The 55,207-nt window shown below is 72.9% G+C and carries 54 protein-coding genes, 1 pseudogene and 1 riboswitch (2 of these 56 cut by a window edge); of the genes and pseudogenes, 27 read left to right on the forward strand and 28 right to left on the reverse strand.

Annotated features, from left to right (window positions below; all coding sequences use genetic code 11):
• Nucleotides 1-515, reverse strand: partial view of an ACR3 family arsenite efflux transporter gene (arsB, locus tag ACI6PP_RS00565; protein ID WP_421108140.1) — the 5' end (the start) only. The gene continues 574 nt to the left of window position 1, outside the view; only the first 515 of its 1,089 coding nucleotides appear in the window; its start codon is at nt 513-515; its stop codon lies off the left edge, out of view.
• Between the two features lie 96 nt (nt 516-611).
• Here arsB and ACI6PP_RS00570 point away from each other — a divergent pair, with 96 nt between their 5' ends.
• The gene (locus ACI6PP_RS00570) at nt 612-974 is read left to right on the forward strand and encodes an ArsR/SmtB family transcription factor (protein WP_421108142.1); all 363 of its coding nucleotides are present in this window, start codon (nt 612-614) and stop codon (nt 972-974) included.
• 10 nt (nt 975-984) lie between these two features.
• Here the strand turns inward: ACI6PP_RS00570 and ACI6PP_RS00575 are convergent, their stop codons facing one another.
• Genes ACI6PP_RS00575 through ACI6PP_RS00585 form a run of 3 tightly spaced genes read right to left on the reverse strand, consistent with a single transcriptional unit; the run spans nt 985 to nt 5,892 of the window.
• Nucleotides 985-2,298 (reverse strand): HNH endonuclease signature motif containing protein, encoded by a 1,314-nt coding sequence (locus ACI6PP_RS00575; RefSeq protein ID WP_421108144.1) that lies wholly within the window; start codon nt 2,296-2,298, stop codon nt 985-987.
• A 56-nt stretch (nt 2,299-2,354) separates the two neighbouring features.
• The gene (locus ACI6PP_RS00580) at nt 2,355-4,850 is read right to left on the reverse strand and encodes an excinuclease ABC subunit UvrA (protein ID WP_421108146.1); all 2,496 of its coding nucleotides are present in this window, start codon (nt 4,848-4,850) and stop codon (nt 2,355-2,357) included.
• A gap of 43 nt (nt 4,851-4,893) precedes the next feature.
• Nucleotides 4,894-5,892, reverse strand: a complete 999-nt coding sequence (locus ACI6PP_RS00585; protein WP_421108148.1) for a GlxA family transcriptional regulator — start codon at nt 5,890-5,892, stop codon at nt 4,894-4,896.
• Nucleotides 5,893-5,944: 52 nt separating this feature from the next.
• On the opposite strand from ACI6PP_RS00585, the gene ACI6PP_RS00590 reads away from it, so the two are divergent.
• Both ACI6PP_RS00590 and ACI6PP_RS00595 read left to right on the forward strand, forming a co-directional pair.
• A complete protein-coding gene (locus ACI6PP_RS00590) occupies nt 5,945-6,388 on the forward strand; it encodes a hypothetical protein (RefSeq protein ID WP_421108150.1) in 444 nt (147 codons plus the stop codon).
• On the forward strand, nt 6,381-7,016 hold the full coding sequence (locus ACI6PP_RS00595) for a LysE family translocator (protein WP_421108151.1): 636 nt from the start codon (nt 6,381-6,383) through the stop codon (nt 7,014-7,016). The genes ACI6PP_RS00590 and ACI6PP_RS00595 overlap by 8 nt, the downstream gene beginning before the upstream one ends.
• Before the next feature lie 17 nt (nt 7,017-7,033).
• On the opposite strand, the gene ACI6PP_RS00600 is transcribed toward ACI6PP_RS00595, so the two are convergent.
• Complete coding sequence (locus ACI6PP_RS00600; RefSeq protein ID WP_421108153.1) at nt 7,034-7,669, reverse strand: dihydrofolate reductase family protein; 636 nt, start codon at nt 7,667-7,669, stop codon at nt 7,034-7,036.
• A gap of 119 nt (nt 7,670-7,788) precedes the next feature.
• On the opposite strand from ACI6PP_RS00600, the gene paaK reads away from it, so the two are divergent.
• The 7 genes from paaK to paaI all read left to right on the forward strand — a co-directional run bounded on the left by paaK (nt 7,789) and on the right by paaI (nt 13,365).
• Nucleotides 7,789-9,096: a phenylacetate--CoA ligase PaaK gene (gene paaK / locus ACI6PP_RS00605; protein ID WP_421108155.1), complete on the forward strand. Its 1,308-nt coding sequence runs from the start codon at nt 7,789-7,791 to the stop codon at nt 9,094-9,096.
• An 86-nt stretch (nt 9,097-9,182) separates the two neighbouring features.
• Entirely contained in the window at nt 9,183-10,139 is a 957-nt protein-coding gene (paaA, locus tag ACI6PP_RS00610; RefSeq protein WP_421108156.1) for a 1,2-phenylacetyl-CoA epoxidase subunit PaaA, read from the forward strand.
• A complete protein-coding gene (gene paaB, locus ACI6PP_RS00615) occupies nt 10,136-10,438 on the forward strand; it encodes a 1,2-phenylacetyl-CoA epoxidase subunit PaaB (RefSeq protein ID WP_421108158.1) in 303 nt (100 codons plus the stop codon). Before paaA ends, paaB begins: the two co-directional genes overlap by 4 nt.
• 7 nt (nt 10,439-10,445) lie before the next feature.
• Nucleotides 10,446-11,360 carry a 1,2-phenylacetyl-CoA epoxidase subunit PaaC gene (paaC, locus tag ACI6PP_RS00620; protein ID WP_421108159.1) on the forward strand — a complete coding sequence of 305 codons (915 nt, stop codon included), beginning with the start codon at nt 10,446-10,448 and terminating at the stop codon, nt 11,358-11,360.
• On the forward strand, nt 11,357-11,863 hold the full coding sequence (gene paaD / locus ACI6PP_RS00625) for a 1,2-phenylacetyl-CoA epoxidase subunit PaaD (RefSeq protein ID WP_421108161.1): 507 nt from the start codon (nt 11,357-11,359) through the stop codon (nt 11,861-11,863). The genes paaC and paaD overlap by 4 nt, the downstream gene beginning before the upstream one ends.
• A 1-nt stretch (nt 11,864) precedes the next feature.
• A complete protein-coding gene (paaE, locus tag ACI6PP_RS00630) occupies nt 11,865-12,914 on the forward strand; it encodes a 1,2-phenylacetyl-CoA epoxidase subunit PaaE (protein WP_421108163.1) in 1,050 nt (349 codons plus the stop codon).
• A gap of 13 nt (nt 12,915-12,927) precedes the next feature.
• A complete protein-coding gene (gene paaI, locus ACI6PP_RS00635) occupies nt 12,928-13,365 on the forward strand; it encodes a hydroxyphenylacetyl-CoA thioesterase PaaI (protein WP_421108165.1) in 438 nt (145 codons plus the stop codon).
• Between the two features lie 9 nt (nt 13,366-13,374).
• On the opposite strand, the gene ACI6PP_RS00640 is transcribed toward paaI, so the two are convergent.
• Nucleotides 13,375-14,001 (reverse strand): TetR/AcrR family transcriptional regulator, encoded by a 627-nt coding sequence (locus tag ACI6PP_RS00640; protein WP_421108166.1) that lies wholly within the window; start codon nt 13,999-14,001, stop codon nt 13,375-13,377.
• A 26-nt stretch (nt 14,002-14,027) separates the two neighbouring features.
• Nucleotides 14,028-14,924, reverse strand: a complete 897-nt coding sequence (locus tag ACI6PP_RS00645; RefSeq protein ID WP_421108168.1) for an alpha/beta fold hydrolase — start codon at nt 14,922-14,924, stop codon at nt 14,028-14,030.
• Between the two features lie 81 nt (nt 14,925-15,005).
• On the opposite strand from ACI6PP_RS00645, the gene ACI6PP_RS00650 reads away from it, so the two are divergent.
• Complete coding sequence (locus tag ACI6PP_RS00650) at nt 15,006-15,464, forward strand: PGPGW domain-containing protein (RefSeq protein WP_421108170.1); 459 nt, start codon at nt 15,006-15,008, stop codon at nt 15,462-15,464.
• Nucleotides 15,465-15,479: 15 nt separating this feature from the next.
• On the opposite strand, the gene ACI6PP_RS00655 is transcribed toward ACI6PP_RS00650, so the two are convergent.
• Genes ACI6PP_RS00655 through ACI6PP_RS00670 form a run of 4 tightly spaced genes read right to left on the reverse strand, consistent with a single transcriptional unit; the run spans nt 15,480 to nt 18,764 of the window.
• Nucleotides 15,480-15,830: a (2Fe-2S) ferredoxin domain-containing protein gene (locus ACI6PP_RS00655; RefSeq protein WP_421108172.1), complete on the reverse strand. Its 351-nt coding sequence runs from the start codon at nt 15,828-15,830 to the stop codon at nt 15,480-15,482.
• Complete coding sequence (locus ACI6PP_RS00660) at nt 15,827-16,879, reverse strand: ABC transporter substrate-binding protein (RefSeq protein ID WP_421108173.1); 1,053 nt, start codon at nt 16,877-16,879, stop codon at nt 15,827-15,829. The genes ACI6PP_RS00655 and ACI6PP_RS00660 overlap by 4 nt, the downstream gene beginning before the upstream one ends.
• Nucleotides 16,876-17,694: an ABC transporter ATP-binding protein gene (locus tag ACI6PP_RS00665; RefSeq protein WP_421108175.1), complete on the reverse strand. Its 819-nt coding sequence runs from the start codon at nt 17,692-17,694 to the stop codon at nt 16,876-16,878. Before ACI6PP_RS00665 ends, ACI6PP_RS00660 begins: the two co-directional genes overlap by 4 nt.
• Complete coding sequence (locus ACI6PP_RS00670; RefSeq protein ID WP_421108177.1) at nt 17,691-18,764, reverse strand: FecCD family ABC transporter permease; 1,074 nt, start codon at nt 18,762-18,764, stop codon at nt 17,691-17,693. Before ACI6PP_RS00670 ends, ACI6PP_RS00665 begins: the two co-directional genes overlap by 4 nt.
• A 43-nt stretch (nt 18,765-18,807) precedes the next feature.
• A riboswitch (cobalamin riboswitch) is annotated at nt 18,808-18,987 on the reverse strand.
• 30 nt (nt 18,988-19,017) lie between these two features.
• Here ACI6PP_RS00670 and ACI6PP_RS00675 point away from each other — a divergent pair.
• Together ACI6PP_RS00675 and ACI6PP_RS00680 are read left to right on the forward strand one after the other, a co-directional pair.
• Nucleotides 19,018-19,551, forward strand: coding sequence for a hypothetical protein (locus tag ACI6PP_RS00675; protein WP_421108179.1), 534 nt, complete (start codon nt 19,018-19,020; stop codon nt 19,549-19,551).
• Nucleotides 19,552-19,612: 61 nt separating this feature from the next.
• Nucleotides 19,613-21,034 (forward strand): PepSY-associated TM helix domain-containing protein, encoded by a 1,422-nt coding sequence (locus tag ACI6PP_RS00680; protein WP_421108181.1) that lies wholly within the window; start codon nt 19,613-19,615, stop codon nt 21,032-21,034.
• Here the strand turns inward: ACI6PP_RS00680 and ACI6PP_RS00685 are convergent.
• From ACI6PP_RS00685 to ACI6PP_RS00720, 8 genes are all read right to left on the reverse strand, one after another.
• On the reverse strand, nt 21,031-22,632 hold the full coding sequence (locus ACI6PP_RS00685) for a peptide chain release factor 3 (RefSeq protein ID WP_421108182.1): 1,602 nt from the start codon (nt 22,630-22,632) through the stop codon (nt 21,031-21,033). The genes ACI6PP_RS00680 and ACI6PP_RS00685 overlap by 4 nt on opposite strands.
• Nucleotides 22,629-24,239 carry a ribonuclease J gene (locus ACI6PP_RS00690; protein ID WP_421108322.1) on the reverse strand — a complete coding sequence of 537 codons (1,611 nt, stop codon included), beginning with the start codon at nt 24,237-24,239 and terminating at the stop codon, nt 22,629-22,631. The genes ACI6PP_RS00685 and ACI6PP_RS00690 overlap by 4 nt, the downstream gene beginning before the upstream one ends.
• Before the next feature lie 276 nt (nt 24,240-24,515).
• The gene (locus tag ACI6PP_RS00695; protein ID WP_421108184.1) at nt 24,516-26,210 is read right to left on the reverse strand and encodes an L-lactate permease; all 1,695 of its coding nucleotides are present in this window, start codon (nt 26,208-26,210) and stop codon (nt 24,516-24,518) included.
• A 37-nt stretch (nt 26,211-26,247) separates the two neighbouring features.
• Entirely contained in the window at nt 26,248-27,636 is a 1,389-nt protein-coding gene (gene glcF, locus ACI6PP_RS00700) for a glycolate oxidase subunit GlcF (RefSeq protein ID WP_421108186.1), read from the reverse strand.
• Between the two features lie 2 nt (nt 27,637-27,638).
• On the reverse strand, nt 27,639-28,823 hold the full coding sequence (locus tag ACI6PP_RS00705) for an FAD-binding oxidoreductase (protein WP_421108188.1): 1,185 nt from the start codon (nt 28,821-28,823) through the stop codon (nt 27,639-27,641).
• Complete coding sequence (locus ACI6PP_RS00710; protein ID WP_421108190.1) at nt 28,823-30,289, reverse strand: FAD-linked oxidase C-terminal domain-containing protein; 1,467 nt, start codon at nt 30,287-30,289, stop codon at nt 28,823-28,825. The genes ACI6PP_RS00705 and ACI6PP_RS00710 overlap by 1 nt, the downstream gene beginning before the upstream one ends.
• 9 nt (nt 30,290-30,298) lie before the next feature.
• Entirely contained in the window at nt 30,299-30,730 is a 432-nt protein-coding gene (locus ACI6PP_RS00715) for a GlcG/HbpS family heme-binding protein (RefSeq protein WP_421108192.1), read from the reverse strand.
• Complete coding sequence (locus ACI6PP_RS00720; protein WP_421108194.1) at nt 30,727-32,910, reverse strand: malate synthase G; 2,184 nt, start codon at nt 32,908-32,910, stop codon at nt 30,727-30,729. Before ACI6PP_RS00720 ends, ACI6PP_RS00715 begins: the two co-directional genes overlap by 4 nt.
• A 115-nt stretch (nt 32,911-33,025) precedes the next feature.
• Between ACI6PP_RS00720 and ACI6PP_RS00725 the strand changes: the two genes are divergently transcribed.
• Both ACI6PP_RS00725 and ACI6PP_RS00730 read left to right on the forward strand, forming a co-directional pair.
• Nucleotides 33,026-33,781, forward strand: a complete 756-nt coding sequence (locus ACI6PP_RS00725; RefSeq protein WP_421108196.1) for an IclR family transcriptional regulator — start codon at nt 33,026-33,028, stop codon at nt 33,779-33,781.
• Nucleotides 33,782-33,981: 200 nt separating this feature from the next.
• Complete coding sequence (locus tag ACI6PP_RS00730; protein ID WP_421108198.1) at nt 33,982-34,965, forward strand: hypothetical protein; 984 nt, start codon at nt 33,982-33,984, stop codon at nt 34,963-34,965.
• A 107-nt stretch (nt 34,966-35,072) separates the two neighbouring features.
• Here ACI6PP_RS00730 and ACI6PP_RS00735 read toward each other — a convergent pair whose 3' ends face one another.
• The gene (locus ACI6PP_RS00735; RefSeq protein WP_421108200.1) at nt 35,073-36,101 is read right to left on the reverse strand and encodes an Atu2307/SP_0267 family LLM class monooxygenase; all 1,029 of its coding nucleotides are present in this window, start codon (nt 36,099-36,101) and stop codon (nt 35,073-35,075) included.
• 68 nt (nt 36,102-36,169) lie between these two features.
• Complete coding sequence (locus tag ACI6PP_RS00740) at nt 36,170-37,336, reverse strand: AI-2E family transporter (RefSeq protein WP_421108201.1); 1,167 nt, start codon at nt 37,334-37,336, stop codon at nt 36,170-36,172.
• Between the two features lie 80 nt (nt 37,337-37,416).
• On the opposite strand from ACI6PP_RS00740, the pseudogene ACI6PP_RS23235 reads away from it, so the two are divergent.
• Nucleotides 37,417-37,917 (forward strand): annotated as a pseudogene (locus ACI6PP_RS23235) (DUF6198 family protein); the annotation flags it as partial.
• A 130-nt stretch (nt 37,918-38,047) separates the two neighbouring features.
• A complete protein-coding gene (locus ACI6PP_RS00745) occupies nt 38,048-38,608 on the forward strand; it encodes a dihydrofolate reductase family protein (protein ID WP_421108203.1) in 561 nt (186 codons plus the stop codon).
• Nucleotides 38,609-38,634: 26 nt separating this feature from the next.
• Here the strand turns inward: ACI6PP_RS00745 and ACI6PP_RS00750 are convergent, their stop codons facing one another.
• The gene (locus tag ACI6PP_RS00750) at nt 38,635-40,137 is read right to left on the reverse strand and encodes an aldehyde dehydrogenase family protein (RefSeq protein WP_421108205.1); all 1,503 of its coding nucleotides are present in this window, start codon (nt 40,135-40,137) and stop codon (nt 38,635-38,637) included.
• 87 nt (nt 40,138-40,224) lie between these two features.
• Nucleotides 40,225-40,803, reverse strand: coding sequence for a hypothetical protein (locus tag ACI6PP_RS00755; protein WP_421108206.1), 579 nt, complete (start codon nt 40,801-40,803; stop codon nt 40,225-40,227).
• A gap of 122 nt (nt 40,804-40,925) precedes the next feature.
• On the opposite strand from ACI6PP_RS00755, the gene ACI6PP_RS00760 reads away from it, so the two are divergent.
• Both ACI6PP_RS00760 and ACI6PP_RS00765 read left to right on the forward strand, forming a co-directional pair.
• Nucleotides 40,926-41,447, forward strand: a complete 522-nt coding sequence (locus tag ACI6PP_RS00760) for a hypothetical protein (RefSeq protein ID WP_421108208.1) — start codon at nt 40,926-40,928, stop codon at nt 41,445-41,447.
• A 73-nt stretch (nt 41,448-41,520) separates the two neighbouring features.
• Nucleotides 41,521-41,718 carry a hypothetical protein gene (locus ACI6PP_RS00765; RefSeq protein ID WP_421108210.1) on the forward strand — a complete coding sequence of 66 codons (198 nt, stop codon included), beginning with the start codon at nt 41,521-41,523 and terminating at the stop codon, nt 41,716-41,718.
• A gap of 19 nt (nt 41,719-41,737) precedes the next feature.
• Here ACI6PP_RS00765 and ACI6PP_RS00770 read toward each other — a convergent pair whose 3' ends face one another.
• A complete protein-coding gene (locus ACI6PP_RS00770) occupies nt 41,738-42,508 on the reverse strand; it encodes an IclR family transcriptional regulator (protein ID WP_421108212.1) in 771 nt (256 codons plus the stop codon).
• A 114-nt stretch (nt 42,509-42,622) separates the two neighbouring features.
• Between ACI6PP_RS00770 and ACI6PP_RS00775 the strand changes: the two genes are divergently transcribed.
• The 4 genes from ACI6PP_RS00775 to ACI6PP_RS00790 are packed head-to-tail and all read left to right on the forward strand — an operon-like array spanning nt 42,623 to nt 46,659.
• Nucleotides 42,623-43,486: an isocitrate lyase/PEP mutase family protein gene (locus tag ACI6PP_RS00775; RefSeq protein WP_421108214.1), complete on the forward strand. Its 864-nt coding sequence runs from the start codon at nt 42,623-42,625 to the stop codon at nt 43,484-43,486.
• A gap of 10 nt (nt 43,487-43,496) precedes the next feature.
• Nucleotides 43,497-44,765, forward strand: coding sequence for a 3-isopropylmalate dehydratase large subunit (locus tag ACI6PP_RS00780; protein ID WP_421108215.1), 1,269 nt, complete (start codon nt 43,497-43,499; stop codon nt 44,763-44,765).
• Nucleotides 44,762-45,346 carry a 3-isopropylmalate dehydratase small subunit gene (locus ACI6PP_RS00785; RefSeq protein WP_421108216.1) on the forward strand — a complete coding sequence of 195 codons (585 nt, stop codon included), beginning with the start codon at nt 44,762-44,764 and terminating at the stop codon, nt 45,344-45,346. Before ACI6PP_RS00780 ends, ACI6PP_RS00785 begins: the two co-directional genes overlap by 4 nt.
• A complete protein-coding gene (locus ACI6PP_RS00790; RefSeq protein ID WP_421108218.1) occupies nt 45,343-46,659 on the forward strand; it encodes an MFS transporter in 1,317 nt (438 codons plus the stop codon). The genes ACI6PP_RS00785 and ACI6PP_RS00790 overlap by 4 nt, the downstream gene beginning before the upstream one ends.
• A gap of 7 nt (nt 46,660-46,666) precedes the next feature.
• On the opposite strand, the gene ACI6PP_RS00795 is transcribed toward ACI6PP_RS00790, so the two are convergent.
• Together ACI6PP_RS00795 and ACI6PP_RS00800 are read right to left on the reverse strand one after the other, a co-directional pair.
• Nucleotides 46,667-47,302, reverse strand: coding sequence for a CG0192-related protein (locus tag ACI6PP_RS00795; RefSeq protein WP_421108220.1), 636 nt, complete (start codon nt 47,300-47,302; stop codon nt 46,667-46,669).
• A 44-nt stretch (nt 47,303-47,346) separates the two neighbouring features.
• Nucleotides 47,347-49,524, reverse strand: a complete 2,178-nt coding sequence (locus ACI6PP_RS00800) for a glutamine synthetase III family protein (RefSeq protein ID WP_421108221.1) — start codon at nt 49,522-49,524, stop codon at nt 47,347-47,349.
• 218 nt (nt 49,525-49,742) lie between these two features.
• Here ACI6PP_RS00800 and ACI6PP_RS00805 point away from each other — a divergent pair, with 218 nt between their 5' ends.
• From ACI6PP_RS00805 to ACI6PP_RS00815, 3 genes are all read left to right on the forward strand, one after another.
• A complete protein-coding gene (locus ACI6PP_RS00805) occupies nt 49,743-50,768 on the forward strand; it encodes a Gfo/Idh/MocA family protein (protein ID WP_421108223.1) in 1,026 nt (341 codons plus the stop codon).
• Entirely contained in the window at nt 50,765-51,241 is a 477-nt protein-coding gene (locus ACI6PP_RS00810) for a heme-degrading domain-containing protein (protein WP_421108225.1), read from the forward strand. Before ACI6PP_RS00805 ends, ACI6PP_RS00810 begins: the two co-directional genes overlap by 4 nt.
• A gap of 69 nt (nt 51,242-51,310) precedes the next feature.
• Nucleotides 51,311-52,081 (forward strand): alpha/beta fold hydrolase, encoded by a 771-nt coding sequence (locus ACI6PP_RS00815; protein ID WP_421108227.1) that lies wholly within the window; start codon nt 51,311-51,313, stop codon nt 52,079-52,081.
• Nucleotides 52,082-52,218: 137 nt separating this feature from the next.
• On the opposite strand, the gene menB is transcribed toward ACI6PP_RS00815, so the two are convergent.
• Nucleotides 52,219-53,052: a 1,4-dihydroxy-2-naphthoyl-CoA synthase gene (menB, locus tag ACI6PP_RS00820; protein ID WP_421108229.1), complete on the reverse strand. Its 834-nt coding sequence runs from the start codon at nt 53,050-53,052 to the stop codon at nt 52,219-52,221.
• 41 nt (nt 53,053-53,093) lie between these two features.
• Complete coding sequence (locus ACI6PP_RS00825; protein WP_421108231.1) at nt 53,094-55,007, reverse strand: KUP/HAK/KT family potassium transporter; 1,914 nt, start codon at nt 55,005-55,007, stop codon at nt 53,094-53,096.
• A 96-nt stretch (nt 55,008-55,103) separates the two neighbouring features.
• On the opposite strand from ACI6PP_RS00825, the gene ACI6PP_RS00830 reads away from it, so the two are divergent.
• Nucleotides 55,104-55,207, forward strand: the 5' end (the start) of a protein-coding gene (locus tag ACI6PP_RS00830) for a DedA family protein (RefSeq protein ID WP_421108233.1). Its footprint extends 517 nt past the window's final position; 104 of the gene's 621 nt are visible here — the first part of the coding sequence; it begins with the start codon at nt 55,104-55,106; its stop codon lies off the right edge, out of view.

Below are 55,207 nucleotides of genomic sequence, written 5' to 3' on the forward strand. Positions count from 1 at the left end.
AACCAGCCGAGCGCGCCGAACGCGACGACCTGGAACACGCTGTTGATGGCGACGAGCACGGCGGCCGCCTCGCGGTCGCCGCAGGCGAGGTCGTTCCAGATCAGCACCATCGCGATGCATCGGGCGAGCCCGACGACGATCAGCCCCGTGCGGTACTCGGGCAGGTCGGGGAGCAGCAGCCACGCCAGCGCGAACATCAGTGCCGGCCCGACCAGCCAGTTCAGCACCAGCGAGGCCGTCAGCAGCCGGCGGTCCGAGGTCACGCGGGACGTCTCGGAGTAGCGGACCTTCGCGAGCACGGGGTACATCATCAGCAGCAGCCCGACCGCGATCGGCAGGCTCACCGACCCGATCTCGACCGCGCCCAGCACCTCGCCCAGGCCCGGCACCCACCGACCGAGCGCGAGGCCCAGCAGCATGGCGGCCAGGATCCAGACCGGCAGGAACCGGTCCAGCAGCGACAACCGCGCGACGAGCGCGGGTGCCGGGGTCGGTCTGGGGGCGGTGGTGCTCACGGGCGGCTCCGGCGTCGGGGGGATCGACGGACGTCGATGGGTTGATCCTCGTCAACGCATCGACACCTGTCAATGTGACGACCTACAGTGGTCGCCATGACCGTCGCCACCGACCCGGCACCGAGCGCCGCCGACGTCTGCTGCGCGCCGCTCGTCGCGGCGCCGCTGACCGCGGACGAGGCCGTGACCCTCGCGAGGACGGTCAAGGCGTTGTCCGACCCCACCCGGCTGCGGCTGCTGTCGCTGGTCGCGGCGCACGAGGGCGGCGAGGCGTGCGTCTGCGACCTCACCGAGCCCGTCGGCCTCAGCCAGCCCACCGTCTCCCACCACCTCAAGAAGCTCGTCGATGCCGGCCTGCTCACCCGCGAGCAGCGCGGGGTCTGGGCGTTCTACGCCGTGCGGACGTCCGCCCTCGACGCCGTCGCCGACGTGCTGCGCTCCCCCGCCCGCAGCTGCTGACGCCGCGAGGTCATCGGTCGAGGGACGTGGTCGTTCCGCCGGTGACGAGGTGGTGGTGGCCGCGGGGGTCGGTCCACAGGTAGACGCCGGGCACGGGTTGGACCACGCGCCACCGGGTGTGGGTCTTGGCGCGGTGGTGGTGCCTGCAGAGCAGGTGCCCGTTGCTGCTGCTGGTGGGGCCCCTGGGGTACTCGGTCTGGTGGTCGTAGTCGCCGGTGGCTGAGGGTCGGTCGCACCAGGGGAAGGGGCACAGGCCGGCGTTCATCTGCCGCAGCTGGGTCCTGAGCCGGGGTGGGGCGACGTAGCCGGTGTAGGTGAGGTCCTCGGCCAGGTCGATCACCGGCGTCACCCTGACGTTGCCGTGGCCGACGAGGTCGACCGCCTGGTCGTGGGTGATCGGACCGCCCAGGGGGTCCGACGCGCGGGCCCGGTCCACCGACCACGTCCGGGTCGAGGCGTCGTGGTGCACGAACAGCACCGTCGCCGGCATCGGCCCGGTCGGGATTGCGGCCTGGGCCTCGTCGGGCTGGGTCGCCTCACCCGCACGGTGGGTCTGGACCTGTCCCCACAGGGCCTCGACGCGGCCGTGGTCGGCCAGCATCCCCAGCGCGACGGCGCGGAGCTCGGCGGCGCTACGGGTGTCACCGACCTCGACCAACCAGCCGGCGACCTGTCGGAGCCGCAGGTCCAGACGGGCCCCGTCCGTGGTCGAGACGCGGGCGCGGACCTCGGCGATGCCCGGCTCGTCACCGGTGTCGATCTTCACGTCGCGGTGCGCCAACGCCCACGCGACCCGGTCCTCGGCCTCGTCGGGCTCAGCGGCGTCGCAGGCCTGCTCGACCAGGTCCTCCAGCCGCCGCCTCGACATCCGGGCGACCAGCGGGTGGTCGACGTCTGGGCCGGTGAACAGCACGTCCTCCAGGTCGGTGACCTGCGTGAGTGACAGGTGCCGGGTGGTCCTGGCGACCATCCGGGCCCTGTCGACCCCGATCAGACCGGCGTCCAGAGCGTCCAGCGTCCGCGGTAGGCGGTGCACCAACGACAACGCGTCCGCCGCCAACAGGCGGGCCGCCCAGATCGTGCGGCCGGTGGTGGCCTGGACCTCGCAGATGCCGAACTCCGGCACCCACGGCGACCCGTCACCGCCGGGCTGCTGCAGCGACTCGGCCCCACCACCACCCACGGCGGACCACTCCTCGGCCAGCGACCCCAGCCAGTGCGCCAGGTAGCGGAACGTCTCGGACCACATGCCGTCGATCTGACGGATCGTCGCAGCCGTCGCCTCGAGCAGGTCCTGCTCCAGCTCCGGGTACGTCGTGGTCATGACACCAACCTAGGACCCGCCACCGACAGTTTCCGAACGCCAGTTCGGTATCAGATTCAAGCCCGTGGGGTGCTGGGCGCCGCGTCCGCCAGCCGCCGCGCCAGGTACGGGGCGGTGACGCCCACGCCGGCGCGAGCCAGGTCACGCGGCGTGCCGGTGGCGACGACCTGGCCGCCGGTGTCGCCGCCGCCGGGGCCCAGGTCGACCACCCAGTCGACGGTGGCGATCGTGTCGAGGTCGTGCTCGACGAGGACGACGGTGTTGCCCGCGTCGACGAGGCGGTGCAGCTGCCCGATGACCACCGCGGCGTCGGCTGGGTGCAGGCCCGTGGTCGGCTCGTCGAGCAGGTAGAGCGTGTGCCCGGTGGCGGCGCGGTGCAGCTCGGAGGCCAGCTTGATCCGCTGCGCCTCTCCGCCGCTGAGCTCGGTCGCCGGCTGCCCGAGGCCCAGGTAGCCCAGGCCGACGTCGCGCAGGGCGGCGAGCACGCGCGCGGCGGCCGGCACCGCGGCGAACAGGTCCGCAGCGGCGTCCACGGGCAGCGCGAGGACGTCGGCGATGCTGCGTCCGTCGTACCTCACCTCGAGCGTCTCGTCGTCGTACCGGGCGCCCTTGCAGGTGCTGCACGGCGCGTCGGTGCCGGGCAGGAACAGCAGCTCGACCGACACGGTGCCCTCGCCCTTGCACGTCTCGCACCGGCCGCCGGGGGTGTTGAACGAGAAGTGGCCGGCGCCCCAGCCCCGCTCCCGGGCGAGGTCGGTGGACGCGAAGAGCCGTCGGACGACGTCGAACAGCCCCGTGTACGTCGCCAGGTTCGACCTCGGGGTGCGGCCGATCGGGCGCTGGTCGACCACGACCACCCGGTCGAACGACTCCAGGCCGTGGGCCGTGCGGAGGTCGGCCGCGTCGTCGGCTCGCTCGTCCGGGGCTCCGGCGAAGCCGTCGTCGCCGTCGTCCTCGTCCGGCTCGTCGGGCGGCTCGTGCACGCCGAGTCGGCGGCGGACCGCACCGGCGAGCACCTGGGTGACGAGCGTCGACTTGCCGGCGCCGGACACCCCAGTGACCGCGGTCATCGCGCCCACGGGGAGCCGCACCGACGCGCCGTCGATGTTGTGGCGGGTGATCCCCTCGAGGTGCACCCACGTGGACGCCGCCCGCGGCTCGCGGGGACGCTGCCGGAGCCGGCCGAAGAGGTAGTCGCCGGTCGGCGAGGCGGTGACCGACTCGAGGCCGTCGACGGCTCCGCTGTACAGGACCTTGCCGCCCCGGTCGCCCGCGCCGGGGCCGATGTCGACGATCCAGTCGGCCCGTCGCACGACGTCCATGTCGTGCTCGACGACGAACAGCGAGTTGCCGGCGGCCTTGAGGTCGGCGAGCACCGTCAGCAGCGGCTCGACGTCGGCCGGGTGCAGTCCCGCCGAGGGCTCGTCCAGGACGTAGACGACGCCGAACAGCCCCGACCGCAGCTGCGTCGCGAGCCGCAGCCGGTGGGCCTCGCCCGAAGACAGGGTGGTCGAGCTGCGTCCCAGCGTCAGGTAGCCCAGCCCCAGGTCGACGAGCACCCGGAGCCGCGCGACGAGGTCGTCGGACAGGCGCGCGGCGGCCTCGCCACGCTCGGCCGACCCGTCACCGTCGAGCTCGTCGGCCAGGTCGGTGACCGTCATCGCGCTCATCTCGACGATGCTCCGGCCCCGGTAGGTCACCGCGACGGCCGCGGGACGCAGCCCGCTGCCCCCGCAGGCCGGACAGGTGCTGGCGCGGACGAACGCGAGCATCTTCTTGCGCATGGCGTCGCTGCCGGTCCTGGCCAGGGTGTGCTGCACGTGGGTGCGGGCGCTGCGGAAGGTGCCGTGGTAGTCGCGGCCTCCCCCGCCGTCCTTGTCCTTCGGCCGGATCAGCACCGACGGCTGCTCCTCGGTGAACAGCACCCACTCGCGGTCGGCCGCGGGCAGGTCCGACCACGGGACGTCGACGTCGATCCCCAGGTTCTTCACGACGCGCCGCAGGTTGTGGCCCTGCCAGGCCCCGGGCCAGGCCGCGATCGCGCCGTCGCGGATGCTCAGCGACGGGTCCGGGACGAGGAGGTCCTCTGCGACGTCGCGCGTGACGCCCAGGCCGTGGCACCGCTCGCACGCGCCCGCGACGGTGTTGGGCGAGAAGGCCTCGGCGGGCAGGTGGTCGGCGCCGTCGTACTCCCCCGCCCGGGAGAACAGGATGCGCAGCAGGTTCGACATCGTGGTGAGCGTGCCCACCGTCGAGCGGGACGTGGCGGTGCCACGTCGCTGCTGCAGCGCCACGGCGGGCGGGAGCCCGGTGATCTCCTGCACCTGCGGCGCGCCGGTCTGCTGCAGCAGCCGCCGGGCGTACGGCGCCACGGACTCGAAGTAGCGGCGCTGCGCCTCGGCGTACACGGTGCCGAACGCCAGCGACGACTTGCCCGACCCCGACACCCCGGTGAACGCGACGAACGCGTCGCGCGGGAGGTCGACGTCGACGCCGCGCAGGTTGTGCTCGCGCGCGCCTCGTACCCGTACGTGACCCTGCGAGCTGTCCACGACGGCCACGATGCCTCACCGCGGGCGACCCGCGCCCGACGGGTCAGCGCGCCGCCGCGTGAGTCCGGGTGGTGAACGTGGACCGGTAGGCGTGCGGCGAGGTCTGCAGGTGGCGTCGGAACTGCTTGCGCAGGTTGGCCGCGTTGCCGAGGCCGCTGCGCTCGGCAACCGCGTCGACCAGGAGGTCGGTCGTCTCCAGCAGCTGCTGGGCCCGTCCGACCCGGCGCGTGATCAGCCACTGGTGAGGGGTGGTGCCGGTGACCGCGGCGAACCGTCGGGCGAAGTGCCGCTCGCTGGTCGCCGCCTGCCGGGCGAGGTCCTCGACGGTGAGGGGCTCGTGGAGGTGGTCGTGCATCCAGGCGAGGGTGGCCGAGAAAGGGTCCTCGTCGGGCGGCGGAGGCATCGGGGTCTCGGTGTACTGCGCCTGGCCGCCGTCACGGTGCGGGGGCACGACGAGGTCGCGGGCCAGTCGGTTGGCGACCCGTGCGCCGTGGTCGGTGCGCACGACGTGCAGGCACAGGTCGATGCTGGCGGCGCTGCCGGCGGAGGTGAGGATGTCGCCGTCGTCGACGTAGAGGACTGACGGGTCGACGGTGACCTCGGGGTGCGCGGCGGCGAAGGTGGCGCAGTCCTGCCAGTGGGTCACCGCGCGACGGCCGTCGAGCAGTCCCGTCCTGGCCAGGACGAACGCGCCGGTGCACAGCGACACGACCCGGGCTCCGCGGTCGTGCGCCCGCCGCACCGCGGCAAGCGTCCGCTCGGGCACCGTCGTGGGGTCCTGGCACGGCGGCAGCACCACGACGTCGGCCCGGGCGAGGCTGGCCAGCCGGCGCGGGACGTCGATCGTCAGACCGTGGTCGGTCACGACCTGCGGCTGCTCGCCGCACACCTCCACCCGGTACACCGGCGGAGCGAAGTCGCCCTGCTCGTCGCGCACGCCGCGGTTGCCGAACACCTCGCACGCCGCTGCGAACTCGAACAGCGACAGCCCGTCGTAGACGACGACCGCCACGGACAGGCGCGTGTCGGTTTCGGATCGCATGACGGCAATACTGCCACTATCAGACGCCGTGGGACCAGACCACGATGGACCCATGTCCACCATCGACGACACCACCACCTCGACCAGGAGCCCGGGGACGACGTGGCTCGATCGCATGCTCGCCCGGCTGCACGCCCACGGCCTCGACGCCCGACTCGCCCACGACGCAGACCCCGACGCCAGCCCTCTCCTCGCCGCGCGGGCCGCGTGGCTCGTGTCGACGCGCCATCGCGCCGGGCTCGCCGACGAGTGGCTACAGGTCCTGGGCAGCACGCGCGGCACCGGCGCGGTGCTCGACACGCGGGCCCCGGTCGCAAGGGCGGCGGTGCGGGCGGCGGCACCGCAGATCACGGCGCTCGCGGACGCCCTGCGCGGCCCGTCACCGGTCGACGTCGCCACGGTCGCCCGGGCCCGCAGGCTCCTCACCGACGGCACCAGCGCCGTCTACGCCGGAGGAGACCTGGCCGCACAGGTCGCCGTCCTGACACGTGGTTGACCTCGGTGTCCTGCCGGGCTTCGTCGCGGCGATCCTGCTGTTCCTGGTCCCACCGGGGCCCGACATGGCCTTCATGGTCGCTGTCGGTCTCGGGGATGGCCGGCGGGCCGCGGCGCACGCGATCCTCGGCATCGGCGCCGGCATGACGGTCCACGCCGCCGTGGTCGTTGTGGGCGTCGGGCAGGTCGTCCAGTCACACCCCGGGCTCCTCGACGCGGTGAAGGTGCTCGGCGCCGTCTACCTGCTGCGACTGGCGTGGGTGACGGTGCGTGGAGCGCGCGGCAGGGGCGCCGCGCCGGGCCCGGGGTCGGTCGTACGGCCGTTTCGGCAGGGCGTGGTCGTCAGCCTGACGAATCCGAAGGTGCTGCTGTTCTTCCTGGCCGTCCTCCCGCAGTTCCTCGGCGGTGCCTCCAGCACGGCGGCGCAGCTGGCCATGCTGGGCTCGGTCAACGTGCTGGCCGAGGTGCTGCTCTACGGTGCCGTCGGCGTGCTCGCCGGTGGCCTGCGGTCGCGCCTGGTCGACGCGCGGCGCGCAGGCACGTCCGTGAGCCTCCTGGCAGGTGCCGTTTACGCGACCCTGGGGGTCGTGGTGCTCGCGGAGGTGCTGGTCGCGAGCTCCACGGCTTGACCGTGCGGTCGGTGCGGTCAGGCGCGGTTCCAGAGCTGGTGGGTCAGACCACTGGCCGACGTCACGGACTCGACCGTGAAGCGGTCCTGCAGACCCTCCATCCCCTCCCACAGGGACACGCCGCGCCCCAGGACGACGGGCACCACGACCAGGTGCATGACGTCGACGAGGTCGGCCTCGAGGAACTGGCGGACCGTCGACGGTCCGCCACCGATTCGGACATCCTGCCCGTCGGCCGCGGCCAGCGCGAGCTCGAGCACCTCGGCGGGCGACCCGTCGACGAACCGGAAGCTTGTCCCGTTGTCGAAGTCGAGGTCGGGGTGCGGGTGGTGGGTCAGGACGTAGACCGGCGTGCGGAACGGCGGCTCGTCGCCCCACCAGCCCCGCCACCCGTCGTCGGGCCAGGCGCCGGACTGCGGACCGAACTTGCGGCGGCCCATGATCTCGGCGCCGATCCCGTGGCCCCACGTGCTCGTGAGCACCCGGTCGAGCGTGACGGGGGCGTCCACCGCGCCGATGCCGTCGATGAAGCGGCCGTCGAAGGACGCGAACAGCTGCCCGGCACCGCCGATGGGTTCGGCCAGCGTCACGTGCTCGCCGGCCGCGTAGCCGTCGAGCGAGACGTTCAGGTTGTGGACTCTGGTGCGGGCCATGGTCACCTCTCGGGCGGGGACGGACGTCGAGCGCGGCCCCGGTCGATCGACCCGGCCCTCGCCTGTGACTACGATCACACACCCCGCCGACAGGCCGGGACCGCGCGAGGAGGCACTCCATGCACGACCTCTCCCCCCGTCCGGGCGACCTCGACCCCATCGAGACCGCCTCGATCGACGAGCTGCGGGGGCTGCAGCTCGAGCGGCTGCGGTGGTCGGTGCGTCACGCGTACGACCACGTGCCGCACTACCGCACGACGTGGGACGCAGCGGGCGTCCACCCGGACGACGTCACCGACCTGTCGGACCTCGCGCGGCTGCCCTTCACCACCAAGGCCCACCTGCGCGACAACTACCCGTTCGGCATGTTCGCGGTGCCGCGCGAGCAGGTGGCGCGGGTGCACGCGTCGTCGGGCACCACCGGCAAGCCCACCGTCGTCGGCTACACCCACGACGACCTCGACACCTGGGCGACGGTGATGGCCCGCAGCATCCGCGCGTCCGGCGGCCGCGCGGGCCACCTCCTGCACAACGCCTACGGCTACGGCCTGTTCACCGGCGGCCTCGGCGCGCACTACGGGGCCGAGCGCCTCGGGTGCACCGTCGTGCCCGTCTCCGGCGGCATGACCGAGCGACAGGTGCAGCTCATCGGCGACTTCCGTCCGGACATCATCATGGTCACGCCGTCGTACATGCTCTCGGTCGTCGACGAGATGGAGCGCCAGGGCATCGACCCGCGCTCGACGTCGCTCCAGGTCGGGATCTTCGGCGCCGAGCCGTGGACCAACGACATGCGCCGCGAGATGGAGGAGCGTCTCGACATGCACGCCGTCGACATCTACGGGCTGTCCGAGGTGATGGGGCCCGGCGTCGCCAACGAGTGCGTCGAGACCAAGGACGGCCTGCACGTCTGGGAGGACCACTTCTACCCCGAGGTCATCGACCCGGTCACGCTGGAGGTGCTGCCCGACGGCGAGAAGGGCGAGCTCGTCCTCACCTCGCTCACCAAGCAGGCCATGCCGGTGATCCGGTACCGCACCCGCGACCTCACCCGCCTGCTGCCGGGGACCGCCCGGACCATGCGCCGGATGGAGAAGGTCACCGGCCGCACCGACGACATGATCATCCTGCGCGGCGTGAACCTGTTCCCCACGCAGGTCGAGGAGCTCATCCTCTCCACCACCGCGCTGTCACCGCACTTCCAGTGCGTGCTCGACCGCGACGGCCACCTCGACGCGATGACCGTGCTGGTCGAGCGCCGGGAGGCGGCGTCGCCGTCGGTCGCCACCGAGGCCGGCCACCGCCTGCGCGAGCAGGTGAAGAGCTCGATCGGCGTCACCGTCGACGTCGAGGTGGTCGACCCCGGAACCGTCGAGCGGTCCGTCGGCAAGATGCGTCGCATCGTCGACCGCAGGCCGTCGCGCTAGGTCGTTGCCCGCACGCGAGGAGCGTGCGAGACTCGTTACCGACCGATCGGTCTGTAAATGCTCGGACGCGAGCACCTGGAGGTTCGATGTCGCCCACCACCGAGACGCACCCGGACGAGGCGGAGCTGCTGGCGTCGTTCGACCGCACCCTCGCGCGCCACGACCGCGTCGAGCCCCGCGACTGGATGCCCGAGAAGTACCGCTCCACGCTCGTGCGGCAGATCGCGCAGCACGCCCACTCCGAGATCATCGGGATGCAGCCCGAGGGCAACTGGATCTCTCGCGCCCCCTCACTGCGGCGCAAGGCGATCCTGCTGGCCAAGGTGCAGGACGAGGCAGGCCACGGCCTGTACCTCTACTCCGCCGCCGAGACGCTCGGCGTCTCGCGCGACGACCTGACCCTCAGGCTGGTCGAGGGCCGGCAGAAGTACTCCTCGATCTTCAACTACCCGACGCTGTCCTACGCCGACGTGGGGACGATCGGCTGGCTCGTCGACGGCGCGGCGATCTGCAACCAGGTGCCGCTGTGCCGCACGTCCTACGGCCCCTACGGCCGCGCGATGATCCGGATCTGCAAGGAGGAGTCGTTCCACCAGCGCCAGGGTTACGAGCTGCTGTCGACGATGATGCGCGGCACCGACGAGCAGCGCGCGATGGTGCAGGAGTCGGTCGACCGGTTCTGGTGGCCGGCGCTGATGATGTTCGGCCCGCCCGACGACGACTCCCCCAACACCGCGCAGTCCATGGCCTGGGGCATCAAGCGCGACACCAACGACGAGCTGCGGCAGAAGTTCGTCGACATGTCGGTGCCGCAGGCCGAGGCCCTCGGCGTCACGCTCCCCGACCCACAGCTGGCCTGGAACGCCGAGCGCGGCCACCACGACTTCGGCCAGCCCGACTGGGACGAGTTCCGCGCCGTCGTCGCCGGGGGCGGCCCGTGCAACGCCCAGCGCGTCGCGCACCGCCGTCGCGCTCACGAGGAGGGCGCGTGGGTCCGCGAGGCCGCCACGGCGTTCGCGCGGCGTGAGCAGGAGGCGTCGTGAGCGACGAGGGCGCCCCGCGCGGCGAGTGGCCGCTCTACGAGATCTTCGTGCGCGGCAAGCGCGGCCTGAACCACGTGCACGTCGGCTCCCTGCACGCCGCCGACGACCAGATGGCCCTGCGGCACGCCCGCGACGTCTACACCCGCCGCAACGAGGGCGTCAGCATCTGGGCGGTGCGCGCCGACGCCGTGGTGGCGTCGAGCCCGGACGAGAAGGACCCGCTGTTCGCGCCCGCCGGCGACAAGGTCTACCGGCACCCGACGTTCTACGCCATCCCCGACGACGTCCCCCACATGTGAGCGTGAGATGACCGACCACGACAACGTCTACGACGGCCTGCTCGGCGGCGACGACTCCCAGTGGGCGTTCGGCACCGACTTCGAGGACCCGCTGGCCGGGGTCGACACCACGATCCCGGACGGCGTCGACCCCGCCGCGCTCGCCACCTACTGCCTGATGCTGGGCGACGACGCCCTGGTCTACAGCCACCGCCTCGCCCAGTGGGCCAGCAACGCGCCCGACCTGGAGGAGGACATCGCGCTTTCCAACATCGCGCTCGACCTCCTCGGGCAGGCGCGGTTGCTGCTGGCACGCGCGGCCGCGGCCGACCCCACCCAGGTGCCCGCGATGCCGGCCGGCTCGCCCGTGCCAGCCGAGGACGCGCTGGCGTTCTTCCGCGACGAGCGGCAGTTCCGCAACGTCCGGTTCGTCGAGGCCGAGAACGGCGACTTCGCCGTCACCATCGCGCGCCTGCTTGTCTTCTCGACCTACCGACTGACGCTGTTGCAGCGCTTGGCCGGCAGCCGCGACGCCGTCCTGTCGGCCGTGGCCGTCAAGGGGGTCAAGGAGCTGACCTACCACCGCGACTACGCGGCCCGCTGGTTCCTCACCCTCGCCCAGGGCACCGAGGAGTCGAGGCGCCGGCTGCTCGACGCGCTGCCGCTGGTGTGGGCGCTGCACGACGAGCTGTTCCGCTCGCACCCGGTGGAGGCCGCCGTGGCCGAGCAGGGCGTCGGCGTCGACCCGTCGACGGTCGCCGACGAGGTCGACGTCCTGCTCGAGCAGCTGCTGTCGGTCAGCGCCGTGGAGCGCCCCGCCGTGGCTCAGGTCGGGCCGGTCGACCGCGGCACCGGCCGCGACGGCCGCCACAGCGAGTCGATGGGACGCCTGCTGGCCGAGATGCAGGTCGTGGCGCGCGCCCACCCGATGGGCCAGTGGTGACCGCCGCCGCGGCCACGGGCACCGCCTGGGACGTCGCCGCCGAGGTCACCGATCCCGAGATGCCCATGCTCACGCTGGCCGACCTCGGCGTGCTGCGCGACGTCCGCGTGGACGGCGACGCCGTGACGGTCACCATCACGCCCACCTACTCGGGCTGCCCGGCGATGGCGACGATGCGCGACGACCTCGTCCACCGGCTGCGCGACCACGGGTTCGACGACGTCCGGGTGCAGGTGAGCCTGACCCCCGCGTGGTCCACCGACTGGATCACCGACCGCGGCCGGCGGGCCCTGGTCGAGCACGGGATCTCCGCACCCGGCCCGGCCGCTGCGCACGACGGCCCGGTCGCCCTGACGCTGATCCCCACCCGTCGCGCGCTCACCTGCCCGCGGTGCGGGTCCGACGACACCAGGCTCGTCTCGGAGTTCGCGTCGACGGCGTGCAAGGCCCTGTACCGCTGCGCGGCGTGCCTCGAGCCGTTCGACCACGTCAAGGAGCACTGACGTGGCGTTCCACGAGCTCACCGTCGCCCGCGTCGAGCACCTCACCGACGACTCCGCGGCGGTCACCTTCGCGGTGCCCGACCACCTGCGCGACGACTTCGACTTCGCCGCCGGCCAGTCGCTCACCGTGCGTCGCGTGGTCGACGGCCAGGACCACCGCCGCTCGTACTCGATCTGCGCCCCGGCCGGGTCGCCGCCGCGGGTCGGCGTCCGCGTCGTCCCGGACGGGATGTTCTCCACCTGGCTGGTCCGCGACGTGCGGGTCGGCGACACCGTCGAGGTTCAGACGCCCACGGGCAGCTTCCGCGCCGACCCCGCCACCGGCGGACGGCACCTGTGCGTCGCGGCCGGGTCGGGTATCACGCCGATGCTGTCGATCGCGTCGACCGTGCTCACCCACCCCGACGCGCGGGTCACGCTGCTCTACGGCAACCGCACGACCGACACGGTGATGTTCGCCGAGGAGCTGGCCGACCTCAAGAACCGTCACGGCCACCGGCTCGACCTCGTCCACGTGCTGTCGCGCGAGCCCCGCGACGTCGAGCTGTTCTCCGGGCGACTGGACGCCGACCGGCTGCGGCGGCTGTTCGCCACCCTGGTGCCGCTCGACGACGTCGACCACGTCTGGCTGTGCGGCCCGTTCGGCCTGGTCACCGACGCCCGCGAGGTGCTCGACGAGCTCGGCGTCAGCCGCGACAAGGTCCACGTCGAGCTGTTCCACGTCGACGAGCCACCCCCCGAGGTGCACCGGCCGGACGTGGTCGTCGAGGGCGACACCAGCGAGGTGACGATCAGCCTGGACGGCCGCACCACCACCGCCGCCATGCCCCGGGGACGGTCGATCCTCGACGGTGCCGCAGCCACCCGCAACGACCTGCCCTTCGCCTGCAAGGGCGGGGTGTGCGGGACGTGTCGCGCGCACGTCGTCGAGGGCGAGACCGACATGCGACGCAACTACGCGCTCGACGACGACGAGGTCGCACGCGGCTTCGTGCTGACCTGCCAGACGTTCCCCGTCGGCGACCGGGTCGTCGTCGACTTCGACGCCTGAGCAGGTGAGCCCGATGCCCGACGCCGACGCCCGCAGGATCGCCGAGGTCAGCACCGAGCAGATGTGGTCCGCCGACGCCGCCAGCCGCATGCTCGGCATGCAGGTGCGTGCGGTGTCCCCCGGCGCCGCGACGGTCACGATGGTCGTCCGCGCCGACATGGTCAACGGGTGGGACGTCTGCCACGGTGGGCTGATCGCCTCGTTGGCCGACTCCGCCTTCGCGGTGGCCTGCAACTCCCGCGGCACCGTGACGGTCGCGTCGGGGTTCGACGTCGCGTTCGTCGAGCCGGGACGGCTGGGCGACGAGCTCGTCGCGACCGCGAGCGAGGTGGTGCTGCGCGGACGGTCGGGGGTCTACGACGTGAGCGTGCGACGCGCGTCCGACGACGTCGTCGTGGCGGTGTTCCGCGGACGGAGCCGCAGCCTGGGGCGTCCCAACCCGGCGCTCTGACCGGGCCCGTCACCGACCCGGTCGCGGCACCAGCCCGTCGAAGGCCATCGTGGCCACGGTCGAGGCCAGCCGGGCGGGCTCCACCGGGCCACCGACGCGGTACCACTCGACCAGCGAGTTGACGGTGCCGAACAGCAGCCGGCTGATCAGCACCGGGTCGATGTCGTCGCGCAGGCTGCCCTCGGCGACCGCGTCCCGGACGAGCGAGGCGACCTTGTCGTCGATCACGCGGCGCCGCTCCAACGCCGCGAGCTCGACCTCGCTGTTGCCCCGCACCCGCAGCAGCAGCGTGACGGCCGGCAGCTGGTCGGCGAGGATCAGCACCGACTGCTCGACCGCGGTGCGCAGACGCTCGTGGGCGCTGGTGCCGGCCGACGCGAGCGCGACGTCGACCGCCGCGCTGAGCCCGTCGAGCGCCTCGTCGAGGGCCGCGGACAGCAGCGCCTCCTTGCTCGGCACGTGGTGGTAGATCGCGGACTTGCTCAGCCCGAGCTCGCGGGCCAGGTCGCCCATGCTCGTCGCGTCGTACCCCTGGGCGTTGAACAGCTCGACGGCCCGGCGCAGGACGGTCTGCTGGTCGTACCCCGGCCGACCGCGACGCGACGGGGCCGGCTCAGGTGGACCGTCGTCACGCATGGGGCCGATCGTCCCACGCGTGACGGCTACGGCAGCAGCGACAGCACCGCGTCGGCGAACGCCTGGGGGTCCTCCTGCGGCGGGACGTGGCCGACGTCGGGCAGCAGGAGCCGCTCGAACGGGCCGGTGAACCGGTCGTCGTCGTCGGCCGGTCCGGAGCCGTCGCCCAGCCCGTCGGCCCCGCTGTCCAGGACGACGGTGGGCACCGGGATCGTCGGCGACGTGGCGAGTCGTCGCTCCAGGGCCTCGTAGGTCTCGTCGCCGGCGACCAGGCCGTACCGGTGCCGGTAGGAGTGGATGACCGTGTCGACGAAGTCGGGGTTGTGCAGGCTGGGCGCCGACGCGGCGAACGCCTCGGCGGCGCCGGCCCATGCCGGCGACCAGTCGCGCCACAGCAGGGAGCACAGGGCGTCCCGGTCGTCGACGAGCGCGTGGCGACCGCGCTCGGAGTGGAAGTAGTACTGGTACCAGTACGTCTTGTCCGACTCCGGCGAGCCCGGCCGTGCCGAGGCCGCGATGTCCTGGACGTTGTAGCCGCCGACCGTCACCAGGCCGTCCACCCGCTCGGGGAACAGCGCCGACGCGACGCACGCCGCGCGTCCGCCCCAGTCGTAGCCCGCGACGACCGCCCGCTCGATCCCGAGCGCGTCGAGCAGCTCGACGAGGTCCTGGCCCAGCGCGGCCTGCTGGCCCGACCTCAGGGTGCCCGCCGACCGGAACCGGGTCGGCCCGAAGCCCCGGAGGTACGGCGCGACGACCCGCGCCCCGGCGTCCGCGAGCCGTGGAGCCACCTCGTCGTAGCACCGCACGTCGTACGGGAAGCCGTGCAGCAGGACCACGGGCGGTCCCCCGGGGTCGCCGACGGTCTCGTAGCCCACGTCCAGGACCGGTGTCGTCGTCCGGTGCACCGCGCTGATCGGCATGCCTCACCCTGGCACGGGCGTTTGACGGCGGGCACCCCACCGGCGCACACTGGTTGAACCTTCAATCGAAAGCCGCACCGCATGCACCGCGTCACCTCGCTCCCCCACCTGCTGCTCGGATGGGTCGTGACGCTCGCGGGCGTCGCGCTGGTGCCGCTGCCCGGACCGGGCACCGTGGTGCTGGTCCTCGGCGTGGGGCTGCTGTCGTCGCACTACGCCTGGGCCGAGCGGGCGCTCGCGCCCCTGCGCGACCGGGCCCGCGCCGCGGTCGCCTTCGGCGTGGCGACGCGGTCGAGGATCGCCGTGTCGCTCACCGGGGTGCTCGTGGTCGTCGCCCTCGGTGTCCTCTGGTGGGTCGACCCCGCCATCCCGGCCGGCCGGCTGCTCGGCGTGCCGGTCGGCGACCACCTCCCGTTCGGGGGCACGTGGACGGCCGTCGGTCTGTGGGCGTCGGCGGTCACCAGCGGAGCCCTGGTCGTCGGCAGCGCGCTGGCCGCGCGTCCGTCCACCTCGCGCGCCTGCCGCGGCTGCACCGCCTGACCTCGCGCGCCGGGCTCAGCGGGCGGGCGGACGGTGCCTGAAGACGTTGGCCCGCAGCGCCCTCGGCAGCGGCCCGCACCGCCCCTCGACCCAGCCCACGAGGGCGTCGACCTGCTCGGGGCGGACCACCTCGCCCAGCCAGGTGTCACGGTCGGATCGCCGGCGTCGCAGGTCGCGCACCAGCACGACGTTGCTGCGCTCGCAGACGCCCAGGCAGTCGACCACCCGCACGCGCACGCGGTCGTCGGCCGTCGCGAGCAGCGCGGCCCGGTGCGCCTCGTGGTCGACGCCCGGGTGCTTGCGCGTCGTCCCGCAGCAGCAGTCGTGGCACACCGTCACGCTGACGTCGGGCGCCCGCCCGCTCACGGGACGAGGTCGACGTCGGGCCGGATGTCGGTCGCGGGCACCAGGTCCTGCTCCTCCAGCGACGACCGCAGCTGCTCGGCGGCGTCGATGTTGAGCGGGCCGCTCACCCAGGCCGCGTACGGCAGGTTCAGGAAGCGCCCCTCGCGGACGGCCGGGAGGTCCCGGGTGCTCGGGTTGCTGCGCAGCACCTGCACCTTCTCCTCGAACGTCTGGCCGGGGTAGTCCACGAACGCGACGTAGTCCGGCTGCGACGAGACGACCCGCTCCCACGACACCGTCGTCCAGGTGTCCTCGAGGTCCTCGGTCGCGTTGCGGGCCCCGGCGGCGTCGATGATGGCCTGGGGACCGCCGAACGACCCGCTGGTGAACGGTGCGGTGGTGCCCGAGTCGAACAGGAACACCGTGGGTCGCTCGGTCGCCTGGGGTGCCGACTCCAGCTTCTCGAGCCGCTCGTCGATGTCGGCGACGCGCGCCGCCGCGCCGTCCTCGTGCCCGGTGATCCGGCCGAGGTTGGTGAGGTCGGTGCGCAGCGCGTCCCACGGCGGCACCGTGCCGCGCGCCTCGCCGTCGCCCTGGCGGCAGGACTCGGTGAGCGTGTAGGCGGCGATGTCGCGGTCGGCGAGCGCGTCGGGCGTGAGGTTGTCGTCCTCGTTCCAGCCGTAGTTCCAGCCCGCGAACACCACGTCGGGACGCGTGGCGATCACGTTCTCCAGGGTGGGGCTCTTCTCGGTGGCCACGGGCAGCGCGTCGACGACGTCGGCCCCGTAGGCGCGCTTCAGCACCTGCTCGTCGTCGTTCAGGCCCGCGATGCCGGCGACGTTGGCCGCCGCGCCGATGGACAGCACCATCGAGATCATGCCGCCGTCGTAGACGTAGAGCCGCTCGGCCGGCTCAGGGAACGCGGCCTGCCGGCCGCAGTTGTCGAGCGTGACGGTCGCCGACCCGGCGACGTCGTCGTCGCTCCGCCCGCCTCCCCCGCAGGCGGCGGTGGTGGCGAGCAGCCCGATCAGGGCGGCAGCGGCCAGGGTGCGGCGGGACGTCGTCGTCATCGGTGGGTCTCCTGGGTCGGTCGGGCGGGTGACGTGACGGGTCGGCCGGGGCCGACCACGAGGTGCTGGTGGCCCTGCTCGTCGAGCAGGTGGGTGGCGCGCACGCCGAAGACGTCCTGGACGGTCCGCGCCGTGAGCGCGACCTCGGGCGGTCCGGCGGTCAGGACGCCGCCGTCGTGCAGCACCACGACGTGGTCGAAGTGGGAGGCGGCCAGGCCGAGGTCGTGGATCGCGGTGAGCACGGTGCGTCCGGTGGCCCGCAGCTGGTGCAGCAGCTCGACCTGGTGCCGGACGTCGAGGTGGTTGGTGGGCTCGTCGAGGACGATCAGGTCGCAGTCCTGCACGAGCCCGCGCGCCAGGCTCACGCGGCGTCGCTCGCCGCCGGACAGGTCGGCGCACGCCCGGTCGACCGCGTCGGCCATGCCCACCCGGTCCAGCGCCTCGAGCGCGAGGCGTCGGTCGTCCGCGCCGCGGGACCACGGCGGCCGGTAGGGCAGCCGTCCCAGAGCGACGAGCTCGCCCACGCGCATGTCGGCCGGCGGCTGCTCCTCCTGGGCGACGTAGGCGATCTCGCGGGCGCGCTCCCGCGCCGACATGCCATGGACGTCGCGTCCGTCGATCTCGGCCCTGCCGGACACCGGGGCGAGCAGGCCCGAGAGCGTGCGCAGCAGCGTCGACTTGCCCGACCCGTTGACGCCCACGACCGCGACCATCTGCCCGGTGCCGACGTCGAGGTCGACGTCGTGCAGCACGGTGCGTCCACCCACCGCGCAGGCGAGGGACCGTGCCCGCATCGCGACGGCGTGGGCGCTCACGACTCGCCGCCGAACCGGTACTGACGACGGCCCAGGAGCACCAGGAAGATCGGCGCGCCGACGATGCCGGTGACGACGCTCAGCGGCACCTCCTGCGGGCTGACGGCGGTGCGCGCGACGACGTCCACCCACAGCAGGAACAGCGCGCCGGCGAGGGCGGCGAGCGGCAGCACCGCACGGTGACCGGTGCCGACGACCAGGCGCGCCAGGTGCGGCACCACCAGACCCACGAACCCGATGCCGCCCGAGACCGCGACGAGCACCCCGACCAGCACCGCGCTGAGCACGAACAACGTCACCCGCAGCGCACGCACGGGGACCCCCACGGCGCTCGCGGTGTCGTCGCCGGTCGCGAGCGCGTCCAGCCAGCCGTGCAGCCCCAGCACCACGACGGTCGCGACGAGCACCGCGACGACGGGCGGCACCAGCTGCGCCCAGGTCGACCCGGCCAGTGAGCCGAGCAGCCAGAACAGCACCGACTGGGTGGCCCGCGGCTCGTCGCTGAGGAACACCAGGAAGCTCGAGACCGACGAGAACGCCGACGACATGACCACGCCGGTCAGCACGAGCCGCAGCGGCGTCAGCCCGCCCTGCGCGATCGAGATGCCGAACACCAGGACGGACGCGGCCAGCGCGCCGAGCAGCGCACCCACCGACAGCGCCCAGACGCCGAGGCCGCCGAGCACGCCGAGCGCGATCACGAGGGTGGCGCCGACGCCCGCGCCGGCCGAGACCCCGAGGAGGTACGGGTCGGCCAGGGGGTTGCGCACCAGCGTCTGCATCGTCGCTCCGGCGATCGCCAGGCCCGCCCCCACCACCATCGACATCAGCACCCGCGGCGCGCGCAGCTCCCACACGATGGCGTCGTACACGGGGTCGTCGCCCGGCCGGCCCTGGAGCAGCCGCGACTGCAGGACGTCGACCACCCCGGACGGGCGCAGCGGCTCCGAGCCGAGCCCGAGCGAGACCACCGCGGAGAACGCCGTCAGCGCCACCATCGCGGCGTACAGCAGCACGACGCCGGCGCGCCGCGCGGCGGTCGGTGGGCGGAACGGGGCCACAGTGGCCATGACGGGGTCTCGAATCGGATCTGGGGCCCGGTTCGCGGGGCCCGACGGTCACGTCGAGCCAGCCGGTCTTCGGACTCGGGATCGACCCGGCGGGACACCTTCCCGGGCTTGTCGCCCAGTGGCACGTCGTCCCGCCAGTCACCCTCACCGCTGCGCGTCAGCTCCGGATTCCCACCGGATTCCCGCACACCCACAGGCGTGTTCTGGCTCGGCCCGGACGCTAGCACACCGTCGCAGGGCCTACCCTGTCGTCGTGCCCACGCCTGCGAACCCGACGTCCGGCGCCCTGCGCTGGGCGCGCGCGTCGTTCGTGGCCGCGGCGACGGTGGTCGTCGCGGTGCTCGCGCACCACCTCGCGGGCGGCATGGCGGCCCCGACGTGGGTGCTCGCCGGCGTGGTCGTCGGTGCGGCCGTGCTCGCGCACCGGCTGAGTGCGCACCGGTGGAGCACCCGCGAGCTGGTCGCGGTGTTCGTCGCCGCCCAGGGGGCGCTGCACCTCGCGTGCACCCTCGGCGGACCGATGCCGATGGACGGCGCGCCGTCCGCGCCGCTGATGCTCGCCACGCACGCCTGCGCGACGGCGCTGTCGGTCGCCGCGGTCCGTCACGGCGAGGCGGTGCTGTGGTCGCTCGTCGAGGTGCTCGCCATGCGGCCGGTGCTCGCGCTGTCGTCGCCGGCCGGCGTGCCCGTCGTCGGCCCGCGCACCGCCGCGGCCACCACGCGCGACCGTCGCCTGGTGTCGCAGGTCCTGCCGCACGTCGCACCGGTCCGGGGCCCGCCGGCCTGACCGGCACCGCGCGTCGCGTGGTGCCCGCACGCCCTCACGGCCGCCACCACCCAGGACGACGATGACCACGACCGACCCCGCGACCACCCTCGAGACCGACGACCTCGACCGCCCACCGACCCGGCGCGCCTCGCTGCGCCCCCTGCTCACCCGCCTGCACTTCTACGCCGGGATCTTCGTCGGCCCGTTCATCGTGGTCGCGGCGCTCTCTGGCCTGCTCTACGCCGTCTCGCCTCAGATCGAGCAGGTCGTGCACGCCGACCAGGTCGGCACCGACTCCCGCGGACCCGAGCGGACGCTCGCCGAGCAGGTCGACGCCGCCCGCGCCGTCCGGCCCGACCTGCCCCTGCTCGCGGTGCGACCCGCCGCCGAGCCCGGCCAGACCACCCGTGTCCTGTTCGACGGCGGTCGCACCGCCGACAGCGAGCGCCAGGCGATGTTCGTCGACCCCGTCACCGCCGAGACGCAGGGTGAGCTGACCGTCTACGGATCGTCCGGGTCGCTCCCGACCCGCACCTGGATCAGCAACCTGCACCGCAGCCTGCACCTCGGCGACGTCGGCCGCCTGTACTCCGAGCTGGCCGCGTCCTGGCTGTGGGTGGTCGCCGTGGTCGGCGTCGCCCTGTGGTGGACCGGTCGCCGGCGCGGGTCACGGCTGCGACCGTACAGAGACGGTGGACCCCGTCGCCGCACGCTGTCGTGGCACGGAGCCACCGGCACCTGGATCGTCCTGGGCATGCTGATGCTGTCGGCCACGGGCCTGACCTGGTCCCAGCACGCCGGCGCGAACGTCACCGAGCTGCGCACGGCGCTCAGCTGGTCGACGCCCGCGGTCACGTCCGACCTGGCGACCGGCACCGGCGACACCGGCGAGCACGAGGGCCACTCCGACCACGGCGGCGGCGCGTCCGAGACCGCACCGGTCGGCGACGAGCCCGGCGTCGGGTTCGACGCCGCCCGTCAGGCGGCCACCGTCGAGGGCCTGTCGGGGCCGCTCGAGATCACCGCACCCACGAGCGCCACCGGCACCTACGTCGTCGCCGAGCTCGACAAGCACTGGCCCACCCGGGCCGACGCCGTGTCGATCGACCCCGCCGACGGGTCCGTCGTCGACGTCGTCCGGTTCGCGGACTACCCCTTCGCCGCCAAGCTCGCCCGCTGGGGCATCGACCTGCACATGGGTCTGCTCTTCGGCGTCTGGAACCAGGTCGCCCTGGTCCTGCTCGCCGGCGCGATCACCGCGATGACGGTCTGGGGCTACCGGATGTGGTGGCTGCGCCGTCCCACCCGGGGACCCCGCCTGCGCGCCGGACGCCCCGCGCGGCGCGGCGCGTGGCGTCAGGCCCCGACGCCCGCGCTCGTCGTCGCGGCCGTCCTCGCTCTGATCGCCGGCTGGTTCATGCCCGTGCTGGGCGTCAGCCTGCTCGGGTTCCTCGTGGTCGACGCGGTCGTCGGGCTGCAGCGTCGACGGCGGACCGCCTAGGGGCCGTCGAGCAGGCCGAGCTCGGGGTGGTCGCGATCGACCTTCTGCAGGCGCCAGCGGTCGGCGAACAGCGCGATCGGCGAGCCGTCGAGCCGGTAGGCGATCTCGACGCCGATCGAGCCCTGCAGCAGCTTGACCGCGTCGTCGTCCGGCAGCGTGCGCGAGACGCCGTGCGACAGCGGCTCGGTGCGGATCGCGGCCCCGAACTCGCTGTCCATCCGCTCGATCGCGACGTCGAACTGCATCGGACCGACCGCGGCGAGCACCGGGGCCTGCTCCCCGTGGATGGGCGAGCGCAGCACCTGCACGACACCCTCGCGGTCGAGCTGCGCCAGGCCGCGGTGCAGCTGCTTGTAGCGGCTGGCGTCGACGCCGCGCGCCACCCGGAAGTGCTCGGGGTCGAAGCGCGGGATCGGCGGGTAGCGGACGGCCGGGCCGGCGTAGACGGTGTCGCCGATCGTCAGCTCGCTGGCGTTCACCAGCCCGATGACGTCGCCGGGGTAGGCGACGTCGGCGCTGCGGCGCTCGCGGCCGAACATCGTGTGCACGTACTTGGTGGTGACCTTGCGGCCGGTGCGCGCGTCGGTGACGCTCATGCCGCGCTCGAACACGCCGCTGCACACGCGGGCGTAGGCCACGTGGTCGCGGTGCGCCTTGTCCAGGCCCGCCTGCATCTTGAACACCAGCGCGCTGAACGGCGAGCCGACGTCACGGTGGTGCCCGTCGACGTCGTCGGCGCCCGCGGGCGCGGGTCCGAGCCGCTCGAGCACGCCGAGCAGGTGGCTGACGCCGAAGTTGAGCGCGGCCGAGGCGAACACCGTCGGCGAGGTGTCGCCCGACAGGAACGTCTCCTGGTCGTGCACTCCCCCGTCCTCGCGCACCAGCGCCAACGTCTCCTGGGCCGTCGCGAAGTCGACGGGGTGCTGGGCGAGCGCCTCGTCGGCGGACAGCTGCGTCTCGGGCGCGCGGGTGGCGCCGCCGGCGGTGCGCTCGTACGCCGTCATCTCACCGGTGTCGGCGTCGAGGACGCCGCGGAAGTCGCCCGCGACGCCGACCGGCCAGGTCAGGGGCGTCGGACGGATGCCGATGCGCTCCTGGATCTGGTCGATCAGCTCGAGCGGGTCCAGACCTGGCCGGTCCCACTTGTTGACCACGGTGATGATCGGCAGCCGGCGACGCCGGCACACCTGGAACAGCTTGAGCGTCTGCGGCTCGAGGCCCTTGGCGGCGTCGAGCAGCATGACGGCGCAGTCGACGGCCGACAGCACCCGGTAGGTGTCCTCGGAGAAGTCGGCGTGGCCGGGGGTGTCGAGCAGGTTGAGCACGACCTCGTCGTAGTCGAACTGCAGCGCCGTGGAGGCGATCGAGATGCCTCGCTGCTGCTCCATCTCCATCCAGTCCGACACGGTGGCGCGGCGGCCGCCCTTGCCGTGGGTGGCACCGGCCTGCGTGATCACCTGCGCGTGCAGGGCCAACGCCTCGGTCAGCGTCGACTTGCCCGCGTCGGGGTGCGAGATGACGGCGAACGTCCGCCGACGCGCGGCCTCGCGGACGCCCTCCCCGGCGGTGGACGACTCCTCTGGCACCCGGGTGCTCACTCCTCGATGACGACGGCCGAGACCAGCGGCTCGCGGTGCAGGCGGCGCTTGAGCCAGCGACGCGTCTCGCGACCGATGACCTGCTCGACGTCGTTGACGCTGCGCGGGCGGCTCATCTTGATCACCTGGTCGGCGAGCGTCCTGGTGAGCTCGCCGAAGTCGTCGGCGTCGTCGACCACGCCGTGCGTCAGGTACTCGGGGTCCTCGCCGAAGCGGCCCGAGGCGAGGTCGACGATCGCGATGACGGTGACGATGCCCTCGTCGGACAGCGTGCGACGCTGCGACAGCGTGCGCTCCGTCGTGCGGCCGACGACCTTGTTCTCGACGTAGACGTACTCGGCCTGCGTGGTGCCGGTGCGGGTGATGGCGCCGTCGACGAGGTCGACGACGTCGCCGTCCTGGCAGACCAGCACGTTGCCCTCGGGCACACCGGTCTTGATCGCGAGCTCGGCGTTGGCCTTGAGGTGGCGCCACTCGCCGTGAACCGGGAGCACGTTGGACGGCTCGAGGATGTTGTAGCAGTACGTCAGCTCGCCGGCGCTCGCGTGGCCCGACACGTGGACCTTGGCGTTGCCGGAGTGCACGACGTGCGCACCGCGCTTGCCCAGGCCGTTGATCAGGCGGTTGATCGCGTTCTCGTTGCCGGGGATCAGCGAGCTGGCCAGCAGCACGGTGTCGCCGTCGGTGACGTCGATCGTGTGGTCGCCGGCGGCCATGCGCGACAGCGCGGCCATCGGCTCGCCCTGGGAGCCGGTGCAGATCAGCGTCACCTGCGACGGGGGCAGCTTGTTGCATGCCTTGAGGTCGACGAGCAGGCCCTGGGGCACGTCGAGGTAGCCGAGGTCCTGGGCGATCTTCATGTTGCGCACCATCGAGCGGCCGATGAAGGCCACCTTGCGGCCACTGGCGTGCGAGGCGTCCAGCACCTGCTGGATGCGGTGCACGTGGCTGGCGAAGCTCGAGACGATGACGCGACGGGGCGCGCGGCGGAACACCTGCTCGATGGCCGGCAGCAGGTCGCGCTCGGACATCGTGAAGCCCGGGACCTCGGCGTTGGTCGAGTCCGAGAGGAACAGGTCGACGCCCTCGTCGCCGAGGCGGGCGAACGCGCGCAGGTCGGTGATGCGGTCGTCCAGCGGGAACTGGTCCATCTTGAAGTCGCCCGTGTGCAGCAGCAGGCCGGCCTCGGTGCGGACGGCGATCGCCAGGCCGTCGGGGATGGAGTGGTTGACCGCGACGAACTCGAGGTCGAACGGGCCGAAGGAGCGACGGTCGTCGGCCTCGACCTCGACGGCGTTGAGCTTGAGGTTGAACTCCACGAGCTTGGCCTCGAGCAGCGCCAGCGTCAGCTTGGAGCCGACGACGGGGATGTCGGGGCGCTCGCGCAGCAGGTACGGCACGCCGCCGATGTGGTCCTCGTGGCCGTGGGTCAGGACGAGCGCGTCGATCTTGTCGAGGCGGTCCTTGATCGGCGCGAAGTCGGGGATGATCACGTCGATGCCGGGCTGGTGCTCCTCGGGGAAGAGCACGCCGCAGTCGATGACGAGCAGCCGGCCGGCGTGCTCGAACAGGGTCATGTTGCGGCCGACGTCGCCGAGCCCGCCCATGGGGGTGACGCGGAGGCCGCCCGCGGGGAGCTTGGGCGGGCGGCGCTGGTCGTTTCGGGGCACGTGGGGTGGTCCTTCGTTCGCAGGTACGGGGCGGAGTCTGAGGGACACCACGACGGCGGGCGTGCGGCGTCCGCGTCGCGGTGGGGCTTCCACTCAGGACTCGGCCCGACGAGCGGTGCCGTCGCTCGGCCCGGGGTCGTCGGCGCGCGAGGTCTGGACGCGTCCGACGCGGGCGGCGTCAGCCTCGATCGTACTCGCTCCCGGGCCCGTGCCTCACGGCGCGGAGGGCACCATCCAGTCGAGCACCGGCGTGGACTGCAGACCGACCAGGATGCACATCAGCACGAGCAGTCCCAGGCTCCAGCCGATGACCTTGCGGAAGATGTCGCCCTCGCGTCCGCTGAGGCCCACCGCGGCGGCCGCGATGGCGAGGTTCTGGGGGCTGACCATCTTGCCGAGGACGCCGCCCGAGGTGTTGGCCGAGGCCATCAGCACGGGGTCGAGCCCGGCCTGGGCGGCGGTCTGCACCTGCAGCGCGCCGAACAGGGCGTTGGCGGAGGTGTCCGAGCCGGTGACGGCGACGCCGATCCAGCCCAGGATCGGTGCGATCACCGCGAACGCCGAACCCGTCTGGGCGAGCCACGCACCGAGCGAGCCCGTCATGCCCGACAGGTTCAGCACGTAGGCCAGCGCCAGCACCGCCATCACGGTGATGATCGCCGACCGCAGCTCGACGTAGGTGCGGCCGTACGCCCGCAGCGCCTCGCCGGGGCTCACCTTGAGGACCACCATGGTGATCAGGCCCGCGAGGATCATCAGGGTGCCGGCGGCCGGGAGCCAGTTCAGCGTGTAGGTGGTGGTCGAGACGGGGTCGCCCGCGGGGTTCAGCACCTCCAGGCCGGGCCAGTCGAACGCCACCGTCCACGGCTTCTCGGCCAGGAAGTCCTTGATCGCGGGCAGGTTGGCGATCGAGAAGATCGCGATGATGACCACGTACGGCGCGTAGGCGCGGGCCACGTCCGAGCGGCTGTCCGTGACCGGGCCCTCGGCCGTGGTGGTGCCGCCGGACCCCGACGACCCCGTGGTCGTGCGGGCCTCCGCGCGGGAGGGGTCGACGTCCGCGGTGACGATCTCCGACGGCGACCAGACCCGTCCGAGCAGGACCACGGCGGCGGCACCGGCCAGCGCGGCGATGATGTCGGCGAGCGGCACCGAGATGAAGTTGGCCGACACGTACTGGGCGAGCGCGAACGCCACGCCGCAGACGACGGCCGGCAGCCAGGCCTGGCGGATGCCGCGCCGGCCGTCGACCACCAGCACCAGGATCAGCGGCACGATCACGGCCAGGAGAGGCGTCTGGCGTCCCGTCATCGCCCCGAGCGTCTCGGTGGTCAGGCGCGGGTCGTCGCTGACGCCCGAGGTGACGGTGGCCAGCGTGACGATCGGGGTGGCCAGCGCGCCGAACGCGACGGGCGCGGTGTTGGCGATGAGGGCCACCACCGCCGCCTTCAACGGCTCGAAGCCGAGCGCCATGAGCATCACGACGGTGATCGCCACCGGGGTGCCGAAGCCGGCCAGCGCCTCGAGGAGCGCCCCGAAGCAGAACGCGATGATGATCGCCTGCACCCGCTGGTCGGGGCTGACGGTCTCGAACGAGCGGCGCAGCACGTCGAAGTGGCCCGACTTCACCGTGAGGTTGTAGACCCAGATCGCGTTGATGACGATCCACAGGATCGGGAAGAACCCGAACGCCGCACCCTCGGTGGTGGCGAGCAGCGCCTGGCCGACGGGCATCGAGAACAGCGCGACCGCGAGCACGATCGAGACGCCCAGCGAGATCAGCCCCGCGACCCAGGCCTTGAGGCGCAGGGCGCCGAGCAGGACGAACAGGGTGAGCAGCGGGACGGCCGCCACCAGGGCGCTGGCGGTCAGCGACCCGCCGACGGCGTCGAGGTCTTGCTGGAACATGGTGCTCTTTCCGGTGTCGGTGGAGCGGTGGGGTCGGTCAGGGCAGCAACGTGCCGACGTCCGCCCCGCGGATCGAGGCGTCCAGCACCTCGACGGTGTGCGCCATGCCCATCGGGTGGCCCGAGCGCTCGATGGCCGCGGTGACCTGCATCAGGCACCCGGGGTTGGCGGTGACCAGCAGCTCGGCGCCGGTGGCGACGATGTTGCGGGCCTTGCGGTCGCCGAGCTCCTGGGCGGGCTCGGGGTTGAGGATGTTGTAGACGCCCGCGGACCCGCAGCACAGGTCGCCCTCGGGGATCTCGCGCAGCGTCAGGCCGGGCACCCCGCGGAGCAGCTCGCGCGGCTGGGAGCGCACGCCTTGGGCGTGCGCCAGGTGGCACGCGTCGTGGTAGGCGATCGTCACCTCGAGCGGGTGCCGCGGGGCCACCGGGCCGAGCTCGTCCAGCAGCTCGCTGACGTCGCGGACCCGCTCGGCGAAGACGCGGGCACGGTCGGCGTAGGCGGGGTCGTCGGCCAGCAGCTCGGCGTACTCCTTCATCGTCGAGCCACAGCCGGCGGAGTTGACGACGACCCGCTCGACGTCGGAGTCCTCGAACGCGTCGACGAGCGCACGGGCGTACGCCTGGCCCTCGGGCTCGCGTCCGTTGTGCACCGACAGCGCGCCGCAGCAGGCCTGCGACGGCGGGACGACGACGTCGCAGCCCTCGGCCACCAGCACGCGGGCCGTGGCCGCGTTGACGCCGGGGAAGAACGCGCCCTGGACGCAGCCGACGAGCATGCCCACCGTCATCCGGCGCTCCCCCACCGCAGCCATCCGCTCGGGGAGCGGCATCGCCTTGCCGAGCCGGGGGGCCAGGCGCTCCATCGCGGCCAGCTGGGGCGAGATCCTGTCGAGCAGGCCCGAGCGGCGCATCGCCCTGTCGAGGCCGGTGCGCTGCAGCACGCGCAGCGGGCCGCGCAGCAGCCGCAGACGCTTCGGGTGCGGGAACAACGCGAAGATCAGGCCGCGCAGGGCCCGGTCGGGCGCGCTGCGCTGGTGCCGCCGCTCGACCTGCGCGCGGGTCTGCTCGATCAGGCGGTCGTACTGGACGCCGCTCGGGCACGCGGTCACGCAGGCCATGCAGCCCAGGCACGCGTCGATGTGGCCGACCATCGAGTCGGTCATCGGCTCGCCCTCGAGCCCCTCCTTCATCAGGTAGATGCGCCCGCGGGGGCTGTCCATCTCCTCGCCCCACAGTGAGTAGGTGGGGCAGGTGGGCAGGCAGAAGCCGCAGTGCACGCAGTCGCCGATCAACGCCGCGTCGGGCGGTCGGTGGTCGTCGAAGGCCCCCACCGACCCGTTCGCCAGGCCGCCGAGCACGTCGCCGTGGTCGACCACCGCACCCATCTCGCCGAGGGTCCCCTCGGTGTCCTTCTGCTCGGTCATCGTCAGATACCTCCCACGAAGCGGCCCGGCGCGAGCCGGTGGTCGGGGTCGAACTGGTCCTTGACGCGGCGCATCAGCTCCAGCGCCGCCACCGGACCCCAGGCGTCGACGGCCTGCTTCACCGCGGCCGGTGCGTCGACCACGACGGTGCTGCCGCCGTGACGCAGGCACGCCGCACGCAGTCGCTCGACCGCGCCGACGGTGTCGGCGACCGGCGTCGTCGGGCGGAGGGCCGCGTACGCCACGCCCGAGCCCGCCGACCCACGGACCGTCGCACCGACCGCGTCGGCCTCGGCGAGGACGTCGCGCAGGCCGGTGAGCGCGAAGGTGAGCTTGAGCGCCGTGCTGCGGTCGTCGCCCGTGGCGGTGACGTCCCACGGGTAGGTCGCCGCGGGCTCGTCGGACTCGCTGGCGTCGGCGCCCAGCAGCTCGCGGAGCCGGCCCGCACGGCCGGCGACGCCGTCCTCGCGTCCCTCGAGCAGGACGCTGACGGCGCCGCGGCCGTCGGTCCACTCGACCTCGACGGCGGCGGGCACGACCTGGCTGTGCACGGCGGCCTGCGCCAGCTCGAGCGCCCGTGCCGGGTCGGTGGCAGGCGCGCTCACCCACCGGCTGGTGGCGGGCAGGGGGTGCAGGCGGAAGGTGGCGTCGACGACGACGCCGAGCGTGCCGAACGAGCCGATCATCAGCTTGCCGATGTCGTAGCCCGCGACGTTCTTGACCACGCGTCCACCGGCCTTGGCCACGACGCCGTCGGCGCGCACGAACGTGATGCCGATCAGCAGGTCGCGCGCGGCCCCGACCGAGACACGTCGGGCGCCGCTGGCGTTGGTGGCCAGCACGCCGCCGACGGTGCCGCCGGGCACGGTCTCGTCGAGGGTCAGGCGCTGCTCTCCCCCGGCCACCACGCGCTGCAGCTCGCGCATCGGCGTGCCGGCCTGGGCGGAGACGATCAGGTCGCCCGCGGCGTGGTCGAGCACCCGGTCCATCGCCGACAGGTCGAGCAGCACGTCGACCGAGCGCGGCGGCGCGGCCCACGTCAGCTTGGTGCCGGCACCGCGGGGCACGACGGTGAGCCCGTCGGACGCCGCGGCACACATCACCTCGGCCACCTCCTCGACGCTGGTGGGCCGGGCGACCGTTCCGGCCTCCACGCCGTCGACGGCGTCGCGCACGTCGGTCGTCATCAGAAGACCTCCGCGAGACCGGCGTCCTGCAGCGGGTGGGCGCCCTTGTGCCGGCCGGGCACCTCGCCGCACAGGCGGGGCGTCGGGAACAGCTTGCCCGGGTTGGAGATGCCGCCGGGGTCGAAGGCGCAGCGCACCAGCTGCATCGTGTCGAGGTCGTCGTCGCTGTACATCCGGGGCATGTACTTGGCCTTGTCCATGCCCACGCCGTGCTCCCCCGTGATGGAGCCGCCGTGCTCGATGCACAGGTCGAGGATCGCGCCGCTGACCTCCTCGGCCGCGTCGCCGGCGCCCTCCACCGCGTCGTCGAACAGGACCAGCGGGTGCAGGTTGCCGTCGCCGGCGTGGAAGACGTTGGCCACGCGCACGCCGGACGTGCCCGACAGCGCCGCGATGGCGGTGAGCACCTCGGGCAGGGCGGTGCGCGGGATGACGCCGTCCTGGACGATGTAGTCCGGGCTGATGCGGCCCACGGCGGCGAACGCGGACTTGCGTCCCTTCCAGATCAGCGCGCGGTCGACGGGGTCGGTGGCCAGGCGCTGCTCGAACGAGCCGTTCTCGGCGCAGAGCCGCTCGACGTCGGCGTACTCGGCCTCGACGTCCTCGGCCGCGCCGTCGAGCTCGATCACCAGCACCGCGCCGGCGCCGTCGGGGTAGTTGCAGTGCACGGCCGCCTCGGCGGCCTCGATCGCGAGGGCGTCCATCATCTCGATGGCCGCCGGCACGATGCCCGCGGAGATGATCGCCGAGGTCGCCGCACCCGCGTGGTCGGTGGACTCGAAGCCGACCAGGATCGTGCGCACCTCCTCGGGCAGCCGGGTGAGCTTGAGGACCGCCGAGGTGACGATGCCGAGCGTGCCCTCCGAGCCCACCACGGCACCGAGCAGGTCGTACCCGGGCGAGTCGGGCGCGTCGCCGCCGAGGCGGACGATGTCGCCGCCCGGCGTCACGAAGTCGGCACCCACGACGTGGTTCGTCGTGAAGCCGTACTTCAGGCAGTGCGCGCCTCCGGAGTTCTCGGCGACGTTGCCGCCGATGGAGCAGATCTGCTGGCTCGAGGGGTCGGGTGCGTAGTAGTAGCCGTCGGGCGTGGTGGCGCGGGTGACGTCGAGGTTGATGACGCCGGGCTCGACGACGGCGCGCTGGTCGTCGCGGCGCACCTCGGTGATCGTGCGCATCCGCGACGTCACGACGAGCACGCCCTCGGCGTGGGGCAGCGCGCCGCCGGACAGGCCGGTGCCCGAGCCGCGCGCGACGTACGGGACGCCGTGCTCGGCGCAGGCACCGACGAGCGCGGCGAGCTGCCCGGCGTCCTCGGGGATCACCACGAGCGCCGGTGTCACGCGGTAGTGCGCGAGGCCGTCGCACTCGTACGTCCGCAGCCGGGCGCGGTCGGTGATCACGCCCTCGGCGGGCAGCAGCCGACGCGCGACGGCGGCCACCGCGTCCACACCCGTGCTCGTCATCGCTCCTCCTCAGTCGGCCTGCGCGGTGAGACCCGCGCTCTCGATCCCGGCCACGGCGGCGGCCTCGTCGTTGTCGGAGGTGTCGCCGGTGATGCCGACGGCCCCCAGCAGGGCGCCGTCGGCGTCGCGCACGAGCACGCCACCGGGCACCGGCACGAGCGACCCGCCGACGGCGGACGTCACGGCGGCGACGAAGTACGCCTGCTGCTCGGCGCGCGCCATGATCGAGCGCGAGCCCATGCCGAGCGCCAGGGCGCCGTGGGCCTTGCCGAAGGCGATCTCGAAGCGGCTCATCGAGGCGCCGTCCTCGCGCTCGGCGGCGACCACGTGGCCACCGGTGTCGAGGACGACGACGGTGAGGGGCTTGAGACCCGCCTGCTGGCCGTGCGCGCGGGCTGCCGCGACGACGGTGCGGGCGGTCTCGAGGTCGATGCTGGTCACGCGGAGGTCTCCTGGTGGTCGTGGGTCTTCTGCACGGCGCGGCGCCGGTGCAGGATCGGCTCGGTGTAGCCCGACGGCTGCTCAAGCCCGCCGAGCACCAGCTCGCGGGCCGCGGCGTAGGCCTCGCCGTCGAACGACGGCGCCATCGGGACGTACGTCGGGTCCTTGTCGTTCTGGCCGTCGACGACCTCGGCCATCCGACGCAGCGTGCTCTCGACCTGGTCGGCGTCGACGACGCCGTGGTGCAGCCAGTTGGCGACGTGCTGCGCGCTGATCCGGCAGGTGGCGCGGTCCTCCATCAGGGCCTCGCCGGTGATGTCGGGGACCTTGGAGCACCCGACGCCGGCGTCGACCCAACGGACGACGTAGCCGAGCAGCGACTGCAGGTTGTTCTCGATCTCGGCCTGCCGGTCGTCGTCGGACCACTCGGCCGGGTCGCCGAGCGGGACGTGCAGCAGCTGGGCGCGGTCGGCGCGGCGCCCACCGTCGCGCAGCTCCTCCTGCCGGGCCCGCACGTCCACCTGGTGGTAGTGCAGCGCGTGCACGGTGGCGGCCGTGGGCGACGGCACCCAGGCGCAGCTGGCGCCGGCCTGCGGGTGGCCGATCTTGGCCTCGTACATCGCGGCGAGGCTGTCGGGCGCCGCCCACATGCCCTTGCCGATCTGCGCGCGGCCGAGCAGGCCGCACTCCAGGCCGACGTCGACGTTGAGGTCCTCGTAGGCGGCGATCCAGTCCGAGCTCTTCATGGCGCCCTTGCGGACCATCGGGCCCGCCTGCATCGAGGTGTGGATCTCGTCGCCCGTGCGGTCGAGGAAGCCGGTGTTGATGAACGCGACGCGCTCGCGGGCCTGCTCGATGCAGGCCTTGAGGTTGAGCGTCGTGCGGCGCTCCTCGTCCATGATGCCGACCTTGATCGTCAGCGGCGGCAGGCCGAGCAGCTGCTCCACCCGGCCGAACAGCTCGACGGCGAGCGCCACCTCGTCCGGTCCGTGCATCTTGGGCTTGACGACGTACATCGAGCCGGTGACCGAGTTGGGACGCTCGGTGCGGCCCTGGAGGTCGGCGAGGCTGCCGAGCGCGGTGATCGCGGCGTCGAGCAGGCCCTCGGGGACCTCGTCGCCGTTCGCGTCGAGCACGGCGTCGGTGGTCATCAGGTGGCCGACCTGGCGGATGAACAGCAGCGAGCGGCCGCGCAGCGTGACCTCCTCGCCCGTGGGCGAGGTGTACGTCCGGTCGGGGTTCATCGACCGGGTGAAGGTGCGGCCGCCCTTGCTGACCTCCTCGGCCAGCGAGCCGTCCATCAGGTGCAGCCAGTTGCGGTAGCCCAGCACCTTGTCGGCGGCGTCGACCGCGGCGACGGAGTCCTCGAGGTCCATGATCGTGCTGACCGCCGACTCGACGAGCAGGTCCTTGACGCCGGCGCGGTCGGTGCTGCCGATGTCGTCGGCGGCGTCGACCTGGATCTCGACGTGCAGGCCGTGGTGCACCAGCACGACGCCGTCGGGCGACGCGGCGTCGCCGCTGTACCCGACGAGCTGGGCGGGGTCGGCGAGCCTGGCGGTCGCGTCGCCGAGGGTGACGGCGAGGCCGTCGGCGTCCACGGCGTAGGCGGTGGCGTCGGCGTGCGAGCCCGACGCGAGCGGGAAGTGGGCGTCCAGGAGGGCGCGTCCGCGGGCGATGACCTCGTCGCCGCGTGCCCGGTTGTAGCCCTGGCCGGGGGCGAGGTCGCCGTCGTGGGGCACGACGTCGGACCCGTAGAGCGCGTCGTACAGCGAGCCCCAGCGGGCGTTGACGGCGTTGGTGGCGAAGCGGGCGTTCAGCAGCGGCACGACCAGCTGGGGCCCGGCGAGCCGCGCCACCTCGTCGTCCACGCCGTCGGTGGTGACGGCGACGTCGGCGGGCTCGTCGAGCAGGTAGCCGATCTCGCGCAGGAACGCGGTGTACGCGTCCGCGTCGGGCACACCGGGGTGCTCGCGGTGCCAGGCGTCGATCGAGGTCTGCAGCTCGTCGCGGCGGGCCAGCAGCTCGCGGTGACGGGGCGCGAGGTCGGCGACGATCGCACCGAGCCCGTCCCAGAACTGCTGGGGCTCCAGACCGCTGCCGGGCAGCGCCTCGTCCTCGACGAAGCGGTGCAGCTCCGCGGCGACCTGCAGGCCGCCCACCTCAGCTCGCTGGTCCATGAGACTCCTTGCTGCTGTTTCCACCTTGTGGAAGGATTGATCCTGATGGTGGAAACCTCGCAAACTCCAGCGGGTGTGTCAACCGGCACACCGGAGGCCTGAGACAGGACGGCCGATGAGCGACCCGGGCGACGACGAGCGGCGCGGCGGCGTGCAGTCGGTGCACCGCGCGCTCGACCTGCTCGAGGTGCTCGCGTCACGCGGCGGAGCGCTGGGCATCGGCGAGATCGCCGACGTCACCGGGCTGGCCCTGCCCACGACGCACCGGCTGGTGCGCACGCTCGTCGACCGCGGCTACGTGCGTCAGCTCGACGACCGGCGCTACGCGCTCGGCTTCGGCCTCGTCCCGCTCGGCAGCGCGGCCGGCTCGGCCGTGGGCGCGGGCACGGGCCGACTGCTGGGCCGCCTGGTCGACGAGCTGGGCGAGACCGCCAACCTCGCCGTGCTCGACGGCGACCACGTCGCCTACGTCGCCCAGGTGCCCGGGCGGCACTCGATGCGGATGTTCACCGAGGTCGGCCGCCGCGTCGAGCCGCACTGCACCGCGGTGGGCAAGGCGATCCTGGCGACCATGTCCGAGGCCGACGCCCGCGCCGTCGTCGCCCGCACCGGCCTGCCCCGCCGTACCACCTCCACGCTCACCGACCCCGACGGCCTCGTCGCCGAGCTCGCCCTGGTGCGCGAGCGCGGGTACGCCCTGGACGAGGAGGAGCAGGAGGTCGGCGTGCGGTGCGTCGCCGTCGTCGTCCCCGGCACCCCCGTCCCCCTCGGCGTCTCGGTCTCCGGCCCCGCCCCCCGCATGACCGACGCCCTCGTCTCCCGCGCCGTCCCCCTCCTCCACCTCGCCGCCCACCACCTCGCCGCCGGCTGACGGGTGTGTCGGATTCCCAGGTATACCTAGGAATCTTCGCCTGGCACGGAGAACTTCCCGGGTATCGGGCCACTTCTCCATGCCGAGTGGCACGGGTGGTGCGGCCGGTTCCCGTCCACAGGCACCGCCCGGCGTGCCCGCTGTCCACAGATGCAGCTGACGAGCCCCAGACGTGCCGCTGCTCGTCGGACCCTCGTCCGATGGATCCTCACCTCGAGCAGTACGCCGCGACCCACGGGGGCTTCTTCACCCGGCCCCTCCTCCTCTCGCTCGGCTACCGCGACCGCGACATTCGCGAAGCGCTCCACGCCCGCGAGTGGGAGCTGGTGCGGGTCGGCGCCTATGCCCCCGGAGCGGCGTTCCGAGCACTGAACGAACGGGACCGGCACCTGATCGCGTCACGCGCGATCACCCACAAGCTCGGCGACCGAGTCGCGTTGTCCCACGCCACCGCGGTGATCGACCACGGCATCGCGACGGTCGACACCGACCTTCGCGCCGTCCACGTGATGCGTCTCGACGGCGGGTCGAGTCGTCGTGAGTCCGGCGCCTGCCACCACGAGGCCAAGTCGGGGGTCCTGCCCGAGGTCGTCCGCAACGCGCACGGCCAGCTCGTCGTCGCCGCAGGTCCCGCCCTGCGCCAGGCAGCCACGCTCGTCGACCAGAAGCGTGCGGCGGTGATGGTGGACTCGGCGCTGCACCTCGGCCTCGTCACCTCCGACGAGCTGGCCGAGATCGACGCACTGTTCGCTCACTGGCCCCACTCAGCACGTTTCAGGCTCGTCCTGGCGTTCGCCGACGCCCGGGCCGAGTCACCGGGCGAGACGCTGGTGCGCTGGATCTGCAAGGTCTTCGGGCTCCCGCGACCCGACCTCCAGCTCGAGGTCCGCGACGCGCTGGGCCTGGCCGGCCGCACCGACTTCGGCTGGCTCGACGGGCGTCACCTGGGTGAGTTCGACGGCAAGGTCAAGTACGTCCGCTACCTGCGCGAGGGTGAGACGCCGTCCGATGCGGTGGTCCGCGAGAAGGCTCGCGAAGACCGGTTGCGCGCCACGGGCGCAGGCATGAGCCGGTTCGTCTGGACCGACGTGCTCGACCAGAACGAGGCCCGCACCGCCGAACGACTCCGTCACGAGATCGAGCAGTCACGCCGCCTCTACGTACCGTCGCGCGTCCTCGCCTGACCTGACGTCCCACCCGTCACACCTGGCACGGAGATCTGTCCGAGCACCCGGGAAGTTCTCCGTGGCAGGCGAAGTTTCCCAGGTATACCTGGGAAACTTCCATACCGTCAGGCGTGGGCGACGCGGGGGGCGACCTCGGTGCCGAGGAGCTCGATGCCGCGGAGGAGGTCGGTGTGGGCGAGGCGGGGGTTGGTCATCTGCATCGACAGGCGGTCGACGCCGCCGAGCTGCTCGGAGATGCGGCCGATCTTCTCGGCGACGGTCGCGGGGTCGCCCATGAAGAACGCACCGTCGGGGCCGGCGGTGTTGTTGAACTGCAGGCGCGACGGCGCGGAGAACCCGCGCTCGCGCGAGATCTTGGTGAACATCTCGTTCCAGCCCGGGTAGATGGTGTCGGACGCGGCCTCGATGCTGTCGGCCACGAACCCGAACACGTGCAGCCCCACCTTGAGGTCCTCCGGTGCGTGGCCGGCGGCGGCGCCGGACTGCCGGTAGAGCTCGACGAGCGGCGCGAACTGGCGCGGCTGGCCCCCGATGATCGCGATCATCAGCGGCAGGCCGAGGTGCCCGGCGCGCGCGAACGAGGCCGGGGTGCCGCCCACGCCGACCCACACCGGCAGTGGGTCCTGGACCGGACGCGGGTAGACGCCCTGCCCGGACAGCGGCGGCCGGTGGCGCCCCGACCAGGTGACGTCGGTGGACGCGCGGAGCTTCAGCAGCAGGTCGAGCTTCTCGGAGAACAGCGAGTCGTAGTCGGCGAGGTCCAGGCCGAACAGCGGGAACGCCTCGGTGAACGACCCCCGTCCGACGACGAGGTCGACGCGACCCTTGGAGATCAGGTCCAGCGTCGCGAACTCCTGGAAGACGCGCACGGGGTCGGCGGCCGACAGCACGTTGACCGCGCTGCCGAGGCGGATGCGCGACGTCCTCGCCGCGGCGGCCGCGAGCAGGATCGACGGCGCGGAGTCGTAGTACTCGCTGCGGTGGTGCTCCCCGATGCCGAACGAGTAGAGCCCCACCTCGTCGGCGAGCGCGATCTCCTCCAGCAGGTGGTGGATGCGCTGCTCGGCGCCGATCTCCTCCCCCGTCTCGGGATCGGTGACCGCGGCCACGAAGCTGTCGACGCCGATGTGCACGAGTCTCTCCCGGGGTTAGCGGCCGCCGGACGGGCTGCGGCGTGCCGCCCCCAGTCAAGCACCCGCCGTCAGGCGTCGGGGTCGGGGTGGATCTCGACGGGAGGCTCCCCCACCGCCTCGGTGCGCCCGGCCCGCTCCTCGATCACCTCGTTGAGGTAGCGGACGATCACCGCCGCGACCGCCGTGAACGGCACCGACAGGAAGGCGCCGGCGACGCCGAACAGGGTCGACCCGAGCACCACGGCGAGCAGGACGACGACCGCGTGCAGGCCCAGGCTGCGCCCCTGCAGGAACGGCAGCAGGACGTTGCCCTCCAGCTGTTGCACGAGCAGGACGACGCCGGCGATGATCAGCGCGGCCACCCACCCGTTGGACACCAGGGCCACCAGCACCGCGAGCACGCCGACGGTGATGGCGCCGACGATCGGCGCGAACGCGGCGATGAAGGTGAGCACCGCCAGCGGCAGCACCAGCGGAACGCCGACGAAGAACAGCCCGGCACCGATCAGCACCGCGTCGATCAGGCCGACGAGCGCCTGGGTGCGGATGAACTCGCCGAGCGCGCGCCACGAGCGGTGCAGCACCTCGGCCAGGTGCGGCCCGGCGGACGGGCCCGCGGCGGTCGCGAGCCACGGGACGAAGCGGCGTCCGTCCTTGACGAAGAAGAACGCGAGGACGAGCGTCAGCACCACGTTGACGAGCGCCGACGTCACCGCGCCGACGCCGACGAGGACGCCGCCGGCGATCGTGCTGGCGCTCGACTGCAACCGGTCCTGGACGGCGCCGATGGCGGTGTCGATCTGGCCCTGGCTGACCTCGATCCCGGCGTTCTGCATCAGCCGGGCGACCTCGTCGAGCCCGTCGGCCGCGCTGGCGACGACCTGGGCGACCTGCTCGACGATCGTCGAGGCCAGGAAGGTGAACACCAGCCCGACCACCAGGACGGCGCCGAGGACGACGACGCCCGCCGCGAGCGCCGCCGGCGCGTTCAGCCTGCGCTGGAGCAGCCGGGCGGGCGGCTCGAGCAGCGTCGCGACGATCAGGCCGAGGACCACCGGCAGCAGGATGCTCCACACCCGCTGCACGACCAGGCACAGCACGACGACGCCGAGGGCGATGACGATCCAGCGTCCCGCCCACCGGGCCGACCAGGCGACGCCCTGCCCGACCACCTGCTCACGGGTGGGGAGGAGCCGGTCGCGGGACGCGCCGGCGTCGTCATCCTGAGGTGCCATGCCAGCATCGTCGCCTACCGGTGGACCGGCGCCGCGCGCGGCACGCGGGGTGACAGGATCGTCCGGTGCGGACGACCACGGTGCGGCTCCTGGCCTCCTGCACGGTGCTCGGCGTCGGCGTGGGGCTGCTGCTGGCCGCCGCCCTCGGGTCCGACGGCTACTCCACGATGATCAACGGGCTGTCCCTGGCCCTCGGCGTCGACTTCTGGGCGGTCAACCTCGGGGTCGGCGTGCTGCTGATCGCGTTCACCTGGGCGCGCGGCCTGCGTCCGGGGCCGGGCACCGTGCTCCAGCCGGTGGTCGTCGGGCTGGTGGTGTCCGTCGTGCTGGGCCTGCTCAGCACGCCGGACGCGTGGTGGGCGCGCGCGGCCCTGCTCGTGGCGGCGATGCCCGTGCTGTCGGCGGGCGTCGCCGGGTACCTCGCCGCCGACGCCGGCGCCGGCCCCACCGAGGCGCTCGCGATCGTGATGAACCCGCCGATCCCGTTCCGCTGGAGCTACGGGATCGTTCAGGTCGGCGGGGCGCTCGTCGGCTGGCTCGGCGGCGCGGCCGTCGGACCCGGCACCGTGCTGGTCGTCGTCCTGCTCGGCCGATGGTCAACTGGTGGTCGCGGACGGTGCCCTGGCTCCGCGCCGACACCACCGCCTGACGCCCCCTGGACGGCACGCTCCGCCTCTGGCAACGTGCGAGACCCGACGAGAGGTGCTGACCGTGTCGCGACTGGTCTACTCCACGATCGGCTCGCTCGACGGGTACCTCTCCGACCCGTCCGGCGGCTTCGACTGGGCCATGCCGGACGAGGAGGTCATGGAGTTCGTCAACGGCCAGATGCGGCGCCACTCCACGTACCTCTACGGGCGCCGGCTGTACGAGACCATGCACGTCTGGGAGACCGACGCCGACTCGATCGCCCAGTCACCGCTGGACGTCGAGTTCGCGTCGATCTGGCAGGCGGCACGCAAGGTGGTCTTCTCGACCACGCTCACCGACGTCGTCACGACGAGGACCACGATCGAGCGCACCCTCGACGCGGACGTGGTCGCGCGCCTGAAGGACGAGTCCGACGGCGACCTCGAGATCGGCGGCCCCACGCTCGCCACGGACGCGTTCGCGCTGGGCCTCGTGGACGAGGTGCACGTCATCGTGGTGCCGGTGGTCGTCGGCGGGGGCGCGCCGCTCTACCCGCAGGGCACCCGCCTGGACCTGCGGCTCGTCGACCAGCGCACCTTCGGCAACGGCATGGTGCACCTGCGCTACGACGTGAGGCGCTAGCCCGGGAGCAGGTCGCTCGTGGTGCGTCAGCCGATCTTGACGTTGATCTGCTTGATCTGGGTGAACGACTCGAGCGCGCCCTCCAGGGAGAACTCGCGGCCGATGCCCGAGGTCTTGTAACCGCCGTACGACTGCCCGACCACCTGCGCGCCGCCCTGGTTGACCTGCACCCAGCCCGACTCGATCCGGTGCGCGGTGTCGAGCGCGCGGCTGAGGTCCTGCGACCAGACGTACGCCGCCAGGCCGTAGTGCGACGCGTTGGCCATCTCGACGACCTCGTCGACGTCGGTCCAGGGGATCACGACGAGCACCGGGCCGAAGATCTCCTCCTGCGCGATGCGCCACGAGTTGTCGACGGCCGCGAAGATCGTGGGGCCCTGGTAGTAGCCGTCGAGACCGTCGGGCACCGCGTCGGCGCCGTCGAGCGGCACCTGCACGCCCGGCTGGGACTTGCCGTCCTCGATGTACGCGCGGATCTGGTCGTGCTGCTTGGCGTTGATGATCGAGCCCATGTCGGTGCCCTCGTCGAGCGGGTCGCCGACCACGAGCTGCGACACCTGCCGGACCAGCTCGGCGACGAACTCGTCGTGCACGTCGCGGTGCACGAACAGGCGCGACCCGGCCGTGCACGACTGGCCCTGACGGGTGAAGCGCATCGCGGTGAGCACGCCCGTCGCGGTCTCGACGATGCGGTCGGGGCCGGCGGCGTCGGGGAAGACGATGTTGGGGCTCTTGCCGCCCAGCTCGAGCGACACGTGCGCCAGGCGCGACCCGGCCACCTCGGCGACGTGACGCCCGACGCCGCTCGAGCCGGTGAACGACACCTTGTCGACGCCGTGGTGCTGCACGAGCGACTCGCCGACCTCGGCGCCGTAGCCGGTGAGCACGTTGAGCACGCCGTCGGGCAGGAACGGCGCCGCGATCTCGGCCATCCGCAGGATGGTGAGCGGCGCGTCCTCGGCGGCCTTGAGGACGATGGTGTTGCCCGCGGCGAGCGCGGCCGGCACCTTCATGCCCGCGATCATCAGCGGGGAGTTCCACGGCAGGATCCCCGCGACGACGCCGAGCGGCTCACGCCGGGTGTACTGCAGCTGGTCGTCCCCGGCGGGGAGCGTCGCGCCCTTGAACTCCCCGGCCACGCCGCCGAAGTAGCGGAACAGGCTGACGAGCAGCTGCGACTCCGGGCGCGCCTGCGGGCGCAGCGCGTTGCCGGTGTCGCGCGCGGTCAGGACGGCGAGCTCCTCGGCGGCGTCCTCGAGCGCGTCGGCGATCGACAGCAGCGCCTTCTGGCGGTCCTTGAAGTGCAGGGCGCGCCACAGCGGGAACGCCTCGCGCGCCGCGGCCACCGCGGTGTCGACGTCGCTCTGACGGGCGCGCGGCGTGCGTCCGAGCAGCTCGCCGCGACGCGACGGGGACGTGACGTCGATCCACTCGCCGCCGTCGGCCTCCACCCAGCGACCGCCGACGAGCATCAGCCGGTCGCCGAGGGGTGCGTGGACGTCGGCGGTGCGGTCTGCCTGCTGGGTCATCGGTGCCTCCGTGCGGTGGGCGCCCCGTCGGGGTCGGGGCGGCGCAGCACGACACTACGACCAGCGGCCGACACCGGGCCCGGAGGCTCAGTCGAGCGCGCCGAACAGCGCCTGGACGAACGCGGAGGCTTCCTCGACGCCCGTCGCGCCCGGGTCCGTGGGTACCACCGACACGGTGAGGCCGGGGGTGCTGCGCTGGCACTGCAGGACGAGGAGGGCGTCGCCCTGGCCACCGGTCTGGCACCGGACGTCGCCGACCTGCTCGACCCGGGTGATGACGTCCGCCGCCTCCTCGGGCGGGCGCTGGACGCTGAACAGCGGCAGGGCGTCGAGCCGCACCGCCGTCGCGGTGAAGGCCGGGCCGTCGGAGCCGACGTACGTCGCGACGTCGGCGCCCGCCCCGCTCGCGTCGGTGATCTGCCGGCGCGTGGCCTCCCGGTCCAGGCCGGTGGGGTCGTCGGCGGGGATCTGGTACCCGCCGGCCGAGGTCGGCAGCTCGACCGCCGTGCCGTCCCGCCGGGGCACGTCCGTGGTCGGCGCGGCCGCCTCGTCACGGGTGAGCGAGAGCACCAGGCCGACGGCGAGCACCACCGCGACGACGCCGAGCCCGACCACGGCCGACCAGGGCGCACCACGCCGGGAGGACGTGTCACCGGGCTGCGTCATGGTGCCTCCTCGCCCGTGGCCGCGGGGCGACCACTGTGGCACGACGACGAGGCTCGCGGAACCCTCCAGCGCGGACGATGGGCCCGGTGGGCCGGCGCACGGCGTCAAGCGATGATGGACCGGTGGGACGGGGTGAGCGGTGGGGCGTCAGCGACGCCGAGGTCGCCGCGAGGTACACGTGCGACGACCTGCGTCCCGACGCCCCGGGTCGTTGGCTGCGCGGGGTGGACGTCGACGCCGCGCCCGCGCACACCTTCCGGTGGGTCTGCCAGCTGCGAGCCGCGCCCTACAGCTACGACCTCGTCGACAACCTGGGACGGCGCAGCCCGCGCACCCTCACGCCCGGGCTCGACGACCTGCAGGTGGGGCAGCAGGTCGCCACGGTGTTCCGGCTCCACTCCTTCGTGCCCGGCGAGGAGATCACCCTGACCCTGCCGCCGTCGCGGGTCGCCCGCGCCACCGGCGACATGGCCGTCACCTACCGGGTCGAGCCTCGGACAAGCGGCAGCCGCCTGCTGGCCGTCCTGCGCGTCGAGGCCCTCCCCCGTCCGGTGATGTCGGCGCTCGCCTGGGGCGACCTGGTGATGATGCGACGTCAGCTGCTGACCCTCGCCGCCCTGGCCTCGCGACCGACCGGCACCTGATCCCCCGAAGTGCTCAGGAACGGGCCCTCGCTGCCGATCGGAAGGTCACGGAGCCCGACGGGAGGAGGTACCGATGTCCACACGTATCGTGCGAGGCCCGGCCGCACTCCTGGCCCACATGAGCCCGTCCACCGTCACCGCGCCGCACCCGACCTGGTGGTGCCGCCTCGGCCTGCACCACTTCGAGCCCGCCGGCACCGACCCGTCGTCGCCCTGGATCGTCCTCGCCGACGAGTGCGCCTGCGGCGCGCAGCGTCCTCTCCCCCTCTGAGGGTCCAGGACACGGCCCCCTAGCGGGGCATGGACGCCAGTGAGTCGCTCAGGCGACCGGCCGCCACCCGGACGGCGGCGACCCGCTCGTCGAGGGCCGGACCCTCGAAGTCGTCGCTGGGGCCACCGAGGCTGAGGGTGGCGACCAGCTCGGCTGACGGCCCCGACGTCACCGGCGCCGCCACGGCCGACACCCCGCTCAGGTAGTCCGCGTGGCTCGAGGCCCAGCCGGCGTCGCGCACCTCTGCCAGCCTCCGCTCCAGCAGGTCGTGGTCGGTCAGCGTCAGCGGCGTGTACGACGGGAGGTCCCGGGCCAGGAGCGCTGCCCGCGACTCGTCGTCGAACGCCGCCATCACCACCGGGGCCGCCGCGGCATGGAACGGCAGCACGGTGCCGACCGAGAGCCCGGCCACCTGGAGCGACCGCCCGCCCTCGACACGGTCGATGACCACGGCTCCGGCTTCCGACGGCACCATGAGGAACGCGGTGTTGCCGAAGCCCGTGGCGAGCCCGTCGAGCTCGCCACGCGCGTGGTCGCGCAGGTCGAGCTCACCCAGGGCCGCCGACGCGATGGCGAACAGCGGCAGGCGCACCCGGTACGCCCCGGCCGCGTCGCGGCTCACCCAGCCCGCCGCGACGAAGGTCGACATCAGTCGGTGCACGGTCGGCTTGTTCAGCCCGCTGTCGGCCGTCAGCTCGGCCAGCGTCACCACCGGTCGGTCAACGCCGAACGACCCCAGCAACCGGCACGCGCGCAGCACCGAGCCGACGGTCTCCTGCTCACCGGTCATGCGTGTCCCGCCCTCCTCGTCGACCCGGGCGTTGACATGTGACCAAGGTCTCGCCATAGTGCCCATGACGCATTGCGTTATGCGTTTCGCAAGACGATACGGAAGGACCGACTCATGGGCAACCCCCTGCGGACGATGATCGACCAGGACCTGGTGCTCGCGCCGGGCGTCTGGGACGGGCTCACCGCCCGCCTCGCCGAGCAGGCCGGCTTCGAGGCGCTCTGCGCGTCGGGCTTCGCCGTGTCGGCGTCGCTCGGGTTCCCCGACGCCGAGCTCTACACGATGAGCGAGAACCTCCAGGCGGTCCGCACTATCCGCGAGTCCAGCACCCTGCCCCTGGTGGCCGACATCGATACCGGGTACGGCAACGCCGTCAACGCCGCGCGCACCGCGCGCCGGTTCGCCGACGCCGGGGTGCAGGCCGTGTTCATGGAGGATCAGCGCTCCCCCAAGCGCTGCCCGCTGGCCGTGGGCGCCGAGCTGCCGCTCGTGGACGTCGAGGAGGCCGCGGGCAAGGTGCGCGCGGTCAAGGACGCCGGGGGCGACGACCTGCTCGTCGTGGCCCGCACCGACGCCAAGGGCGACGACGCCCTCCGGCGGGCCGAGGCCTACGTCTCCGCGGGCGCCGACCTGATCATGCCCGTCACCAAGACCTTCTCCAGCGTCGAGGAGTGGGCCCGTTGCCACGAGCGCGTCGGCGTCCCGCTGATGGCGACGCTCACCGCCTCGGCCTGGACCGAGCGCGAGCTGACGCCGGACGTCATGCGCGAGATCGGCGTCCGCCTCGCGCTCCTGCCCACGCAGGTGCTGATGTCGGTCGCCGGTGCGGCGCGGGCCACCCTGCGCCGCCTGGCGAAGGGCGAGCCGCCGGCAGAGGTGAGTGCCGACGCGATGCCCCACCACGAGTTCGTCGACCTCATCGGCATGGCCGAGGTCGAGAGCCTGCAGCGCAAGTACCTGCCCGCCGACGCGAGCTGAGGGGGACGACATGGCCAGCACCATCACCGAGAAGATCCTCGCCCGCGCCGGCGGCCTCGACCACGCCCGCGCCGGCGACCACGTCGCCGCGCGCCCGGACTACATGATGGCCTACGACTTCCCGGGCTACACCGACGTGATGTTCCGCCAGATGCACGACGAGTTCGGCATCACCGAGCTCGACGACCCCGAGCGGTACGTGGTGTTCATCGACCACATGCTCACGCGCGGCGACGAGCGGGAGGACGCCGTGCACGGTGTCACCCGCGACTGGTGCGAGCACTACGGCATCGCCCTCCACGAGGCCGACGGCATCGGCCACCAGGTCATGGCCGAGCTCGGGTACGCGCTCCCGGGAAACTTCCTGATCCACTTCGACGGCCACATCTCCGGCGCCGGCGCGTTCGGCGCGCTCGGCTGGGGCGTGCGCCGCGACCTGCTCGAGGGATGGGTCAGCGGGCAGGTCCACCTCGACGTCCCCGCGACGACCCGCTTCGAGCTCACCGGCTCGTTCCGCGACGGCGTCGACAGCCGCGACCTCGTCCACGAGGTGATCGGGCGGCACGGTGCCGACGGGTGCGCCCACCAGGTGATGGAGTGGGGCGGCCCGGGGGCGCGCGGGATGAAGATCGACCACCGACAGTCGCTGTGCGGCATGGCGATGTTCACCGGCGCGGTGTCGGCCGTGTTCGAGCCCGACGAGCTGTCCCTGGCGTGCGCCGACCGGGTCGCCCGCACCCCGTACCAGCCCGTCATGCCCGACGAGGGCGCCGACTACGCGGCCGTCCACCGGATCGACCTCGCCGAGGTGCGTCCCCAGGTGGTGCAGCCCGGATCGGCGCGCTCGGCGAACACCCACGACGCGCGCGAGCTCGCGGGCACGCCCGTCACGAAGGCGTTCATCGGGTCGTGCGCGAGCGGCCGCATCGAGGACATCCGGGCCGCCGCGCTCGTGCTGGACGGGCGGCGGGTCGCGCCGGGCGTCGAGCTCAACGTGGTCCCCACCTCCCAGGCCGTCCACGACCAGGCCGAGCGCGAGGGCCTGCTCGACGTCCTGCGGTCCGCCGGGGCGCACGTGGCCAGGTCCAGCTGCGACTTCTGCTTCGGCTACCAGAAGCCGCTGCAGCCCGACGAGAACTGCATCTCCACGGGCGTGCTCAACATCTCCGGCCGCATGGGGAGCACCGACGCCAACATCTACATGGGTTCGGCCTCCACCGTCGCGGCGAGCGCGGTCGACGGGACCATCACGACCGCCGAGGCGGTGAGCCACCGGTGAGCGCCGCGTACCCGCCTCCGCCCGACGTCATCCGTGGTCGTGTCGCCTGGGTGTTCGGCGACGACTTCGACATCGACCTCGTCGTCGGCGTGGAGAACATCAAGTCGTACGACGCCGACCACCTGCGCAGCGTCTGCATGCAGGCGTACGACCCGGACTTCGTCGACCGCGTGCGTCCCGGCGACGTGGTCGTCGGCGGACGCAACTTCGGCTACGGTCACCCTCACTACCCGCCGATGGTCGCCCTGCGGAACCTGGGGATCCAGGCCGTCCTCGCCGAGTCGTTCTCGCCTGGGTTCTGGCGCGGCGAGACCTACAACGGCATGCCCCTGCTCACGGTCCCCGGCATCGCCGACGCGGTCGAGACCGGCGACGCAGTCGAGGTCGACTGGCGACGGGCCCGCGTCCTGCTGCCGGCCGCCGCACTCCCGCGCGAGCTGCACGGCGACCCCCCGAGCCCGCGCACGTGCCGGGTGATCGAGGCCGGCGGCTCGCTCAACCTGCTGCTGGCCGAGCACGGACCCCGCGCCACGCCCACCGACCCGACCGCCACCGCCTCGACGACCGGAGCCCTGCGATGACCGACACCGCCCACGACCTCACGAGCACCACAGACTCGGAGCCGTCGCCGTCGACCGCCCGGCGGGCCGCTCTCGCCGGCGGCGTCGGCACCCTGATCGAGTACTACGACTTCAGCGTGTACGCGTTCCTCGCCGTCACGCTCGGCCCGCTGTTCTTCCCCAGCGACCAGCCCGGGGTGTCGACGCTCCTGACCCTCGCGGTGTTCGGGTCGGCCTACGTCATGCGTCCGCTGGGCGGGTGGTTCTTCGGACGGCTGGGCGACCGGCGCGGACGGCGCCACGCCCTCGTCACCACGGTCGTCGCGATGGGCGTCTGCTGCGCCCTGCTCGGGCTGCTGCCCACGCACGCCCAGGTCGGCGTCCTCGCCCCCGTGCTGCTCGTGCTCATCCGCCTCGCACAGGGCTTCTCGGCCGGCGGCGAGATCGGCGGTGCGGCGACCTACGTGGCCGAGTCGGCCCCAACCGGTCGGCGCGGCGTGTTCGGCTCGCTGACGCCGATCGGATCCACCCTGGGCTTCTCGGTCGCCGCCGCCGTGGTCGGATGCGTGGCCGCATCCACCACCGACGCGCAGATGGCCGCCTGGGGCTGGCGGATCCCCTTCCTGGTCTCCATCCCGCTGGCCGCGTTGTGCCTGTGGGCGCGCGTGCGTCTGGAGGACACCCCGGAGTTCGAGGAGATGGCCGAGCGGGCCGAGGTCGTCCGCAGCCCGCTCCTGCAGGTGGTGCGCGACCACCCCCTGTCGGTGCTGCGCGTCGTGGGCATCGCCATCGCGATGAACGGCAGCGGCTACATCGGCCTGACGTACTTCGGCATCTACCTGGCGGGCGAGGGGTTCGACCAGCAGGCGATCTACTGGACGTCCGCGATCGCCATCGCGATCGCCTGCCTGTCGTTCCCGCTGGCGGGCGTCCTGACCGACCGCTTCGGGCGGCGTCCGGTGCTGCTGACGTCGTACGTGGCCTACCTGGTGATCGCCTGGCCCGCGTTCGCGATCATGGGCGCCACCGAGAGCATCCTGGTCGTCGGCCTCGTCTACGTCGTCTACATGTTCTTCAACGGGCTCGCCCAGGTGCCGGCGTTCCCCCAGTTCACAGAGCTGTTCCCGCGCAACGTGCGTTACACCGGCGTGGCGCTCGGGTTCAACATCGGCACGATCATCGCCGGCGGCAGCGCGCCATACATCGCCGCACAGCTCGTGCAGTCGACCGGCAACAAGATGGCACCGGCGTTCTGGGTCATGGGTGTCGTGGTCGTCGGCATCGTCACCGTGTCGACGCTGCGTGAGACCGGGCGCAAGGCGCTCCCGGTCTGAGGGTCCCTCAGAGCTCGCGCACGACGGCGAGCAGCACGCCCTCGCGGTCGCCGAACGAGCCGACGAGCACCGGCGAGCCGTCGGCCACCGGACGGTCGCCGAGCACACGGCTCAGGGTGATCTCCAGGGCGCCGGTGGTCACGACGGTGGTGGTGGCGGTGTCCTCGGACGCGAGCACGCCGACGTCGGGCACGGCGGTGCCGGCGGTCCCGCTGCCCGACACGGTGGCCGACGGCTCACGCACCTGCTGGTCGTCGTCCGGGCCCACCACCTGGTCGGCCTGGACGCCCCCGGTGAGGACGGCAGTGGTCAGCGTCGCGGCCCAGACGGGGTCGCCCGCGCCGTCGTAGACCCACCGGCGGCCGAGGACCGAGTGCTCCATGGTCGTGATGAGGCTCGCCTCGGCGCCCTCGAGCGGGGCGTCGCGGTAGGTCACGGGCACCTGCAGCACGGGGCCGTCGCCGGCTCGGAGGAGGAACGTCTCGACGCCGACCTCGCCGGCGGGGTCGTCGAAGCGGTACGCCGCCACCTGCTCGAGGCCCGCGCCCGGGGTGCCGTCGAACCACGGACGGGTGGGCACCCACCGGTCGAGGAGCTCGAGCTTGGTGGGGCTGATGGTCGCGTCTACGTGAAGTCGGGCCACGCCGCCGAGCCTAGGGCGGCCCGGCGGCGTGCGCCCGTCCGGACTCAGCGGATGTAGAGCATCTCCTGGTAGGTCGGCAGCGGCCACAGGTCGTCGGCCACCAGGCCCTCGAGCACGTCGGCGGCGTCGCGGACGGCCGCCATCGCGGGCAGGACGGTGTCGCGGCAGTACGTCGCCGCCGCCATGCCGTCCTCGTCGTGGTCGGCGGCCACCGCGGTGGCCAGCTCGGCGAGGCCCGCACGGAGGTCGGCCAGCGGCGCCGAGACGGCCGTCAGCGTCGACAGGTCGGCCTCGACGCCCGCCGCCTTGAGCGCGGCGACGTTGCCGGCGAGCTCGGTCTGGTAGCGCATCGCGGCCGGGAGCACGATCGTGCTGGCCATCTCGAGCGTCAGCCTGGCCTCGACGCCCACGCTCATCACGTACTGCTCGATCCCCACCTCGTAGCGGCTGTGCATCTCGCGCTCGTTGAACACCTTGTAGGTGCCGAACAGCTCGACGGCCTCGGGCGTGATCAGCTCGGGCAGAGCGTCCACGGTGGTGCGCAGGTTGGCCAGGCCGCGCTGCTCGGCCTCGACCTCCCACTCGGGCGAGTAGCCGTTGCCGTTGAAGACCACGGCGCCGTGGTCGGAGACGATGTCGGTGAGCAGGTCCTGGACGGCCTCGTTGAAGTCGGTGCCGCCGGCGACCGCCTGCTCCAGCACGGTCGCGCAGTGGTCGAGCGCCTCGGCCATGATCGTGTTGAGCACGACCATCGGGCCCGCGACGGTCTGCATCGAGCCCGGCGCGCGGAACTCGAAGCGGTTGCCGGTGAACGCGAACGGGCTCGTGCGGTTGCGGTCGCCCGGGTCCTTGGTCAGGTCGGGGAGGGTGTCGACGCCGACGATCAGCGTGCCCTTCTCCTTGGAGCGGGTGGCGCCGCCCTTGGCGATCTGGTCGAACACGTCGGCCAGCTGCTCGCCGAGGAAGATCGAGATGATGGCGGGCGGTGCCTCGTTCGCGCCGAGGCGGTGGTCGTTGCTGGCCGAGGCGACCGACGAGCGCAGCAGGCCGCCGTACTTGTGCACCGCACGGATGACGGCGGCGCAGAACACCAGGAACTGCGCGTTGTCGTGGGGGGTGTCGCCGGGCAGCAGCAGGTTGCCCTGCGGGCCGTTGCCGAGCGAGAAGTTCACGTGCTTGCCCGAGCCGTTGACGCCGTCGAAGGGCTTCTCGTGGAACAGGCACTCCATGCCGTGCTTGCGGGCGACCGACTTGAAGGTCGTCATGAGCAGCTGCTGGTGGTCCGAGGCGAGGTTGGACTTCTCGAACATCGGCGCCACCTCGAACTGCCCCGGGGCGACCTCGTTGTGACGCGTCTTGACCGGGATGCCGAGCTTGAACAGCTCGCGCTCGGTGTCCATCATGAAGCCGAGCACGCGCTCGGGGACGGCACCGAAGTAGTGGTCGTCGAACTCCTGGCCCTTGGGCGGCTTGGCGCCGAACAGAGTGCGACCCGCGTTGAGCAGGTCGGGGCGCTGGACGAAGAAGTTCGTGTCGACCAGGAAGTACTCCTGCTCGGGCCCGCAGAACGACACGACGCGGTCGGGGTCGGCATGGCCGAACAGCCGCAGCACCCGCTCGGCGTGCACCGACATCGCCTGCTGCGAGCGCAGCAGCGGCGTCTTGTGGTCCAGCGCCTCGCCGGTCATCGAGACGAAGAAGGTCGGGATGCACAGGGTGTTGCCGTTGGGGTTCTCGAGCACGTACGCGGGGCTCATCACGTCCCAGCCGGTGTAGCCGCGCGCCTCGAAGGTGTTGCGCAGGCCGCCGTTGGGGAAGCTCGACGCGTCGGGCTCGCCCTGGATCAGGGTCTTGCCGGCGAACTCGCTGATCGCGGTGCCGTCGCCGACCGGCTCGAGGAAGCTGTCGTGCTTCTCGGCGGTGAAGCCGGTGAGCGGGTAGAACACGTGGGCGTAGTGGGTGGCGCCCTTCTCCATCGCCCAGTCCTTCATGGCCGACGCGACCGCGTCCGCGACGACGGGGTCGAGACGCTCGGAGCGCTCGATGGTGGCCACGACGGACTTGAAGACGCCCTTGGGCAGTCGCTTCTGCATCGCGGTGACGCTGAAGACGTTCTCGCCGTAGATCTCGCCCGGCTCCTCGCCGGCGTCGAACGACACCTTCGGCGGGACGTACGCCTTGACCTGGGTGATGGCGTGCATGCGGGTGGGGTTGGCGCTCATGGCTCTCCTGGAGGGACGCGGTGGTCGTCGCGGGGCGTTCGCGAGGTGGCGCGATGAACCTAGGTGCGCGCTGTTTCGGGGACGTGACCGTGCGGTTCCGGGCGCCGTCCTGGCCGAGGACCACCCGGAAGGGCTAGTCCAGGTCGGGTAGGCCGAGGCGGTGTCGGCGTCGTCCGACACACTGGGCGCGGCACGACGACGAGCGCGAGGGAGCATCCATGGAGCCGGTGAGGTTCGGTCTGGTCGGGTACGGGTTCGGCGGGAGGTACTTCCACGCGCCGCTGATCGCGAGCGCGCCCGAGTGCGAGCTCGTCGCGGTGACGACGTCGTCGCCCGAGCGCCGCGAGCTCGTCGCCCGCGAGCACCCGGGCACCGCGACGGTCGGCTCGCTGCAGGACCTCGTCGACGCGGGCGTCGAGGCCGTCGCGATCTCCACCCCGGCCGACACCCACAGCGCCGTGACGGACCAGGCGCTCGACCTCGGGCTCGCGGTCGTCTGCGACAAGCCGTTCGCGCTCGACGCCGACGCCGCGGCCGCCAGCGCCGCGCTCGCCGACCGGCTCGGACTCGCGCTCAGCCCCTACCAGAACCGGCGGTGGGACTCGGAGTTCCTCACCGTCCGGCGCCTCGCCGACGACGGCTCGCTGGGCGAGGTGCGGCGGTTCGAGTCCCGGTTCGAACGGTACGCGCCCGCCGACGGGCCCGGTGTCGCCGGCGGCGGCGTGCTGCTCGACTTCTGCAGCCACCTGGTCGACCAGGCCCTCGTCCTGCTCGGCCCCGTGCGGTCGGTGAGCACCGAGTGGCGCGTCCGCGAGACCGGCCTCGACGACGACGTCTTCCTCGCCCTGCGCCACGCCGGCGGCGCCGTGTCGCACCTGTGGGGCAGCTGGAGCCAGCACGCGCCGGGTCCGCGGTTCCGTGTCACCGGCACCGACGCGTCGTTCGTGGTCGACGCCGCCGACGGCCAGGAGGACGTCCTGATCACGGGTGCGAGCCCGGCCACCACCGACGTGTGGGGACGCGAGCCCGCGTCGGCCGCCGGTCGCCTGCACCGCGACGGGCAGGTGCGGTCCGTCGAGCTGGAGCGCGGCTCGTGGGACGTGTTCTACCCGACGTTCGCCCGCGCCGTCCGCGGCGAGGGGCCCGTCCCGGTCGAGGCCGCCGACGCGGTCGCCACGGCCGTCGTCCTCGACGCCGCCCGCCGGAGCGCCACCACCGGCCAGAGCGTCGAGGTGCCGGCATGAGCGCACCCGACCGCGCGTTCCTCGACGAGCTGGTCGCCCAGGAGGAGCGGCTCGTGTTCGACGGGTTCGACGTGGCCGTGGCGTGGGAGGTGGGCGTCGCCCTGCGCGAGGCCGCGCTGGACGCGTCGCTGCCCGTCGCGATGTCCGTGCGACGCAACGGGCAGCGCCTGTTCCACGCCGCGCTGCCGGGTGCGTCGGCCGACAACGACGGCTGGCTCGACCGCAAGTGCGCCGTCGTCGACCGCTACGCCCACTCCTCGCTGCTCGTCGGCGAGCAGTTCCGGGTGCAGGGCGGCACGTTCGAGGAGCGGTCGAGGCTCGACCCCGGCCGGTTCGCGGCGCACGGCGGCGCGTTCCCGGTGCTCGTGCGCGGCACCGGGTGCGTGGGCACCGTCGCGGTGTCCGGGCTCCCCCAGCGCGACGACCACGCGCTGGTGGTCTCGGTGCTCGAGCGGTACCTCGCAGCCCGATGACTCCCGACCGGTCCGCCGGTCTGACCTGATGCGACCGACCAGCGGCGCACGACGCACGAGGAGACCCCGATGACCGGCACCACCCCCACCACCAGCGGCTACGTCGACGTCGACGGGGTGCGGATCTACCACGAGGTGCACGGCACGGGCTCGCCCCTGGTGCTGCTGCACGGCGGCGTGCTCGCCATCGACCTCGACTTCCACGCGCTGCTGCCCGCGCTCGCCGAGAGCCACCAGGTGATCGGCATCGAGCTGCAGGGCCACGGCCGCACCAACGACACCGACCGCCCGATGAGCGTCGAGACGTTCGCCGCCGACGTCGTCGCGGTGCTCGACCACCTCGGCGTCGACTCCGCCGACGTCCTCGGCCACAGCCTCGGCGGCGCGATCGCGATCGAGCTGGCGATCAGCCACGCGTCCCGCGTCCGCTCGATCGTGCCGATCTCCGCGTCGGTCGACACCACCGGCACCCACGAGGACCTCACCGACCCCGCGCTGATGGCGACGTCCACCCGGATGCCCACCGCCGACGACTTCGCCGCCATGCGTCGCACCTACGACGAGCTCTCGCCCCACCCCGAGCACTTCGACGACTTCCTCATGAAGATGCAGGGCCTCGGCAGCACGCTCGTCGGCTGGTCCGACGAGCAGCTCGCCACCATCACCGCCCCGACGCTCGTCGTCCAGGGCGACCGTGACTTCACCACCAACGCCCACGCGGCGCAGATGGTCGAGAAGATCCCCGGCTCCCGCCTCGCGATCCTCCCCGACACCACCCACATGACCGTCACCCTGCGCGCCGACTACCTGCTGCCGATGCTGGCCGACTTCCTGTCCTGAGCCACGCAGCTGCGGCCCGTCGGATTCCCAGGTTCACCTGGGAGTCCGACGAGACCCAGGAGAACTTCCCGGGGTCTCGTCGGATTCCCAGGTGAGTGGGACGGACGGTTCGCCGGTGACCACCGCGCCGCGTCGCCTCAGGCCCTTCGAGGGAACTGGGTGAAGTCAGGGGTGCGGCGCTCCTTGAAGGCGTCGCGGCCCTCCTGGGCCTCCTCGGAGCCGTAGAACAGCAGGTTGGTGTCGTGCGCGAGCTGCTGGATGCCGGCGTAGCCGTCCTCGGCCGCGTGGAAGCTGGCCTTGAGCAGGCGCAGGGCGAACGGTGAGAGCGCGAGCATCTCGCGGCACCACTTCACCGTCTCGGCCTCGAGGTCGGCGAGCGGGACGACCGTGTTCACCAGGCCCATCTCGAGGGCCTCGGCGGCGTCGTACTGGCGGCACAGGAACCAGATCTCCTTGGCCTTCTTCATGCCCACCAGCTGCGACAGGACGCTGGCGCCGAACCCGCCGTCGAACGACCCGACCTTGGGGCCCACCTGGCCGAAGCGGCCGTTGTCGGCGGCGATCGTCAGGTCGGCGACGAGGTGCAGCACGTGGCCGCCGCCGATGGCCCAGCCGGCCACCATCGCGACGATCGGCTTGGGGCAGCGGCGCATCTGCACGTGCAGGTCGGTGACGTGGAAGCGTCCGACGCCGCCGGCCTCGCTCTGGTAGCCGCTGTCGCCGCGGACGCGCTGGTCGCCGCCGGAGCAGAACGCCTTGTCGCCCTCGCCGGTGAGGATGATGACGCCCACCGACGTGTCCTCGCGGGCCACCGTCAGCGCCTGCGAGATCTCGACGATCGTCTGCGGACGGAAGGCGTTGTGCACCTCGGGTCGGCAGATCGTGATCTTGGCGATGCCGTCGTCGGTGGTCTCGTAGCGGACGTCCTCGTAGTCGCCGGACGCGTGCCAGGTGGTTGCGGTGTCGGTCATGGCCCCATTCTCGCGACCGGCCGCGGACGCGGGCGCCCGGGTCAGAGCGTCAGCTCGCGACCCACGACGACGGTGCGGTCGCGGGGCAGGTCGAGCAGCTCGACCGGGTCGGGCGTCATCCGCGTCACGGCGACGAACAGGCGCTGGCGCCACCGCACCATCGAGCTCTCGCGGCTCACCTGCACCACGGGCAGCGACACGAAGAAGACCGCGTCCGAGGTGTCGAGCCCGTCGAGCTCGCCCCCGGCCAGCCGCCGTGCGCGCCGCAGCACCGCCATGACGTCGGGGTGCTCGCGGAACCCGAACACCGCCACCACCTGGACGACGCCGTCGCCCGGGTCGCCGAGCAGGTCGACGCTCACCCGTTCGTCGTCGGCCACCGTCGGGGTGTCGGCGGTGCTCCAGCTGAGCAGCACCACCTGGCGGTGCAGCACGTGGTTCTGCTGCACCGAGGTGCACAGGGCCATCGGCGCGACCCCGGCGTGCCGGGTGAAGAACACCGCGCTGCCCGACGTCCGGTGGGTGTCGGTGGCGTCGTCGGCCACCTCGTCCAGGATCGACCGGACGGACGTCTCGTGACGGTGCCGCGCCTCGTCGATGCGCCGCTGGCCGGTCTGCCAGGTCGTCATCAGCACCACGAGCACCAGGCCGATGCCCAGCGGCAGCCAGCCACCGGTGGCGACCTTCGGCACGTTCGCGGCCAGGAAGACGAGGATCACCAGCAGCACCGAGCCGGCCACCACCAGGCTGCCGGTGACGCGTCGCTCGCGCTGCCAGGTCAGCGTCAGGTACATCGAGGTGGTCACCGTGATCGTCGTGGTGACGGCCACGCCGTAGGCCGACGCCAGCGACGCCGAGCTGCCGAACGTCACGACCAGGACGAGGACGGCCGTCGCCAGCACCCAGTTGACGGCCGGCAGGTAGATCTGGCCGACGTGCTCGCGCGAGGTGTGCAGGATGCGCAGCGGCGGCAGGAAGCCCAGCCGGGTCGCCTGGTGCACCACCGTGAAGGCGCCGGAGATCACCGCCTGCGAGGCGATGATCGTCGCGAGGGTGGCCAGCACCACCATCGGGATCCGGCCCCAGGCGGGCACGAGCGCGAAGAACGGGTTGCCCGCGGACGACGGGTCGCCGACGACGACCGCCGCCTGCCCGAGGTAGCTCAGGACGAGCGCGGGGAAGACGACGAACAGCCAGCCGCGGGTGATCGCGCGACGGCCGAGGTGGCCGAGGTCGGCGTAGAGCGCCTCCGCACCGGTCACCGCGAGCACGACCGCGCCGAGCGAGAGGAACGCGACGAGCGGCTCGTCGCGCACGTACAGCACGACCCAGTGCGGCGAGAGCGCCTGGAGCACCGATGGCTCCCGGGCCACCGCGACCGCGCCGACCACCGCGATCACGCCGAACCAGACCATCATGATCGGCCCGAAGAGCCGGCCGATGCGCGCCGTCCCGAAGCGTTGCAGGACGAACAGCGCCGCCAGCACGACCACCGCGAGCGGCACGACCGCCCGGGCGAGCCCCGGGTCGGCCAGCTCGAGCCCCTCGGCGGCCGACAGCACCGAGATCGCGGGCGTGATCACGCTGTCGCCGAGGAACATGGCCGAGCCGACCATGCCGAGCAGCCCCAGCGCGGCGACGGCCCGCACGCCGCGGACGTGCGTGCGCAGCAGGCCGAGCAGCGCCAGCAGCCCGCCCTCCCCGTCGTTGTCGGCCCGCAGCAGCAGGCGCACGTAGAGCACCGTGACGATGAGGAACATCGACCACAGCACCGTCGACGTCATCCCGTACACGAGCTCGGGGTCGAGCGGCCTGCCTCGCGACGTCCCCTCGCGCAGCACGGTCCCCATCGCGTACAGGACGCTCGTGCCGATGTCGCCGAAGACGACGCCCACGGCACCGACCACCGCGACGAACCCGCCTGCCCCTGCGCCCGTGCGCTGGTCGACCTTCACCCTCCCGACAGTAGGTCGAGCGGGCCGATCCGGCTCAGGTGGCAGGATCGTGGTCGCGCCGCGACCCCTGACGCCGCGGGCGGGAGGGACGGGGACGTGTCCGCTGTCGTCGACGTCCTGGTCGGCCTGCCGCCCTGGGTCGTCCTGCTGCTCGTCTTCGCCCTCCCGGCCGTCGAGGCGTCCGCGTTCGTCGGCCTGGT

Source organism: Solicola agrisoli, from assembly GCF_049059935.1.
Taxonomy (GTDB): Bacteria; Actinomycetota; Actinomycetes; order Propionibacteriales; family Nocardioidaceae; genus JAURVT01.

Bases quoted from the DNA above. Each gene is read 5' to 3' on its own strand.
- ACI6PP_RS00775 (WP_421108214.1), top strand. From the start codon at position 42,623: ATGGGCAACCCCCTGCGGACGATGATCGACCAGGACCTGGTGCTCGCG.
- ACI6PP_RS00710 (WP_421108190.1), bottom strand. From the start codon at position 30,289: ATGACGAGCACGGGTGTGGACGCGGTGGCCGCCGTCGCGCGTCGGCTG.
- ACI6PP_RS00765 (WP_421108210.1), top strand. From the start codon at position 41,521: ATGTCCACACGTATCGTGCGAGGCCCGGCCGCACTCCTGGCCCACATG.
- ACI6PP_RS00725 (WP_421108196.1), top strand. From the start codon at position 33,026: ATGAGCGACCCGGGCGACGACGAGCGGCGCGGCGGCGTGCAGTCGGTG.
- ACI6PP_RS00730 (WP_421108198.1), top strand. From the start codon at position 33,982: ATGGATCCTCACCTCGAGCAGTACGCCGCGACCCACGGGGGCTTCTTC.
- ACI6PP_RS00670 (WP_421108177.1), bottom strand. From the start codon at position 18,764: ATGGCCACTGTGGCCCCGTTCCGCCCACCGACCGCCGCGCGGCGCGCC.
- ACI6PP_RS00780 (WP_421108215.1), top strand. From the start codon at position 43,497: ATGGCCAGCACCATCACCGAGAAGATCCTCGCCCGCGCCGGCGGCCTC.
- paaK (WP_421108155.1), top strand. From the start codon at position 7,789: ATGCACGACCTCTCCCCCCGTCCGGGCGACCTCGACCCCATCGAGACC.
- ACI6PP_RS00705 (WP_421108188.1), bottom strand. From the start codon at position 28,823: ATGACGACCGACGTGCGCGACGCCGTCGACGGCGTGGAGGCCGGAACG.
- ACI6PP_RS00660 (WP_421108173.1), bottom strand. From the start codon at position 16,879: ATGACGACGACGTCCCGCCGCACCCTGGCCGCTGCCGCCCTGATCGGG.
- ACI6PP_RS00750 (WP_421108205.1), bottom strand. From the start codon at position 40,137: ATGACCCAGCAGGCAGACCGCACCGCCGACGTCCACGCACCCCTCGGC.
- ACI6PP_RS00645 (WP_421108168.1), bottom strand. From the start codon at position 14,924: ATGCCGATCAGCGCGGTGCACCGGACGACGACACCGGTCCTGGACGTG.
- ACI6PP_RS00740 (WP_421108201.1), bottom strand. From the start codon at position 37,336: ATGGCACCTCAGGATGACGACGCCGGCGCGTCCCGCGACCGGCTCCTC.
- ACI6PP_RS00815 (WP_421108227.1), top strand. From the start codon at position 51,311: ATGACCGGCACCACCCCCACCACCAGCGGCTACGTCGACGTCGACGGG.
- ACI6PP_RS00720 (WP_421108194.1), bottom strand. From the start codon at position 32,910: ATGGACCAGCGAGCTGAGGTGGGCGGCCTGCAGGTCGCCGCGGAGCTG.
- ACI6PP_RS00805 (WP_421108223.1), top strand. From the start codon at position 49,743: ATGGAGCCGGTGAGGTTCGGTCTGGTCGGGTACGGGTTCGGCGGGAGG.
- menB (WP_421108229.1), bottom strand. From the start codon at position 53,052: ATGACCGACACCGCAACCACCTGGCACGCGTCCGGCGACTACGAGGAC.
- ACI6PP_RS00575 (WP_421108144.1), bottom strand. From the start codon at position 2,298: ATGACCACGACGTACCCGGAGCTGGAGCAGGACCTGCTCGAGGCGACG.
- ACI6PP_RS00810 (WP_421108225.1), top strand. From the start codon at position 50,765: ATGAGCGCACCCGACCGCGCGTTCCTCGACGAGCTGGTCGCCCAGGAG.
- ACI6PP_RS00770 (WP_421108212.1), bottom strand. From the start codon at position 42,508: ATGACCGGTGAGCAGGAGACCGTCGGCTCGGTGCTGCGCGCGTGCCGG.
- ACI6PP_RS00600 (WP_421108153.1), bottom strand. From the start codon at position 7,669: ATGGCCCGCACCAGAGTCCACAACCTGAACGTCTCGCTCGACGGCTAC.
- paaI (WP_421108165.1), top strand. From the start codon at position 12,928: ATGCCCGACGCCGACGCCCGCAGGATCGCCGAGGTCAGCACCGAGCAG.
- ACI6PP_RS00790 (WP_421108218.1), top strand. From the start codon at position 45,343: ATGACCGACACCGCCCACGACCTCACGAGCACCACAGACTCGGAGCCG.
- ACI6PP_RS00695 (WP_421108184.1), bottom strand. From the start codon at position 26,210: ATGTTCCAGCAAGACCTCGACGCCGTCGGCGGGTCGCTGACCGCCAGC.
- ACI6PP_RS00590 (WP_421108150.1), top strand. From the start codon at position 5,945: ATGTCCACCATCGACGACACCACCACCTCGACCAGGAGCCCGGGGACG.
- paaA (WP_421108156.1), top strand. From the start codon at position 9,183: ATGTCGCCCACCACCGAGACGCACCCGGACGAGGCGGAGCTGCTGGCG.
- ACI6PP_RS00755 (WP_421108206.1), bottom strand. From the start codon at position 40,803: ATGACGCAGCCCGGTGACACGTCCTCCCGGCGTGGTGCGCCCTGGTCG.
- ACI6PP_RS00570 (WP_421108142.1), top strand. From the start codon at position 612: ATGACCGTCGCCACCGACCCGGCACCGAGCGCCGCCGACGTCTGCTGC.
- ACI6PP_RS00585 (WP_421108148.1), bottom strand. From the start codon at position 5,892: ATGCGATCCGAAACCGACACGCGCCTGTCCGTGGCGGTCGTCGTCTAC.
- ACI6PP_RS00640 (WP_421108166.1), bottom strand. From the start codon at position 14,001: ATGCGTGACGACGGTCCACCTGAGCCGGCCCCGTCGCGTCGCGGTCGG.
- glcF (WP_421108186.1), bottom strand. From the start codon at position 27,636: ATGACCGAGCAGAAGGACACCGAGGGGACCCTCGGCGAGATGGGTGCG.
- ACI6PP_RS00650 (WP_421108170.1), top strand. From the start codon at position 15,006: ATGCACCGCGTCACCTCGCTCCCCCACCTGCTGCTCGGATGGGTCGTG.
- ACI6PP_RS00690 (WP_421108322.1), bottom strand. From the start codon at position 24,239: ATGGGCGGGCTCGGCGACGTCGGCCGCAACATGACCCTGTTCGAGCAC.
- ACI6PP_RS00800 (WP_421108221.1), bottom strand. From the start codon at position 49,524: ATGAGCGCCAACCCCACCCGCATGCACGCCATCACCCAGGTCAAGGCG.
- paaC (WP_421108159.1), top strand. From the start codon at position 10,446: ATGACCGACCACGACAACGTCTACGACGGCCTGCTCGGCGGCGACGAC.
- ACI6PP_RS00680 (WP_421108181.1), top strand. From the start codon at position 19,613: ATGACCACGACCGACCCCGCGACCACCCTCGAGACCGACGACCTCGAC.